Origin of the sequence: Arthrobacter sp. NPDC057388 (assembly GCF_042668165.1) — a bacterium.
GTDB lineage: Bacteria > Actinomycetota > Actinomycetes > Actinomycetales > Micrococcaceae > Arthrobacter.
This window is the reverse complement of sequence record NZ_JBHVBL010000028.1, coordinates 1-57,444: the sequence shown is the minus strand read 5'-3', so window position 1 is coordinate 57,444 and position 57,444 is coordinate 1. Positions and strand designations below refer to the sequence as shown.

General features: G+C 66.7%; 47 protein-coding genes. 36 read left to right on the top strand and 11 right to left on the bottom strand.

The window, feature by feature from the left end:
* Positions 1-123: 123 nt before the first annotated feature.
* On the bottom strand, positions 124-945 hold the full coding sequence (locus tag ACFUTU_RS14135; protein WP_377965286.1) for a ParA family protein: 822 nt from the start codon (positions 943-945) through the stop codon (positions 124-126).
* A gap of 357 nt (positions 946-1,302) precedes the next feature.
* On the opposite strand from ACFUTU_RS14135, the gene ACFUTU_RS14130 reads away from it, so the two are divergent.
* Positions 1,303-4,698, top strand: a complete 3,396-nt coding sequence (locus ACFUTU_RS14130) for a pyruvate carboxylase (protein ID WP_377965284.1) — start codon at positions 1,303-1,305, stop codon at positions 4,696-4,698.
* Between the two features lie 193 nt (positions 4,699-4,891).
* Complete coding sequence (locus ACFUTU_RS14125; protein WP_377965282.1) at positions 4,892-6,247, top strand: hypothetical protein; 1,356 nt, start codon at positions 4,892-4,894, stop codon at positions 6,245-6,247.
* 12 nt (positions 6,248-6,259) lie between these two features.
* On the opposite strand, the gene ACFUTU_RS14120 is transcribed toward ACFUTU_RS14125, so the two are convergent.
* Positions 6,260-8,080, bottom strand: coding sequence for an AMP-dependent synthetase/ligase (locus ACFUTU_RS14120; RefSeq protein ID WP_377965280.1), 1,821 nt, complete (start codon positions 8,078-8,080; stop codon positions 6,260-6,262).
* A gap of 206 nt (positions 8,081-8,286) precedes the next feature.
* On the opposite strand from ACFUTU_RS14120, the gene ACFUTU_RS14115 reads away from it, so the two are divergent.
* The gene (locus ACFUTU_RS14115; RefSeq protein ID WP_377965278.1) at positions 8,287-9,447 is read left to right on the top strand and encodes an ROK family glucokinase; all 1,161 of its coding nucleotides are present in this window, start codon (positions 8,287-8,289) and stop codon (positions 9,445-9,447) included.
* A 54-nt stretch (positions 9,448-9,501) separates the two neighbouring features.
* On the opposite strand, the gene ACFUTU_RS14110 is transcribed toward ACFUTU_RS14115, so the two are convergent.
* The 3 genes from ACFUTU_RS14110 to ACFUTU_RS14100 are packed head-to-tail and all read right to left on the bottom strand — an operon-like array spanning position 9,502 to position 11,868.
* The gene (locus tag ACFUTU_RS14110; protein ID WP_377965276.1) at positions 9,502-10,278 is read right to left on the bottom strand and encodes a hypothetical protein; all 777 of its coding nucleotides are present in this window, start codon (positions 10,276-10,278) and stop codon (positions 9,502-9,504) included.
* Positions 10,271-11,083, bottom strand: a complete 813-nt coding sequence (locus tag ACFUTU_RS14105) for an alpha/beta hydrolase (RefSeq protein WP_377965274.1) — start codon at positions 11,081-11,083, stop codon at positions 10,271-10,273. Before ACFUTU_RS14105 ends, ACFUTU_RS14110 begins: the two co-directional genes overlap by 8 nt.
* On the bottom strand, positions 11,080-11,868 hold the full coding sequence (locus ACFUTU_RS14100; RefSeq protein WP_377965272.1) for an alpha/beta hydrolase: 789 nt from the start codon (positions 11,866-11,868) through the stop codon (positions 11,080-11,082). The genes ACFUTU_RS14105 and ACFUTU_RS14100 overlap by 4 nt, the downstream gene beginning before the upstream one ends.
* 110 nt (positions 11,869-11,978) lie before the next feature.
* Here ACFUTU_RS14100 and ACFUTU_RS14095 point away from each other — a divergent pair, with 110 nt between their 5' ends.
* Together ACFUTU_RS14095 and ACFUTU_RS14090 are read left to right on the top strand one after the other, a co-directional pair.
* Positions 11,979-12,728 carry a lysophospholipid acyltransferase family protein gene (locus ACFUTU_RS14095; protein ID WP_377965270.1) on the top strand — a complete coding sequence of 250 codons (750 nt, stop codon included), beginning with the start codon at positions 11,979-11,981 and terminating at the stop codon, positions 12,726-12,728.
* A gap of 91 nt (positions 12,729-12,819) precedes the next feature.
* Entirely contained in the window at positions 12,820-14,211 is a 1,392-nt protein-coding gene (locus tag ACFUTU_RS14090) for a class II 3-deoxy-7-phosphoheptulonate synthase (protein WP_377965268.1), read from the top strand.
* A 91-nt stretch (positions 14,212-14,302) separates the two neighbouring features.
* Here the strand turns inward: ACFUTU_RS14090 and ACFUTU_RS14085 are convergent, their stop codons facing one another.
* Entirely contained in the window at positions 14,303-16,510 is a 2,208-nt protein-coding gene (locus ACFUTU_RS14085) for a PASTA domain-containing protein (protein ID WP_377965266.1), read from the bottom strand.
* A 112-nt stretch (positions 16,511-16,622) separates the two neighbouring features.
* Positions 16,623-17,936 (bottom strand): LysM peptidoglycan-binding domain-containing protein, encoded by a 1,314-nt coding sequence (locus ACFUTU_RS14080; protein WP_377965264.1) that lies wholly within the window; start codon positions 17,934-17,936, stop codon positions 16,623-16,625.
* 241 nt (positions 17,937-18,177) lie between these two features.
* Here ACFUTU_RS14080 and ACFUTU_RS14075 point away from each other — a divergent pair, with 241 nt between their 5' ends.
* A complete protein-coding gene (locus ACFUTU_RS14075; RefSeq protein ID WP_377965262.1) occupies positions 18,178-18,531 on the top strand; it encodes an Rv2175c family DNA-binding protein in 354 nt (117 codons plus the stop codon).
* Between the two features lie 69 nt (positions 18,532-18,600).
* Here ACFUTU_RS14075 and ACFUTU_RS14070 read toward each other — a convergent pair whose 3' ends face one another.
* Positions 18,601-19,695, bottom strand: a complete 1,095-nt coding sequence (locus tag ACFUTU_RS14070) for a polyprenyl synthetase family protein (protein WP_377965260.1) — start codon at positions 19,693-19,695, stop codon at positions 18,601-18,603.
* Positions 19,692-20,252, bottom strand: coding sequence for a hypothetical protein (locus tag ACFUTU_RS14065; protein ID WP_377965258.1), 561 nt, complete (start codon positions 20,250-20,252; stop codon positions 19,692-19,694). Before ACFUTU_RS14065 ends, ACFUTU_RS14070 begins: the two co-directional genes overlap by 4 nt.
* A gap of 141 nt (positions 20,253-20,393) precedes the next feature.
* Here ACFUTU_RS14065 and dinB point away from each other — a divergent pair, with 141 nt between their 5' ends.
* From dinB to dnaE, 23 genes are all read left to right on the top strand, one after another.
* Positions 20,394-21,554, top strand: a complete 1,161-nt coding sequence (dinB, locus tag ACFUTU_RS14060) for a DNA polymerase IV (RefSeq protein WP_377965256.1) — start codon at positions 20,394-20,396, stop codon at positions 21,552-21,554.
* A gap of 318 nt (positions 21,555-21,872) precedes the next feature.
* On the top strand, positions 21,873-22,244 hold the full coding sequence (locus ACFUTU_RS14055) for a DUF3040 domain-containing protein (RefSeq protein ID WP_377965254.1): 372 nt from the start codon (positions 21,873-21,875) through the stop codon (positions 22,242-22,244).
* Positions 22,245-22,651: 407 nt separating this feature from the next.
* Positions 22,652-23,080 (top strand): division/cell wall cluster transcriptional repressor MraZ, encoded by a 429-nt coding sequence (mraZ, locus tag ACFUTU_RS14050; RefSeq protein WP_076798037.1) that lies wholly within the window; start codon positions 22,652-22,654, stop codon positions 23,078-23,080.
* A 173-nt stretch (positions 23,081-23,253) separates the two neighbouring features.
* A complete protein-coding gene (rsmH, locus tag ACFUTU_RS14045) occupies positions 23,254-24,252 on the top strand; it encodes a 16S rRNA (cytosine(1402)-N(4))-methyltransferase RsmH (protein WP_377965252.1) in 999 nt (332 codons plus the stop codon).
* Positions 24,249-24,908 carry a hypothetical protein gene (locus tag ACFUTU_RS14040; RefSeq protein WP_377965250.1) on the top strand — a complete coding sequence of 220 codons (660 nt, stop codon included), beginning with the start codon at positions 24,249-24,251 and terminating at the stop codon, positions 24,906-24,908. Before rsmH ends, ACFUTU_RS14040 begins: the two co-directional genes overlap by 4 nt.
* A 44-nt stretch (positions 24,909-24,952) precedes the next feature.
* Entirely contained in the window at positions 24,953-26,761 is a 1,809-nt protein-coding gene (locus ACFUTU_RS14035; protein ID WP_377965248.1) for a peptidoglycan D,D-transpeptidase FtsI family protein, read from the top strand.
* Positions 26,762-26,912: 151 nt separating this feature from the next.
* Positions 26,913-28,577 (top strand): UDP-N-acetylmuramoyl-L-alanyl-D-glutamate--2,6-diaminopimelate ligase, encoded by a 1,665-nt coding sequence (locus ACFUTU_RS14030; RefSeq protein ID WP_377965246.1) that lies wholly within the window; start codon positions 26,913-26,915, stop codon positions 28,575-28,577.
* Between the two features lie 6 nt (positions 28,578-28,583).
* Positions 28,584-30,056 (top strand): UDP-N-acetylmuramoyl-tripeptide--D-alanyl-D-alanine ligase, encoded by a 1,473-nt coding sequence (gene murF / locus ACFUTU_RS14025; protein WP_377965244.1) that lies wholly within the window; start codon positions 28,584-28,586, stop codon positions 30,054-30,056.
* Positions 30,053-31,162, top strand: a complete 1,110-nt coding sequence (mraY, locus tag ACFUTU_RS14020; RefSeq protein WP_377965242.1) for a phospho-N-acetylmuramoyl-pentapeptide-transferase — start codon at positions 30,053-30,055, stop codon at positions 31,160-31,162. The genes murF and mraY overlap by 4 nt, the downstream gene beginning before the upstream one ends.
* A complete protein-coding gene (gene murD / locus ACFUTU_RS14015; RefSeq protein WP_377965240.1) occupies positions 31,144-32,736 on the top strand; it encodes a UDP-N-acetylmuramoyl-L-alanine--D-glutamate ligase in 1,593 nt (530 codons plus the stop codon). The genes mraY and murD overlap by 19 nt, the downstream gene beginning before the upstream one ends.
* A gap of 2 nt (positions 32,737-32,738) precedes the next feature.
* Positions 32,739-34,067 (top strand): putative lipid II flippase FtsW, encoded by a 1,329-nt coding sequence (ftsW, locus tag ACFUTU_RS14010; protein ID WP_377965238.1) that lies wholly within the window; start codon positions 32,739-32,741, stop codon positions 34,065-34,067.
* A 10-nt stretch (positions 34,068-34,077) separates the two neighbouring features.
* Positions 34,078-35,178, top strand: a complete 1,101-nt coding sequence (gene murG, locus ACFUTU_RS14005) for an undecaprenyldiphospho-muramoylpentapeptide beta-N-acetylglucosaminyltransferase (protein ID WP_377965236.1) — start codon at positions 34,078-34,080, stop codon at positions 35,176-35,178.
* The gene (gene murC, locus ACFUTU_RS14000; RefSeq protein ID WP_377965234.1) at positions 35,175-36,554 is read left to right on the top strand and encodes a UDP-N-acetylmuramate--L-alanine ligase; all 1,380 of its coding nucleotides are present in this window, start codon (positions 35,175-35,177) and stop codon (positions 36,552-36,554) included. Before murG ends, murC begins: the two co-directional genes overlap by 4 nt.
* Positions 36,547-37,560 (top strand): cell division protein FtsQ/DivIB, encoded by a 1,014-nt coding sequence (locus tag ACFUTU_RS13995; RefSeq protein ID WP_377965232.1) that lies wholly within the window; start codon positions 36,547-36,549, stop codon positions 37,558-37,560. The genes murC and ACFUTU_RS13995 overlap by 8 nt, the downstream gene beginning before the upstream one ends.
* A 218-nt stretch (positions 37,561-37,778) precedes the next feature.
* Entirely contained in the window at positions 37,779-39,011 is a 1,233-nt protein-coding gene (gene ftsZ / locus ACFUTU_RS13990; protein WP_307101284.1) for a cell division protein FtsZ, read from the top strand.
* A gap of 67 nt (positions 39,012-39,078) precedes the next feature.
* The gene (locus tag ACFUTU_RS13985) at positions 39,079-39,807 is read left to right on the top strand and encodes a polyphenol oxidase family protein (protein ID WP_377965230.1); all 729 of its coding nucleotides are present in this window, start codon (positions 39,079-39,081) and stop codon (positions 39,805-39,807) included.
* Entirely contained in the window at positions 39,800-40,537 is a 738-nt protein-coding gene (locus ACFUTU_RS13980; protein ID WP_377965228.1) for a YggS family pyridoxal phosphate-dependent enzyme, read from the top strand. The genes ACFUTU_RS13985 and ACFUTU_RS13980 overlap by 8 nt, the downstream gene beginning before the upstream one ends.
* An 89-nt stretch (positions 40,538-40,626) precedes the next feature.
* A complete protein-coding gene (locus ACFUTU_RS13975) occupies positions 40,627-41,157 on the top strand; it encodes a cell division protein SepF (RefSeq protein ID WP_377965226.1) in 531 nt (176 codons plus the stop codon).
* A gap of 134 nt (positions 41,158-41,291) precedes the next feature.
* Positions 41,292-41,579, top strand: a complete 288-nt coding sequence (locus ACFUTU_RS13970; RefSeq protein ID WP_377965224.1) for a YggT family protein — start codon at positions 41,292-41,294, stop codon at positions 41,577-41,579.
* A 168-nt stretch (positions 41,580-41,747) separates the two neighbouring features.
* Entirely contained in the window at positions 41,748-42,443 is a 696-nt protein-coding gene (locus tag ACFUTU_RS13965) for a DivIVA domain-containing protein (protein ID WP_377965222.1), read from the top strand.
* Between the two features lie 81 nt (positions 42,444-42,524).
* Complete coding sequence (lspA, locus tag ACFUTU_RS13960) at positions 42,525-43,097, top strand: signal peptidase II (RefSeq protein WP_377965220.1); 573 nt, start codon at positions 42,525-42,527, stop codon at positions 43,095-43,097.
* On the top strand, positions 43,090-44,016 hold the full coding sequence (locus ACFUTU_RS13955; RefSeq protein WP_377965218.1) for an RluA family pseudouridine synthase: 927 nt from the start codon (positions 43,090-43,092) through the stop codon (positions 44,014-44,016). Before lspA ends, ACFUTU_RS13955 begins: the two co-directional genes overlap by 8 nt.
* A 52-nt stretch (positions 44,017-44,068) precedes the next feature.
* The gene (dnaE, locus tag ACFUTU_RS13950) at positions 44,069-47,626 is read left to right on the top strand and encodes a DNA polymerase III subunit alpha (RefSeq protein WP_377965216.1); all 3,558 of its coding nucleotides are present in this window, start codon (positions 44,069-44,071) and stop codon (positions 47,624-47,626) included.
* Positions 47,627-47,641: 15 nt separating this feature from the next.
* Here dnaE and ACFUTU_RS13945 read toward each other — a convergent pair whose 3' ends face one another.
* Positions 47,642-48,142: a flavin reductase family protein gene (locus ACFUTU_RS13945; RefSeq protein WP_377965214.1), complete on the bottom strand. Its 501-nt coding sequence runs from the start codon at positions 48,140-48,142 to the stop codon at positions 47,642-47,644.
* A gap of 149 nt (positions 48,143-48,291) precedes the next feature.
* Here ACFUTU_RS13945 and ACFUTU_RS13940 point away from each other — a divergent pair, with 149 nt between their 5' ends.
* From ACFUTU_RS13940 to ACFUTU_RS13910, 7 genes are all read left to right on the top strand, one after another.
* Positions 48,292-48,849, top strand: a complete 558-nt coding sequence (locus ACFUTU_RS13940) for a hypothetical protein (protein WP_377965212.1) — start codon at positions 48,292-48,294, stop codon at positions 48,847-48,849.
* A gap of 65 nt (positions 48,850-48,914) precedes the next feature.
* Positions 48,915-50,309, top strand: coding sequence for a histidinol dehydrogenase (hisD, locus tag ACFUTU_RS13935; protein ID WP_377965210.1), 1,395 nt, complete (start codon positions 48,915-48,917; stop codon positions 50,307-50,309).
* Between the two features lie 220 nt (positions 50,310-50,529).
* A complete protein-coding gene (gene nrdR, locus ACFUTU_RS13930; protein ID WP_377965208.1) occupies positions 50,530-51,138 on the top strand; it encodes a transcriptional regulator NrdR in 609 nt (202 codons plus the stop codon).
* Positions 51,139-51,422: 284 nt separating this feature from the next.
* Entirely contained in the window at positions 51,423-52,844 is a 1,422-nt protein-coding gene (locus ACFUTU_RS13925; protein ID WP_377965206.1) for an extracellular solute-binding protein, read from the top strand.
* Positions 52,841-53,839 (top strand): carbohydrate ABC transporter permease, encoded by a 999-nt coding sequence (locus ACFUTU_RS13920; RefSeq protein ID WP_377965204.1) that lies wholly within the window; start codon positions 52,841-52,843, stop codon positions 53,837-53,839. Before ACFUTU_RS13925 ends, ACFUTU_RS13920 begins: the two co-directional genes overlap by 4 nt.
* Before the next feature lie 8 nt (positions 53,840-53,847).
* Positions 53,848-54,747, top strand: a complete 900-nt coding sequence (locus tag ACFUTU_RS13915; protein WP_377965202.1) for a carbohydrate ABC transporter permease — start codon at positions 53,848-53,850, stop codon at positions 54,745-54,747.
* A 33-nt stretch (positions 54,748-54,780) separates the two neighbouring features.
* On the top strand, positions 54,781-56,199 hold the full coding sequence (locus ACFUTU_RS13910; RefSeq protein ID WP_377965200.1) for a glycoside hydrolase family 32 protein: 1,419 nt from the start codon (positions 54,781-54,783) through the stop codon (positions 56,197-56,199).
* Positions 56,200-56,244: 45 nt separating this feature from the next.
* Here the strand turns inward: ACFUTU_RS13910 and ACFUTU_RS13905 are convergent, their stop codons facing one another.
* Positions 56,245-57,327 carry a LacI family DNA-binding transcriptional regulator gene (locus tag ACFUTU_RS13905; protein WP_377965198.1) on the bottom strand — a complete coding sequence of 361 codons (1,083 nt, stop codon included), beginning with the start codon at positions 57,325-57,327 and terminating at the stop codon, positions 56,245-56,247.
* Between the last annotated feature and the right edge of the window lie 117 nt (positions 57,328-57,444).

Sequence of the window (57,444 nt, the reverse complement as noted above, 5' to 3'; positions counted from 1 at the left end):
TCGGGGGGGCTCTTTTTTTTTAAAACGCCCCCGCCCCAAAACCACCCCCCCCCGCCCCCCCCCCCCGGGGGCGGCGCCCTTCTGCATGTGCGGCCAGGGCCGGTATTGCCTGGGCTTCCGCTGTCAGCGGGCGATGCGGCTGCGGCTGGTCTTGGTGGTCGCCATCAGGTTTTCCAGCAGGGTGTCGTAGAGTCCGGCCGCGGTTTTGGCCGAGTCGCCGGGCCAGTGGTGGACGGAATGCGCAGCCCCCTGGATCTGCTGCCAGTTGGCCTGTTCCGGGATATGCGGAGTGAGCAGCAGGTCACCGAACATCGCCTGCATCTCGGCGAGCCGGAAGGAGTGCTCGGAGGACCCGGTGCGGACGCGGTTGGCCACGATGCCGGCGGGGGAGAGGTTGGGCGCGAATTCCTGCCGGAACAGCTGAATGGCCCGCATGGTGCGCTCGGTGCCGGCCACGGAGAAGAGTCCCGGCTCGGCCACCAGGGCCACCTTGTTGCTGGCCGACCAGGCCATGCGGGTGAGACCGTTCAGGGAGGGCGGGCAGTCCACCAGGATGAGTTCATAGCCAGCCGCACCGGCGAGTACCGCGGACAGCCGGCGCAAGTCGCGCTTGCCAAGGTCGGGGCGGTCGTAAATTCCGGTGTAGGCGGAGCCGACGGCGACATCAAGTACCGCGGGGCCGGAACCGTTGCTGGTCACCCGGCTGATCCAGCCGCTGGGCACGACGTTCTCCGCGATCTTGGCTTTGCGCGGATTTTTCAGCATCCTGCCAATGTCCAGCCTGTCGCTGGGCTGCACCCCGAGTGCTGTGGTGGCGTCGGCGTGGGGATCAAGATCCACCACCAGGGTCGGGATGCCTGCGGCCAGTGCCGCAGACGCCAGTCCGGTTGTAACGGATGTCTTGCCGACACCGCCCTTGAGGCTGCTGATGCTGACTACTTGCACTTGATAAACCAATACCTAACGCCGGTTGCCGTGTTGGGGTACGTTCCGTTCCGGTGTTGCCGGAAGGTGCTCCAGGAACAGGGGCAGGCTTCCGCCGCCCCCATCATCATATGTTGACCTCGGCCGGAATCCCTTTTTATCCGGAACCGGGCATGCCTCGCCCTCCGCCCGCTCCGGCGTCGTCCGCATCAGCAGCGAAAGTGGCTGTGCAGCAACAGTAAATACGGGAAGGCAGTGAATATGGTCCGCAGATGACGGATAATTCTGTGATGGCGGACACACTGATTTGTGTTTCGTCCGGCCCGTCTTACACACTGTGACCACTCACCGATCCACCCGCAATGATGCAGGAGAAGTATGTTTTCCAAGATTCTGGTGGCCAACCGCGGAGAAATCGCAATCCGTGCTTTCCGTGCCGGCTACGAACTGGGCGCCAAGACAGTCGCCGTGTTCCCCAACGAGGACCGTAACTCGATCCACCGCCAGAAGGCCGATGAGGCGTATCTGATCGGCGAAGAGGGCCACCCTGTCCGTGCCTACCTGGACGTTGACGAGGTATTGCGGGTTGCCAAGGAATCCGGTGCCGACGCCATCTACCCCGGTTACGGCTTCCTCTCCGAGAACCCGGACCTGGCGCGTGCCGCCAAGGCCGCAGGCATCACCTTCGTGGGTCCGCCAGCGGAGGTCCTGGAACTGGCCGGCAACAAGGTTTCTGCGCTCGAGGCCGCCAAGCGTGCCGGGGTGCCCGTCCTGAAGTCCAGCGCGCCGTCGAAGGACCTCGACGAGCTTCTCGCTGCCGCGGATGAGATCGGTTTCCCCATCTTCGCCAAGGCCGTTGCGGGCGGCGGCGGGCGCGGCATGCGCCGCGTCGACACCCGTGAGGCCCTGCCGGAGGCGCTGCAGTCCGCCATGCGCGAGGCCGACGCCGCCTTCGGCGATCCCACCATGTTCCTCGAGCAGGCCGTGCTCCGCCCGCGCCACATCGAGGTCCAGATCCTCGCCGACGCCGAGGGCAACGTCATGCACCTCTTCGAGCGTGACTGTTCCATCCAGCGCCGCCACCAGAAGGTCATTGAGATCGCTCCGGCCCCGAACCTGGACGAAGGCATCCGCCAGGCCCTGTACCGGGACGCCGTGAAGTTCGCCAAGGCGCTGAACTACGTCAACGCCGGAACGGTCGAGTTCCTCGTGGACACCGTCGGCGAACGCGCCGGCCAGCACGTCTTCATCGAAATGAACCCCCGCATCCAGGTGGAGCACACTGTCACGGAAGAGGTCACCGACGTCGACCTCGTCCAGGCACAGATGCGCATCGCCGCCGGGGAGACCCTGGCTGACCTGGGCCTCTCCCAGGCGACGGTCCACCTCAAGGGTGCCGCGCTGCAGAGCCGCATCACCACCGAGGACCCCGCCAACGGCTTCCGGCCCGACGTCGGAAAGATCACCGGTTACCGTTCCGCCGGCGGTGCCGGCGTGCGGCTCGACGGCGGCACCGTCTACTCGGGTGCCGAGATCAGCCCGCACTTTGACTCCATGCTGGTGAAGCTCACCTGCCGCGGCCGCGACTACCCCGCCGCAGTGGCGCGTGCCCGCCGTTCGCTGGCCGAGTTCCGCATCCGTGGTGTCTCCACCAACATCTCCTTCCTGCAGGCGGTGCTGGACGATCCCGATTTCATTGCCGGCAACGTGGCCACGTCCTTCATCGACGAACGCCCCGAGCTGCTGAAGGCCCGCGTCTCCGCCGACCGCGGCACCAAGCTGCTGACCTGGCTCGCCGAGGTCACCGTCAACAAGCCGAACGGCGAGCTTCCGGTCCGCACCGACCCCGCGGAGAAGCTTCCTTCGGTTGCGGGTCTTGAGGCACGCCCCGGTTCCCGCCAGCGGCTCCTGGAACTCGGACCGGAGGGCTTCGCCAAGTCGCTGCGCGAACAGAAGGCCGTCGCCGTCACCGACACCACGTTCCGCGACGCCCACCAGTCCCTGCTGGCCACCCGCGTCCGCACCAGGGACCTGCTGGCTGCCGCCCCCGCGGTTTCCACCCTCCTGCCTGAACTGCTGTCCGTTGAAGCCTGGGGCGGCGCCACGTACGACGTCGCCCTGCGGTTCCTGGGCGAGGACCCCTGGGACCGTCTGGCTGCGCTGCGCAAGGCGCTGCCGAACGTCTGCCTCCAGATGCTGCTCCGCGGCCGCAACACCGTGGGCTACACCCCGTACCCCGAGGAAGTGACCGAGGCCTTCGTCAACGAGGCAGCCGCCACGGGCATCGACATCTTCCGCATCTTCGACGCCCTGAACGACGTCAGCCAGATGGCACCGGCCATCCGCGCTGTCCGGGCCACCGGCACCGCCGTTGCTGAAGTGGCGCTGTGCTACACGGGCGACATGCTGGACCCGAACGAGAAGCTCTACACGCTGGACTACTACCTGGGCCTGGCGGACAAGATTGTCGAAGCGGGCGCCCACATCCTCGCCATCAAGGACATGGCAGGCCTGCTGCGTCCGGCAGCCGCTGCGAAGCTTGTCTCCGCGCTTCGGGAACGGTTCGACCTCCCGGTCCACCTGCACACCCACGACACCGCAGGCGGCCAGCTCGCCACCTTGCTGGCGGCAGTGGATGCAGGCGTGGACGCAGTCGATGTCGCTGCGGCATCACTGGCCGGCACCACCAGCCAGCCGTCGGCGTCGGCCCTGGTGGCCGCCCTGGCCCACACGGAGCGTGACACCGGGCTCAGCCTGGCGGCCGTCAGCTCCCTTGAGCCGTACTGGGAAGCCGTGCGCAGGGTCTACGCCCCCTTCGAGTCCGGCCTGCCGGGCCCGACCGGCCGCGTCTACCAGCACGAGATCCCGGGCGGACAGCTGTCCAACCTCCGCCAGCAGGCCATCGCGCTGGGCCTGGGCGAGCGCTTCGAGGCCATCGAGGACATGTACACGGCCGCCGACAGGATCCTGGGCCACCTGGTCAAGGTGACGCCGTCGTCGAAGGTGGTGGGCGACCTCGCCCTGCACCTCGTCGGGCTGAACGCAGATCCGGCCGACTTCGAGGCGAACCCGCAGAACTACGACATCCCCGACTCCGTGATCGGGTTCCTGTCCGGTGAGCTGGGCGATCCTCCGGGAGGCTGGCCGGAGCCGTTCCGCACCAAGGCCCTGCAGGGCCGCAGCGTCAAGGTGCGCGACGCCGAGCTGACCGCCGAGGACAGCGAGGCGCTCCGCGGCGACTCCAAGACCCGCCAGCAGACGCTGAACCGGCTGCTGTTCGCCGGGCCCACGAAGGACTACCTCAAGAGCCGCGAGACGTACGGCAACGTTTCGGTCCTGGACACCCGCGACTACCTGTACGGGCTGCAGCGCGGCGAGGAGCACGTGATCCAGCTCGAAAAGGGCGTGCGTCTCATCGCGTCCCTGGAAGCCGTGTCGGAGCCGGACGAGAAGGGCATGCGCACCGTCATGTGCACGCTCAACGGGCAGTCCCGCCCGGTCTCGGTCCGCGACAAGTCCGTGGTCAGCAACGTGAAGACCGCCGAGAAGGCTGACCCTTCCGTGCCCGGCCACGTCGCCGCTCCGTTCGCCGGGGCCGTGACGGTCACCGTCAAGGCCGGCGACACCGTCAACGCCGGCGACACCATTGCCACCATCGAGGCTATGAAGATGGAGGCATCCATCACGACGCCGGTGGGCGGCAAGGTGACGCGGCTGGCCATTTCCAGTGTGGAACAGGTACAGGGCGGTGACCTGCTGATCGTCGTCGAATAGGCGCCGCCCGGCAGTGCACGGTGGGTTTGATGACTGCTGAATAGCCTGCAGGGCGGCCAATGGCCGCCCTGCAGGTAGGGTGGACAACAGAAAAAAGTTGTGGGGACGGCGCCAAGCCGCCCCCACAGCCGTTTCCGGACCACTTTGGGAGCCGGGAACCGACCGGCAGCCAGAACAGGACAGAGCGGAAGCCATGACGCAGACCAGGAAGCCCAAGCCCGGGCCGCGCCCCGACCGTGCCCCCTCGATCTCCAAGGGCAGCGTCGCCAGTGCCGCGGGGGAGGCCCGGACTTCCGGCGTGTTGCCGGCGGCCGACGCCGTGGCAGCGGGGGACATCAGCGTGGTGACCGTTTCCGGCGCCCAGGACCGTACCTCGGCCGGGTCGCTTTCGGCCGTCAGCGGCGCAGTCCAGCAGGAACCGGCGCCGCCGGCGCCGGCAACTGCGGCCATGCCCGTCGTGACAGCAGGCCCGGCAAGTCTCAGTATCGGCGTCACCGGCCCGGACACGGACCAAACGGGAGGAGCCGCACCGGCCCCTGCCGCCCCTGCGGAACCGGCCTCCGTCCCAGTCCCCGCTGAAGAAGCCAGGGACCTGCCCGGGCGGCGCGAGCGGCCCGAGGGACCGGAGCCCGCCTCGTCGCTCACCGCAGACCGCCTGCTGACCAGGACCGCAGCCGCTCCGGTGTCGGGCTGGCGCCGCTGGCTGTATCAGGCAACTTTTGGCCACGTGAACCTCGGTGATTCGGACCAGGTCCGGATCCAGCGGGCCATGGAGCACCGCATCGCCACGCGGCTGGGGGAGCGGACCAGGTATGTGCCGGTGCTTTCGCGCAAGGGCGGGGTGGGCAAGACCACCGTCACCACGCTGCTCGGCATGGTGCTGGCCGAACTGCGTGAGGACCGGGTCATCGCCATGGATGCGAACCCCGACCGCGGCACGCTTTCGGACCGGTCACCCGGCAGGGCGGACTTCACGGCCCGCCAGCTGGTGAAGGACAGGTTCACGGTGGATTCGTTCGCGCAGCTGTCCAACTACACGGCCCGGGAGGGGTCGCGCCTGGACGTGCTGGCCTCGGACACAGACCCCACAGTGGCACATGCCTTTGACGACGCCGACTACCGCGCAGTCACTGACATCCTGGGCCGGTACTACTCGATCGTCCTGACCGACTCGGGTACCGGCATGGTGCACTCGGTGATGAAGGGCACGCTGGAAAAGGCCGACGCCGTGGTGCTTGTCTCGGGCGGCAGCGTGGATGAAGCCCGGCTGGCATCTGAAACCCTGTCCTGGCTTGAGGCGCACGGCCGCCAGGAACTGGTTGCCAAAGCCACGGTGGTCATCAACATGGCCGCGGGCAACCGGACCCTGGTCAACATCGACGAGATCGAAGCGCACTTCCTGTCCCGGGTGAAGAACGTGGTGCGGATTCCGCATGACCGCCACCTGGCCGAAGGTTCGCGGATCCGGCTGGGCCAGCTGAAGCCTGCAACCCGCGCCGCGGCCGTCGAGCTCGCCGCGCTGGTGGTGGACGAACTGCAGCAGCCCTAAATACTCCAGACTTCAGGCGCGGGTGGGCTTCGGCGACTTGTACATTTCGTCGATGACCGTATCGAAGTCCTTCATGACCTGGGCGCGCTTGACCTTCATGGAGGGGGTCAGGTGGCCGGAGGCCTCGGTGAAGTCGCTCGGCACGATCCGGAAGGACTTGATGGCCTCCGCCTGGGAGACTGACTGGTTGGCGTGGTTGATGAGCTCCTGCACGGCGGCTTTCACTTCAGCGTGCCCGGCGGCGTCCTTCAGGGGCGTGTCCGCCGGCAGGCCGTGGCGCTGCAGCCAGCCCGGGAGCGCCTCCTCATCGAGGGTCACCAGGGCCCCGATGAACGGGCGGTTGTCGCCAACCACGAGTACCTGTGACACCAGTGCATCGGCACGGATCTGGTCCTCGAGCAGCGCCGGAACCACGTTCTTGCCGCCGGCGGTCACGATGATTTCCTTTTTCCGGCCGGTGATCAGCAGGTAGCCGTCCTCGTCCAGCTGGCCAATGTCGCCGGTGCGGAACCAGTCATCAGCAAAGGACTCCTCCGTCAGGTCGGGGCGCCTGTAGTAACCCCGCATGACGCAGCTGCCCTTGACAAGGATCTCGCCGTCGTCGGCAATCCGGACGCTGTTGCCGGGAATCGGCGCGCCGACCGTGCCGATCTTGATCCGCTCCGGCGTGTTGACGCTGACGGGTGCGGTGGTTTCGGTGAGGCCATAGCCTTCCAGGATCTGCAGCCCGATGCCCTGGAAGAAGTGGCCCAGCCGCTCGCCCAGCGGGCCGCCGCCGGACACCGCGTGGGCCACCTCCCCGCCCATGGCCGCGCGGAGCTTGCCGTAGACGAGCTTGTCGAAGACCGCGTGCTTGATCTTCAGGCCCAGCCCCACGCCGCCGTCCTGCCTTGCGCGGGAGTACGCGATCGCGGTCTCGGCCGCCTTGTGGAAGATCGCGCCCTTGCCGCCGTCTTCGGCCTTGGTGAGGGCAGAGTTGTAGACCTTTTCGAACACGCGCGGAACGGCAAGGATGAACGTCGGCCTGTAGCTTTGCAGGTCGGCCAGCAGGTTCTTGATGTCCGGGGTGTGCGCCACCGTGACACCCGCGGCCACGGCCAGGACCGAAATGAAGCGTGCGAACACGTGGGCCAGGGGGAGGAACATGATGGTGCGGGACTTCTCATTGACCACCTGTCTCAGCGAGGTGGCCAGGGCGTTCTCAGACAGCTCCACGAAGTTGCCGTGGGTGAGTTCGCAGCCCTTGGGCCGTCCGGTGGTGCCGGAGGTGTAGATGATGGTGGCGAGGTCGCGGAGCCCTGCAGAGCGCCGCCGGGCATCGAGTTCGGCGTCGGTGATCGCGGTGCCGGCCGCACGCACGGCGTCGAGGCCGTCACCCTCCAGCTGCCACACGTGGGCCAGGTCGGTCAGCCCCTCGGAGGCGGCCGCCTGCCGGATGATGTTTTCGTGGTGGTCGGACTCCCCAAACGCGGCGACGGCGCCGGAATCGCCGAGGTTCCAGGCGACCTGGGAAGGGGATGACGTCTCGTAGATGGGAACAGAAACGCCACCTGCGAACCAGATGGCGAAGTCGATCAGTGCCCACTCGTAGCGGGTCCGGGACATGATGCCCACCCGATCGCCGGCGCCGATGCCGCTGGCGATGAGGCCCTTCGCCAGGGCGGACACGTCGGCCACGAACTCCTTGGCCCGGATGTCCTGCCACTGGCCGGCGGCGTCAAGGCGCGAAAACAGGGCAGGGTTGGATGCCTCCGCTGCCTGCCGCAGCAGGAGGTCCGTGATGTTGCTGTCCAGGGGGACGTTCGCCAGGGGCGGAACGCTGTATTCGCGCACGTTAGCTCCTTTGATAGCCGTTGCCGCAGCCGGTAGTCCCCACCTTAGTACCTCGTGTGGCCGGGGCCGGCAGATCCGGGATTACCGGTCGGTAACTTTACGGCGGGGGAACGGTTGCCGCCAGTGGACGGGACATGCCGTTTGCGTGTCGCACCTGCGAAGACGATTCCGGCGCGGCACCTGGGCGGCACCTAGAATGAGGGACTATGCAGCCCTCCTTGCCAGCCGAGCAGCCCGTCACGCCCCGTTCCTACATCCGGAGTGGCGGGACCGGAGCCTGGGCGTCCTGGCGCGCGGCCTCGCGGCAAGGGATCTCCCGCCGCCCGGTCGCGGCTCACGGGCTTGCGGGAGGCCGCGGGCAATTGGCCGGCCACCGGCTGTTCCGGCAGCAGCTGCGGCTGGGCCGGCGCGGTCTGGCCATCGGCATCGACATTGGCGGCACCAAGGTGGCCGCCGGCGTGGTGGATGCGGAAGGAAATATTCTGCGTGAGGCGCGCCGGTCCACGCCGGGAAGTGATCCGCGTGCCGTGGAGCGCGTCATCGTGGAACTCGTTGAGGAGCTCAGCGCCGGCACCAGGATCCGTTCGGTGGGTATCGGCGCCGCCGGCTGGATGGATCTCGACGGCGGTACGGTGCTGTTCAGCCCGCACCTCGCCTGGCGGAACGAACCGCTGCGGGAAAACCTGCAGCACCTGCTGCGCCGCCCCGTCATGCTGGTTAACGACGCCGATGCGGCAGCCTGGGCTGAGTGGCGCTTTGGTGCCGGGCAGGGGCAGGACCGCCTGGTCTGCATCACGCTCGGCACCGGGATCGGCGGAGCCATGGTGATGGACGGGCGTGTTGAGCGCGGCAGGTTCGGCGTGGCGGGGGAGTTCGGCCACCAGATCATCATGCCGGGCGGGCACCGGTGCGAGTGCGGCAACCGCGGCTGCTGGGAACAGTACGCCTCCGGCAACGCCCTCGGCCGGGAAGCCAGGGAACTTGCCCTGGCCAACTCCCCGGTGGCTCAGGAACTCCTCAAAGCGGTGGACGGAAGCGCCGAACGCATCACCGGTGCCACGGTGACGGAACTGGCCATCGCCGGTGACGCGGCGTCCCGGGAACTCCTGGAGGACGTCGGGGACTGGCTCGGGTTGGGGCTGGCGAACCTTGCAGCTGCCCTCGACCCCGGGAAGTTCGTGATAGGCGGCGGCCTGTGCGCGGCGGGCGAGCTGCTGGTTGCGCCCGCCCGCAAGGCGTTCGCCCGCAACCTCACTGGCCGCGGTTTCCGTCCGGCCGCCGAAATCGACCTGGCTGCCCTGGGGCCGAACGCCGGCCTAATCGGCGCCGCCGACCTGTCGCGGGTGGGCAGCCGGACGCACCGCTGACCTGTCCGGCCCAGTAACGCAACGCCGGCTGACGGAACAGGGCTGGCTGAAGAGTCAGACCCGGGCGCCGTCGTCGTTCTCGTCCTTCTCCTGCGGCAGCTTCATGATCAGGTACACCACAGCGCCGACGAAGATGGCCACCATGCCGAGGATTGCCAGCAGCGGTGCGGAGCGCCAGAACATCGACGACAGCACCAGGGCCACGGGCGCACCGACGGCGCCCAGCCACGCGAGCATCGTCAGCGGATCCGTGGCCGAAAGCTTGGGCGGTTCTTCCGGAACGAACTCGCCTTCGTCGTCATCGACGGCGTAGCCGCGCGGATCTCCGGTTCCGTGAGGAACGTCAGCGTGCCCGGAGCGGTCAGCCTTCTCGCGCTCGGCCTTTTCCCGGTTTTCGGCTTTTGCCTGCTCCGCCGCCTGCTGCCGCTCAGCCGCCGACAGTTCCCGGGGTGCCCGCGGCGCCAGGCCCAGCGGGTCGAAATCGGTGAAGCGTTTGGCGGCGTTTTCCGCAGCGGCGCCATTGGCCGGGGCGTCTGCTGCTGCGCCGTCCGGCACTGCCGCGCTGTGCCGGGGACCGCCGGAATGCCGCGGGCCTTCAGTGGCAGACGGCCCGGTAGTGGACGGCTCAGTGCTGGACGGCCCAGTGCTGGACGGCTCAGTGCTGGATGCCTCACTGGTGGACTCTTCGGTAGTGGACGGTTCCCGCCCGCCCCGGATGCCGCCAGCATCCGGAGCCGTGGTATCGCCCTGCAGCCTGGCCACCAGATCCAACCAGACGGCGTCGTCCTGGTTGGCGCTCGGATCGGACGAATTCGAATCGGGCCTATTCATCGGTCGCGCCCTTCTGGCTGGCTATTGCGGAGTCGGCGGATCCCGGGCGGACGCCCGCCGCAACGGAGCGGACGAAGTCCACAGAACCGCTGAAGATCAGGTCGGCGTCGTGGTCCAGCGTGGCCACGTGGTAGCTGTTGTCCAGCCGTGTGAGCTGCAGCGGGGCGTGGGTGAGCCCGCGCCGCAGGGCCATGATGCTGGAGTCGGAAACAACATGGTCAACGGAGGAGCGGAAGACCTGTACGGGCGCTGTGATGCGTGGCAGCAGCCGGACAGTGTCCTTGAACATCTTATTCAGTTCGTGGGCCGCTGCCACCGGTGTCCGGGAATAGGCTCCCTCGTCCACGCCCGCCTTCCTGATGTCATTGGCTATTGCGGGCGTGCTCTTGAGAACCAGCTTGAGGATGCCCGCCAAAGGCGCGCGGCGGTCATCGATGACCAGGCCGGGGTTGACCACGATGGCACCGGCGACGGGCCTGGTGGCGGCCAGGCGCAGCGCCAGGGCGCCGCCCATGGACAGGCCCGCGGCGAACACCAGGTCACACTCGGACTCGAGCTCGAGGTAGGCGGCGTCCATGGCGCCATGCCACTCCTGCCAGCGGCTGCGGGAGAGCTCCTGCCAACTGGTGCCGTGCCCCGGCAGCAGCGGCATCCTGACGGCGAAGCCCGCAGCGGCGAAGGACTGTGCCCACGAACGCAGGCTGTGCGGGCTGCCGGTGAACCCGTGGGAAAGGGCAACGCCGATGGACGGCCCCTCGCCGGAGTGGGCGCTGCTGAAAGGGCTGTGGTCCGGAACTGTGGTCATGGCTTCTCCGACGGTATGTGGCTTCGGGAGTGCAGCTGGAAGAACCGGGCCGAGGATTCAAAAATTTCCTGGGCGTCCGCGTCCAGCGTAGCCACGTGGCCGCTGTTCCTGAGCAGCACGACCTCGAGTGCGGCCGCGCGCAGCCGTTTGCGGATAATGCCGAGCGACGTCGGGGGCACCACAGCATCGTTGACCGACTTGAAAACGAGCACCGGCGCGGTGATCCGAGGCAGTCCGCGGACCGCGGCAGCGAACAACCGCTTCAACTGGTGCACCGCCGCCAGCGGCGTCAGGGAGTAGTCGCCGTCGTCCGTGTGGGGCGCCGTCGGATTTTCCTCGGCTATGGGCACGGTGGTCTTTTGGATGTACTTCAGCAGCCCGATCACCCGCACGCGCCGGTCGTAAAAGCTCAGGCCGGGATTGACGACGGCGACACCCGCCACGCTGTGGCGGGATGCGGTGAGCAGGGCGATGGCGCCGCCCATCGAGAGGCCGGCAACATAGCACTCGTCGGTCCTGGCTGCGAGGTCCAGATATGCCTGTTCGAAGGCGCCGTGCCACTCCCGCCATCCTGTCCTGGCCAGTTCCTGCCAGCTGGTCCCGTGACCGGGGAGCAGCGGAACTGTGACGGCATAGCCCTGCGCGGCCAGGAATTCGGCCCACGGCAAAATGCTGAGCGGGCTTCCCGTGAAGCCATGGGAAATCGCGATGCCGGTCCGTGCGTTGGCTCCGTGTCCCGCGTAGCTGAAAGCGGCGGGCCGCGTGCGGTCGCTGCCTTCTGTCATGGAACCATCGTGTCACTGTTCCGGACAATTCTCACTAGAGTAGGGTTGCATTGCAGTCCTGCCGGGCCTCCACACCGCCCCGGCGGCAGCCTTCCGGAGAGGTAAGACACGTGTTCTATTGGGTCATGAAGCGGATCTTCCTGGGACCGGTGGTCCGGACTCTTTTCCGGCCGTGGGTCAAGGGGCTGGACAACATTCCTGCAGAGGGTGCGGCCATCATCGCCTCCAACCACCTCTCGTTCTCGGACTCGATCTTCATGCCGCTGATGGTGCCGCGGCCCGTCATTTTCCTGGCCAAATCCGAGTACTTCACGGGCACGGGGCTCAAGGGCAGACTGACCGCCCTGTTCTTCCGGCTGACCAACCAGCTCCCCATGGACCGTTCCGGCGGGGCAGCGTCGGCGGCCTCGCTCGAGGCCGGCATGGACGTGCTGACGCACGGCGGACTGCTGGGAATCTACCCTGAGGGAACCCGCAGCCCCGACTCGCGGCTGTACCGGGGCAAGGTCGGAGTGGCACGGCTGGCGCTCAAGGCCGGCGTTCCCGTCATCCCCGTGGCGATGATCGGCACGGACAAGGTTCAGCCCATCGGCCAGCGGCTGCCGAACATCCGCCGCATCGGCATGATCTTCGGCAAGCCCCTGGACTTCAGCAGGTATGAGGGCATGGCCGAGGACCGGCTGATCCAGCGGTCCGTGACGGACGAGATCATGTACGAACTCATGCGGCTGTCCGGGCAGGAATACGTGGACGAGTACGCCTCCGTGGTCAAGCTCAGGCTCGCAGGCAAAGGCCATGAACAGAGCGGCCCGAAGCGGGACGACGGGCCGGGGGAGTCCGGTTCGTCCCGGTCGGCCTAGGGGCCTGGGAGACCCATATCTGTGACGCCCCGGCCGGGCGCATGACAGTCCGGGTGTCCCGAAGACGCTCCGGCCCTCTACTCTTAGTAGTGTGACTGAGCTATCTGCAAAACCTGCCTCTTCCCTGACCAGCACTTCACAAAGCGGTGCGGCCAACTACCCGGGACTCGACAACTGGCGGGATCTTCCCATCTCCCAGCAGCCGAGCTGGCAGGATCCCGAAGTCTTCAACGCCTCCGTCAAGGAGCTGTCCGCTCTTCCGCCGCTGGTCTTCGCGGGCGAAGTGGACATCCTGCGTGAGCGTCTGGCTGCCGCAGCCCAGGGCAAGGCGTTCCTGCTCCAAGGCGGCGACTGCGCCGAGACCTTTGAGGGTGCCACGGCGGACAAGATCAGCGCACGCGTGAAGACCATCCTGCAGATGGCAGTGGTCCTGACCTACGGTGCGGCAATGCCCGTCATCAAGATGGGCCGCATGGCCGGCCAGTTCGCCAAGCCGCGCTCCTCCAACGATGAGACGCGGAACGGCGTCACGCTGCCGGCCTACCGCGGCGACATCGTGAACGGGTACGACTTCACCCCCGAATCCCGGGCCCACGATGCGAGCCGCATGCTCAGGGCCTACCACACCTCCGCTTCCACGCTGAACCTTATCCGGGCGTTCACCCAGGGCGGTTTCGCGGACCTCCGCCTGGTCCACACCTGGAACAAGGGCTTCACTGAGAACCCGGCACATGCACGCTACGAATCCCTCGCACGCGACATTGACCGCGCCATCAAGTTCATGGCATCCTGCGGAGCCGACTTCGAGGCGCTGAAGCGGGTGGAGTTCTTCGCGAGCCACGAGGCGCTGCTGCTCGACTACGAGCGTGCGCTCACCCGCATCGACTCCCGCACTGGCCTGCCGTACGGCACGTCCGGCCACTTCCTCTGGATCGGTGAGCGTACCCGCGAGCTGGACCACGCCCACGTGGACTTCCTGTCCCGGGTCCGCAACCCGATCGGCGTCAAACTGGGCCCGTCGACGTCCGGCGACGATGCGCTGCGGCTCATCGACAAGCTGGATCCCGAACGCGAGCCCGGCCGGCTTACGTTCATCACCCGCATGGGTGCCGGCAACATCCGCGAAAAGCTCCCGTCGCTGGTGGAGAAGGTCACAGCCTCCGGTGCCCAGGTCCTGTGGGTCACGGACCCGATGCACGGCAACACGGTCACCTCGCCCAATGGCTACAAGACCCGGAATTTCGACGACGTCATTGACGAGGTGCGCGGGTTCTTCGAAGTGCACCACGCCCTCGGGACGGTTCCGGGCGGCCTCCATGTCGAAATGACCGGCGATGACGTGGCCGAATGCCTCGGCGGAGCCGACCCCATCGACCAGGAAGCGTTCCTCGACCGTTACGAGTCGGTCTGCGATCCCCGCCTCAACCACATGCAGTCGCTGGAGATGGCGTTCCTCGTGGCGGGCGCGCTCACCCGCCGCTAAGGGCTGCTGGCCACCACGAACTGAACACACAAAAGACCGGCGCCGGGATTCCCCGGCGCCGGTCTTTGCGCACTTTATCCGTCGGCTGGGGCTACACCACCGTGAGTGTGACCACGGAGCCTTCGGGCACCTCGGTATCTACGGGATCCTGGTCCCGGACCGTCCCGAAGAAGCCGCCCAGGATTTCGTTGATGCGGACCTCGAAGCCGCGTTTCCGCAGCGCCTCGGTGGCGTCTTCCACCTGCTTGCCGATGTAGCTGGGCACCTTGACGAGCTTGGGCCCTTCGGAAATCGTCAGGGTGACGGTTTGTCCCCTCGTCAGGGTTCCCGACGCCGGCTCCTGGCTGACCACTGCGCCCCTGGGGATGTTCCTGTCGTGGACGGTTTTGTCGGCCACCGCGGCCGTGAGGCCGGCCGCTTCAATGGCACGCAGGGCTTCCTCCTGGCCCTGGCCGCGCACATCGGGCACCGGGATGGGCTGCGGCCCCTTCGAAACGGTGAGGCTGACCGGTGTCCCGTGCCGCACGGATGTTCCCGCCGCCGGGGCCTGGCTGAGCACCGTTCCGGCGGGCACCTCCTCGTCGAACTTCTCCGTGACCTTGCCGAGTGCCATTTCGGCGCCGTTGAGCGCTTGCTTGGAAGCCTCGAGCGTCTTGCCTGCCAGCTGCGGCAGGGGAAACAGCTGCGGGCCCTTGGACACGAACAGCGACACCTGCTGGAACTTGCGGATTTCCGCACCGGCGCCGGGCTGGGAGCCCACCACCAGCCCGGCCTTGACGTCGTCATCGAAGACGTCCTGTGTGCTGGACTGGAAGCCGGCGTCCCGGAGCAGCTGCTGGGCTTCCGCGACGGTCCTGTTGGCCACGGCCGGGACGGTTCCGGGGGAACCCGGCCCCATGCCGAAGAACCAGCCCGCGCCGGTGGCCAGGAGGGCGAGGATCACCAGGACCACGATCCAGAGCGCGCCCCTGCGCCGCGGATTCCCCTCCCGAAGCGAGCGGACCGGAGTGGCTGCGGCGCGCGAGCGTGCCCTTTCCTCGTTGCGGTCCAGTTTCCGCTGTTCACGTTTGCTCAGGGGGAGCGGGCCGTCATCCCTGTCATCGTCGTCGAATCCGTAGGACGGGAGGACCGGCCTGGCGCGTGTTGGGACCGGCGTTGCAGGGCCCTGTGGTGCAGCTGCGGGGGCAGAAAACACAGTAGTGGGATTGCTGGGCCGCGAAATGACTTCGGTGGGGCGCCCCGATGGAATCCCGTCGCCGTGGATCGGCGCCAGCAGCTCGGTGTGGTTTCCCTGGCCTTCCTGCGCCGGTGGATGCGGGAGGCGCGAAGGCATCCGGGCCGGGGCAGGGGGTGCAGCAGCTCCGCTGTGGCCGGTGGCAGGACCGGCGGCAGCGGAAGCTGCGCCTGCCGCTGCTGCCGCCGCGACGGCTGCAGGGGGCTGCAGATCCAGTTCCGGGTCGGTGAGGTTGGTGCGGATATGACGCAGTTCCGCCAGCAGGGCATTGCCGTCCACGGGCCTTTGCTCGGGGTCGCCCGCAGTGCACCACTGCACAAGTTCGTCCACTTCCCCTGCGAGGCCGGGAACCAGCCCGGAAGGGGGACCTACAGTTGAATTGACGTGCTGGTAGGCCACCTGGATGGGGACCTCGCCGTCGAATGGCTGGCGTCCCGTCAGCATCTCGAACAGCATGATGCCCGTGGAGTAGATATCGCTTCGTGCGTCAGCCGGCTTGCCAAGAACCAGCTCCGGCGACAGGTATGCGACCGTGCCGATCAGAGCGCCCGTGCTGGTTGATGTGGTCACTGCGCGGGCGAGGCCGAAGTCACCGATCTTGATCCGTCCGTCGTCGGCGATCAGAACGTTCTCCGGCTTGACGTCGCGGTGGATCATGCCGGCAGCGTGGGCCGCCCCCAGTCCTTCCACCACCGGGTCGATGAGCGCCAGGGCGAGCCGGGGGGACAAGGCCCCCTTGCTGTTGATGACGTCGCGGAGGGTATGCCCCTTGATGTACTCCATCACGAGGTAGGCGGTGTCGCCGTCGTGCCCCTGGTCGAGGACGCCCACCACATGGGGGTGGGAGAGCTTCGCGGCGGCCCGGGCCTCGCGCGCCAGGCGGTCGAGGAAATTGCCGTCGTTGACCAGATGGGGATGCAGGACCTTCAGGGCGACATCGCGGTCCAGCCTCTGGTCGGTGGCCACGTAGACGGTGGACATGCCGCCCCGCGCCAACCTGGACTTCACCCGGTAGCGGTTGTCCACGAGCGACCCAACGAGACTGCCTAAAGCGTTTTCCTGCACTCTTCGATACTAAGTGCTGCACGGAAACGGGTCCGAATCAACGTAGGATCCGGACCCGTATCGTTATGCTCCCGGGCCCTGGTCTGGCCAGGCCCCGGAAGCCGCAGGGGCGTCAGCTGAAGTTCTTGCGGTGTGCCTTGATGGCCGCGACGTAGTGCTTGGTGTCGGTGTACATGCCGTGCTTGTTGACCGAGTACTGGCCCTGGTAATAGCCGGCGATGGCGTAATCCAGGCTCCTGCTGGTCCGGATCAGCTGCCGGATGATGGCCACCCCGGCGGTGGCGTTGTCGTACGGGTCAAGCAGGTTCAGCTTCCGGCCCACGAGGTCGGAGGCCCATTCACCGGAGGAGGGGATGACCTGCATGGTGCCGATGGCGTTGGCCGGCGACACTGCACGCTGGTTGAAGCCCGACTCCTGGTACGCGAAAGCCTGCGCCAGTGCGGGATCCACGCCCATCCGCCGTGCAGTGTCGGCCACGATGGACTGCATCTGCGCCAGCGACGGGACCGGTGAGGCGTTGAGCAGCGCCTTGTTCTTGTTGGCGGAGCTGACGACGGCGGCCGGGTAGGTGTAGCCGAGGAAGGAACTGGGCACCAGCGGCGTGACGCTGGACGCAGGCTGCACGGCGCTGGCCTTCCCGGGAATGACGAGCTTCTGGCCGGGGTAGATGGTGGTGGTGACCTTCAGCCGGTTCGCCGACAGGATGTCAGCAAGCCGCACGCCGTGCCTGGCCGCGATGCCGGACAAGGTGTCACCGGACTTGATGACGTAGGAGGCTGAACGGGTGGCGGACGGTGCTGCTGCCTTCGCCGGAGCCGCAGCAACGGCAGTGCCGGCCCCGAGCCGGATCTTCTGGCCCGGGTAGATGATCGATGTCACCTTCAACCCGTTCCAACTGAGTACCTGGGAAAGCCTCACACCGTGCCGCGCGGCGATGCCGCCCAGCGTGTCGCCGGACTTGACGGTGTAGGTCCGCGCAGCAGTGCTGGCCGGCGCGGCAGCGGTCCTGGCAGGGGCCGCCGCGGCCTTCAGCTTGATCCGCTGCCCCGGGTAGATGACGGAGTTGGATTTGAGGTTGTTGAGCTTGAGCACGGCCGACGTGCTGAGTCCGTACCGGTGCGCGATGCCGCTGACTGTGTCCCCGCGGACCACCGTGTGTGCTGTCGGCATGGCGCGGGTGGGTTGAAGACCGGACGGCAGCGCTGCCGGCACGGAGGCTGCGGGGATGATGCCCGCCTTGGCTGCTGCTGCCTGCGCCTCGATGGCGGCGGCGAGCGTCGCCGGGATCGTCTTGGTCCGGGCCTCGGCCGCTGCGGGCTGGGCGACCGCCAGGGAGGAAAGCATGACGGCAGGCAGCGTGGCCGTCGTGGCCGCGATCAAGGGCAGGCCCGGCCGGGCTGACTTGGTGGAGCGGGTCGTCGTCATGGGAAAGTCCTCTTCTCAGCGGCGAATGCTGTCGGTCATGCTCGTGGTACCAGTGTTACTGATGTTAATTGTGTTGCGAATGTTATCTATGTGAATCTCTCACGATTTTCCGGTTAGCACAAGAATTGGTTTCACCGCGAAAAGAGGACAGGTGGGAGTGTCGCCCGGCGAGATGGCCGCGGGCGCGGCGGTGGGCTGTTTCGACTAGGCTTGCGGGCTCCCGCCATGGCAACCTTGTCCCGTGAGTACTGTTGAAACCCTTGTAGGCGACTGGCTGCCCTTGCCCGATGTCGCCCAGTTGCTGGATGTGTCAATTACCAAAGTCCACGGGCTCCTTGACGAGCGCGCGCTGGTAGCGCTGCGGATCGGGGAACGCAAAATCCGCTCGGTGCCTGCGGCTTTCTTCCAGGACGGCCATGCAGTGGAAAGCCTCAAGGGCACAATCGCGGTGCTGGCAGACGCCGGTTTCTCTGACGAGGAGCTCATCGGCTGGCTTTTCACCCCTGATGAGTCGTTGCGCGGACGGCCCATCGACGCCCTCCGTGAAGGGCGCAAGACCGAAATCCGCCGCCGGGCGCAGCTGCTCGCCTGGTAGACACTGCAGGCGCAGACACGGCAGGCTGGGTTCGTGAATCCAGCCCGCCAAAAGGGCCGGGCCGGCCGATCAGGCGGCCCGGCTCACTGTCGCCTCGGCCAGCCGGCGCAATGCGGTTTTGGGAAGGTCGTCCAGCGGCAGCAGTTCGAGGGCTGCGTAGGCCGCCGCGCCGAACTCCTCGATCAGCACTTCCGTGGCCTGCAGCGCACCGCAGTCGGCGATGATGCGGCGGAGCTCGGCCACGTCTTCCTCGCCCAGCTCAGGACTGCCCAGCTTTGAGTCGATGAACGCGGACTCCTCGGGAGTGGCCAGGTCCAGGGCAAAGGCCACGAGAACAGTCCGCTTGCCCTCCCGGAGGTCGTCTCCCGCCGGCTTGCCGGTCGTGACGGGGTCGCCGAAAACGCCCAGGACGTCGTCGCGAAGCTGGAAGGCCTCGCCCAGGGGCAGTGCGAAGGCGGAGTAGCCCCGGAGCAGTTCGTCAGAAGCCCCGCCGAGCGCGCCGCCCAGGGCGAGCGGGTGTTCCGTCGAATACTTCGCTGATTTGAAACGGATGATCGACTGGGCGCGGCTGACTGCGCCGGCGCGGTCCCGCACCGGCCCCGCGACCTCCTCGAGGATATCCAGGTACTGGCCGGCCATGACTTCTGCGCGCATCAGGTTGAAGATCAGCCGTGCCCTGCTGCCGGAGGCCGCCGTTTCGCCGATGTCGGTGAAGGCTTCCTCGCTGAAGGACAGGCAGAGGTCGCCGGCCAGGATGGCCGCGGCGTGGCCGAAGCGTTCGCTGTCAAGTGCCCAGCCCTGGGCCTCGTGGAGTTGGCTGAACCGGCGGTGCACACTGGGTCCGCCCCGGCGGGTGTCCGACCGGTCGATGATGTCGTCATGGATCAGGGCCGCAGCCTGGAACAGTTCAAGGGCAGCGCCTGCCGTGACGATGTCCTTGGCAGAGGCGGGGCCGCCCGCGCCTCGCCATCCCCAGTAGCACATGAGGGCGCGCAGCCGCTTCCCGCCAGTGACCAGGTTGGAGATGGATCCCATGATCGGATCGATGTCCGGCGAGATGGCGGTCATGATCGAGTGCCGGGTTGTCAGGAAGTCGGTGAGCTTTCCCGCTACGGCGGCCACGAACTCCGCCTGCTCCACGCGAAGCTGCTCGGCCACCATCACTTGACGGACTCGGGCGCCACGTTGGCACCGATGGTGAAGGTGGAAACCCCGCCGGACTGGGGAACAGCGATGTTGACCGTCTCGTTTCCTGCGCGTACGAAGTCCTTGGATGCCACGCTGCCCACCGCATTGCCGGGAACAGGCTTGAAGCCCTGCGCTTCCAGCGCCTTGGTGTAATAGGCGACGACGGCGGCCGGCTTTGCCGACGTTGAGCCCACCAGGGCGGCGGTGGCCGGGGATGTTGATTTGTCGAAGCTGCTGGCCACCACTTTCGCCCCCGGCATCACGGGAAGCAGTTTGGCCGGGAAACCGGCAACCAGGGCACCCACAGTGGCCGAGGTGCCCGGTGAAACGCTCGGGCTGGCCGTTGCCGCGGCGGAGGCCGTGGCGGTTGCTGTGGCGGTTGCCGCGGGAGCCGGAGAAGTGGCCGATGCCGTGGCCGCGGGCGTTGCCGAACCGGGCGCCTGTGCCGTACACGCCGACGCCGACGCCACCACAGCCACTCCTACAGCGAGCAGCCCAAAGCGGGCAGGCGTGAGCGTTCCAATGACCTTCACAGGTGCGGTCCTCCTGGGTGTTGATGCCGGATTCAGCCTCCAGTTTAGTCAGGTGCAGGGCATAGGATTGCAGTTGTGGGGCCGGACGAGGAGAGAGAGCAAGCGGAAGCGCGGCTACGGGACCTTCGGCGGGCCAGCATCATGCACGTCGACATGGACGCGTTTTTTGTCTCCGTGGAACTGCGCGCCCGTCCTGATCTGCGGGGCCGGCCGGTCATCGTCGGCTTTCCCGCGGAGCGCTCTGTTGTGCTGTCAGCGTCCTATGAAGCGCGCAGGTTCGGCGTTAAATCGGCGATGCCCATGGCAGTCGCACGCCGGCTGTGTCCGCAGGCCACCATCATCGAGCCGCGGCACAAGCTGTACTACGAGGTGTCCGGCCAACTCATGGCCATTTTCGGATCCATCACGGAGCTCGTGGAGCCGCTCAGTGTGGACGAGGCCTTCCTGGACGTCGGCGGCGCCATCCGCCGGCTCGGTCCGCCGCTGGAAATCGGCCAGTTGATTCGGCAGAGGGTCGCCGGTGAGCTGGGCATCACAGCGTCTGTGGGCATCGCCGCCAGCAAGTTTGTGGCCAAGATCGCCTCGACCCGGTCCAAGCCGGACGGCCTATTGCTGATTCGGCCGGAAGAGACCGTGCCGTACCTTCACAGCCTCCCGGTCAATGCCCTGTGGGGCGTCGGCGGCAAGACGGCAGAGGTGCTGGCCCGGATGGGAATCCGCACCGTTGCTGACGTCGCTGCCACGCCGGTCTCCTCACTCAAGAAGGTGCTGGGCGCGACCGGCGAACACGTCCACCGGCTCTCCTGGGGTATCGACAGCCGGGCAGTCACCCCGGTGAGGGTGGAGAAAAGCATCGGAGCGGAGGAAACGTTCGCCGCCGACACCGCCGACGACGCACTGCTGCACCGCGAGCTGCTGCGGCTGTCCCACCGCACGGCCGAGCGGCTGCGCGCTTCCGGAATGGTAGCCAGGACCGTGGCCCTCAAGCTGCGGTACGCGGACTTCTCCACCGTCACGCGAAGCCGCACTGTCCACACGCCGCTGGACAGCGCACAGCTCATTTACGCGGTGGCCGTCCAGCTGCTGGAGTCGCTGGGGAGCCGGCCCCTGACGGTCCGGCTTGTGGGCGTCCGGGCGGAACAGCTGGAAACAGCCGCCCAGACCTCCCTGCAGTTGAGCCTGGACAGGCGCGATGACAACTGGCGGGCCGCTGAACAGGCCCTGGATAAAGTGGCGGAGAAGTTCGGCAGCAAGTCCGTGCTGCCGGCCCGGCTGCTCGAGCCGGGACGGGACAACTCGTGACGTGATTCCGCCGACACCGGCCCCGGCCGGGAAACCGCATTCTTGGCGGCCGGGCAGTGCGGGTTCAAGGCTTCAGGCACTCTTGCCCCCGTGAAGAGCGTCTTTCAGAACAGCGTCCAACAAACTATCCTTATAGATACAAAGATTTCGAACGTCTGGACATGTGTGGATCACCCGACCCGCCGCGTCAGTATGCTTGGATTCCTGGATTTGCCGTTGTTGGCAGGGGCGGGAACCTGAAGGGCATGCCGGTCGTTGACGGGGCAGGAACAACCGGTTCCGACCTGTCTGGACGTTGGCCTACTTAAGGAGGTCGTGATGCCGCTCTCGGAGCACGAACAGAAGCTGCTCGAGCAACTCGAGAGGCAACTGCATGAGGACGATCCCAAGTTCGCCAATTCCATGGGCTCGGATCCCGGCCGCAGCTGGTCCACCCGGCACATTGTAATTGGCGTACTGGCCACCCTGGCCGGGGTGCTGCTCCTCCTTGTGGGGGTTTCCCTTCAGAACATCTTCGTCGGGGTCCTCGGGTTTGTTGTCATGGGTGCCGGAGTTTACTTTGCCACGATGCGCAGCGTTGCGGCGGGGAAAGCAAAGGCCGGCGGACATGGCCGGAAGTCGAAGGGCAAAAGCTCCTTCATGAACAGCCTCGAAGAACGATGGGATGAAAGGCGCCGCGGGGAGCCCTGAGCACCCTCCACTTTCCGCCGCCTCCACTTCCCACCACCTGCGCCGCGCACCGCCCTCCACTTCGCACCACCGGGGTTAGCGCCGGATGGTGCCAGGTAAACCACGAATGACCCGCCACGGCGGGTCATTCCGCTTTAACCCGCGGTTCTAGGGCAGATCGGGCTGCCTTCGCCACTCGAGCGCAGCGGGACCGCCAGAGCCGGGGCCGGCTCCGCCGGAGAATTTCCCTCCACTTTCACCCCCGGACAAAGAACCGCGCCATTCCGCGGAAAATTGTTTCTCCAAGCAGTCGAGAAACACCCGTGCCGCGTTGACTGTGGGGAGAAGTGGAGTAAAGTGGAGCGCGTAAGAGGGTAGTGGCAGCGCGGGGGTTGTTCGGCTTCTGACGGCAGACGGGCGGTGGGGACGTGTTCCTTGGGACACACTCGCCGCGTCTTGACGAAAAGGGCAGGATCATTCTTCCCGCCAAGTTCCGTGAGGAGCTTGCCGGCGGACTTGTTCTCACGCGAGGCCAGGAGCGCTGCATCTACGTCTTCAGCGAGCAGGAATTCGCGAGGGTGCACGAGCAGATCCGGGAGGCTCCGATCTCCAACAAACAGGCTCGTGACTACATCCGGGTTTTTCTCTCTGGAGCCTCGGACGAGGTGCCTGACAAGCAGGGGCGCGTGACCATACCTCCCGCGCTCCGGGAGTACGCAGGGCTTGGCAGGGAGTTGGCCGTCATCGGGGCCGGCACCCGCGCCGAAATCTGGGACGCCCAGGCGTGGAATGCGTACCTGGCAGAGAAGGAAACCTCCTTCTCTGAAACCGACAACCCCATCGCCGGCATCCTTTAGCCGGCCCGGACCCGGATCCGTTTCTTGGACGAGATCTCCAGCCGCCCATCCTTCCGGCTACCTGGCTCACTTCCCCGGAGCCAGGCAGCCACCGGGATAGGCGCGGATGGGGATCTGGCTCAAGAACCGGCCTGGCCCATTGGCACCCCCAGCGCTCAAGGAAGGACGAAGGCGTGACAGAACCCGACCAGCCGAAGCCTACGTCCGAACGCCATGTACCGGTCCTGAAGGACCGGTGCATCAATCTTTTGGCGCCCGGATTCGAGGCAGCACGCCTGCGCGGTGAGACGCCGGTGGTCATCGATGCGACACTCGGCATGGGCGGGCACTCCGAAGCCATGCTCCAGCGCTTTCCCGACCTGCACCTCGTGGGAATCGACCGTGATGAAGAAGCCCTGGCACTGGCGGGGGAGCGGCTCGAGCCCTTCGCGGCCCGAACTGACCTGGTTCATGCCGTGTACGACGAAATCGCCGAGGTGCTTGAGGACCTCGGCATCGCCGAGGTCCACGGCATCCTGATGGACCTCGGGGTCTCGTCCCTCCAGCTCGACGAGCGTGAACGCGGTTTCGCCTATTCCTTTGACGCGCCGCTGGACATGCGGATGGACACCAGCCGCGGCCAGACGGCGGCGGACGTCGTCAACACTTACAGCGAAGAGGAACTGGTCAGGATCATCCGCAAGTGGGGTGAGGAAAAGTTCGCCGGACGCATTGCCAACAGGATCGTCAACGCCCGGGCAACCAAGCCGTTCACCACCACGGGGGAACTCGTCGAACAGATCCGGGCGGTGGTCCCGGCCGCGGCGGCCAAGTCCGGCGGACACCCGGCCAAACGCACCTTCCAGGCGCTGCGCATCGAAGTCAACGAGGAACTCGACGTCCTCGAGCGGGCCGTTCCGGCAGCGGTGGACGCCATAGCACTTGGCGGCCGGATCGTCGTGATGTCCTACCACTCCCTGGAGGACAAGATCGTCAAAAGCGTCTTCCAGGCCCGCTCCAAATCGTCGGCTCCACTTGGGTTCCCGGTGGAGCTTGAGGAACACAAAGCTGAACTCAAGACCCTGACCAAAGGCACCGAGGTGCCTACCGCCGTCGAGATCGCAGAGAATTCGCGTGCAGCATCAGCCCGGCTGCGCGCAGTGGAACGCATCAGAGCCAGGAGAGCAACATGAGCACCGCAGCTGCCAAGAACCTCGCCCTTCCAGCCGGCCCGGGCGTCCAAGGAACGGGTGACCACGCCGGACTCCCGGGTTCGCCCCGGAAGGCGCGCACTCCGCTCTCCCTGGTCCGCTCCGCACCGAAGAAGCGCCGCGCGCCCTTTGTTGTTCTCTGCTTCGGGATGCTTGCAGCGGCGCTGATCGCGGTGCTGGTGCTCAACATCTCCGTGTCCACAGCGCAATACCAGCTGGTCAAGCTCCGTGCCGAACAGACCCGGCTCACCAAAGAGAACCAGGACCTGACACAGCAGGTGCAAAACTTCGAGGCTCCCCAGAATCTGGCTGCCAAGGCCGCAGAATTGGGAATGGTCGCTTCCACCGGCAAGGGCCAGATCGACCTTTCCACGCTGACGGTCAGCGGGGATGCCAAGCCGGCAGTTAAGGGAGATTCGGCAGGAGCGGTTATCGCAGCCCCCGCCGTCCCGGGCCAGCTGAACGTGGTCCCGCCCGCCAGCTCGGGCGAGCCCTTGGCGAGCCGGGCCCCCGCTGCCGGTGACACGGCGGCTGCGCAGCCGGAAGCGAAGCCGGCCGCACCGGCGGCTGCCGCCAAGCCGGCAGCCCTGAACGGCGGTACCATTCCGGCGCCGGAGCAAAGGACGCCGGGACAGTAGGGCAGGAACAGGCGGCTGGCAGTCCGCATGGCAAGCAGTAGGGGATGAGCGTGGCGCAAGGCAAAGGCAAGGCAAGCAAGAAGAAAGTTGCTAACGCCACGAAGAGGCTCCGCCTCGGACTCAGCATCATGCTTGCCCTGCTGGTGGTCGTGGGCGGAAAGCTCTTCCTGGTGCAGGGACTGGACGTCGGCGGCATGGCTGAAGCAGCGTTGGACAACCGGCTGCGCCCCACCGTGCTGCCTGCCGAACGCGGCAGCATCCTGGACGCCAACGGAACGGTGCTGGCCAACAGCGTCATCCGCTACAACATCACTGTTGACCAGTCGGTCAACACCAAGACCGAATCCTTCAAACGGCTTGAGAAGGTGGACGGCAAGGACGAGCTGGTCACCGTGTCCCGCGACCAGGGAATCGCCGAGCTGGCAGCCGTCCTGGGCATGGACGTTGAGGACGTGCGTAAATCCGTCACCGGCACCAGGACGTACTACATTGTGGCCAAGGACCTCCGGCCCGACGTCGAAAACCGGGTTTCCGAACTGCAGATCCCGGGCATCTTCTCCGAGGGCACCAGCAAGCGCGTGTACCCGAACGGCTCAGTGGCCGGCGGCATCGTGGGCTTCCTGGAGAACGGAACCACCGGGCAGGCCGGTCTCGAACAGACCCAGGACGCGATTCTCCGCGGCACCCCGGGCAAACGCGTGTTCGAAATCGGCGCCGACGGACTCCGCATCCCCGTGGGCATTGATGAGCTGACGCCCGCGCAGGACGGCAAGGACGTTAAGCTCACCCTGAATTCGGACCTGCAGTACTTCGCCCAGCAGGCCATCCAGACCCAGACGGACAAGCTCAGCGCCGAGTGGGGGGTCATCATCGTCTCGGACGTGAAGACCGGCAACATCATCGCCATGGCCGACACCAACACGCCCGATCCCAATGACCCCGGCAAGGTGGCCGCCGAGGACCGTGGCGTCCGCTCCGTCACCGCCGCCTACGAGCCCGGTTCCGTGGAAAAGATGATCACCGCCGCCGCGGTTATCGAAGAAGGCAAAGCCAAACCCCTGGACACCTTCGTGATCCCGCCGTCCCTGGTGGTGGACGGCCAGCAGTTCGACGATTCCTTCTCCCATGGAACTGAGAAGCGGACCCTGGCGGGCATCCTGGGCTGGTCCATGAACACGGGCACAGTGATGGCGGGCCAACGCCTGACCAAGGACCAGCGCCATGACTGGCTGCAGAAATTCGGCATCGGCGAGGCACCGGAGATCGGCCTCCCGGCCGAGGCGAAGGGCATTCTGACCCCGGCCGACCAGTGGGACGGCCGGCAGCAGTACACGGTGCTGTTCGGGCAGGGGGTCTCGCAGTCGACGCTCCAGACCGTCCGCGCCTACCAGTCCATCGCCAACGACGGCGTGATGCTGCAGCCGAGGCTGATTGACAGCTACATCAGCCCCGACGGAACCGAGGAAAAAGTGCCGGCCAAGCCGTCCCGCAGGGTGGTCTCGGAGCAGACGGCACAGCAGGTCAGGGACATCCTTGAAAGTGCCGTGACCGAGGGCCAGATCAAGGAAGCCGCGATCGACGGCTACCGGGTGGGCGCCAAGACGGGTACTTCCCAATCGCCCTGCGACGACGGGACGGCTGGCTTCTGCGGATATACCGCCTCGATGGTGGGAATGGCACCGATGGACGATCCGCGGTTTATTGTTGAGGTGGTCCTGCAGCGTCCCAAGGGATCGATTTACGGGATCACCAACGGGCCCGTGTTCCGCTCGGTCATGGGCCAGGCACTGCGGACGTACAATGTTCCGCCGTCCAAGGGCACGCCCGTGAGGCTGCCCCAATACGCCAAATAACCCCAGTACGCCAAATAACCCCAGTACGCCAAATAACGGAGTACGCCACACCGGCAGTACGCCCAGTAACACCCGCAATGAGAGGCCGCGGTACACCTGAACAAACAGTTCCGGGGTGTCCGTTGGCCCACTAGCACCAACGGAGATTCAGTTGTCACAGCACCATGACCCCGGCACTGCCGACGCCCCGGAGGGGCAGGCATCCAGGAGCGGCTTCCGGCCCACGGCCGTCGCCGCCGTCGAGCTGGGAGTCATCGGCCAGTCAGTGGGTGTCGCGGTACCCGGCGCCGCCGAGTCCGTCCAGGTCACCGGCATCTCCCTTGACTCGCGGTCCGTCGAACGCGGCGACCTGTATGTTGCCCTGCCGGGGGCGTCCCGGCATGGCGCGGACTTCGCGTCGACGGCGATCGGGGCGGGTGCTGTCGCGGTGCTGACTGACGACGCCGGCGCGAAGCTTCTTGCTTTGGGGCACGACATCGCTGTCCCTGTGCTGGTGGTGGCGGAACCGCGCAGCGTGGTGGGCCGCCTGTCCCGCCTGATCTACCGCAGCCAGGACGCCGATCTGCAGGGCCCCACGATGTTCGGCGTGACCGGCACCAACGGCAAGACCACCACCACCTACTTCGTTAACGCACTGCTGCAGGCGATGGGAAAGAAGACCGGGCTCATCGGCACCATTGAGATCCTGGCCGGCGGGGACCCGATCCCCAGCCTCCTGACCACGCCGGAATCCACCGATGTCCATGCCCTGCTGGCCCTTATGCGGGAACGCGGGCTGGACGCCGCTTCCATGGAAGTCTCCTCGCATGCGGTGTCGTTCCGCCGGGTGGACGGCGTGGTTTTCGACGTCGTCGGTTTCACCAATCTCACCCAGGACCACCTGGACCTGCACGGGACCATGGAGGAATACTTCCGGACCAAAGCGGAACTGTTCACCGCCGAACGCGCCAGGGCCGCCGTCGTGACGGTCGACGACGAGTGGGGACGGCGGCTTGCCGCCGGCACAGAGCTTCCGGTCATCACTCTTGCGACCCTCCGGCCCGGTGGTCCGCCCGAACCGGACGAGGGCCCGGCGGCTGACTGGACGGTCGCGGACCCGAGGCCCCGCGGCCTCGGCACGGAATTCACCCTCCGCAGCCGGGACGGCATGGAACTGCGCGTCCATACAGGCCTGCCCGGCGTGTTCAACGTCTCCAACGCGGCGCTGGCCCTGACCATGGTGCTTGCCTCCGGTGCGGACCCCGCCGAAGTGCAGGCAGCCCTGGACGCCGCGGATCCCTTCACCGTGGCAGTTCCCGGCCGCATGCAGCTCGTGTCATCCCGGCCGGCCGCCGTCGTTGACTTCGCCCACAACACGGACGCACTGGCGCGCGCCCTCGAGGCTGTCCGGTCGCCCGAGCCCGCGTCCAGGGTGATCGTGGTTTTCGGCGCCACAGGCCAGCGCGACCAGGGCAAACGCCCTGCCATGGGTGCAACCGCCGCCCGGCTTGCCGACGTCGTGATCGTCAGCGATGACGACCCCCACGACGAGGACGCCGCCGCGATTCGCGCCGAGGTGCTGGTTGGCGCCACGGATGCCAAGGAGGCCGAGCAGCTGGACTGCAGGATCATGGAGGTTTTCCCCCGGGATGCTGCCATCCGGGAGGCCGTCAACCTGGCTGCTCCGGAGGACACCATCCTGATTGCGGGACGCGGACACGAAGTGTGGCAGGAGGTCAAGGGAGTGAACCTTGCCCTCGACGACAGGGTGGAACTACAGAACGCCTTGACGGCACGAGGATTCACCGTTCTCCAAGACGACGGGATAGAGTCCTAGACCGACATGATTGAACTAACTGCGGCGGAAATCGCCGAAATCACCAGCGGCCGCCTGCTTGCCGATCCCGGCGTTATTCCCGGATCCGTAGTGACCGACTCACGGGAGGCCGCTGCCGGCTCCCTGTACGTCGCCAAACCGGGCGAAACCGCGGACGGGCACAGCTTCGTGGGTGCGGCCTTTGACCGCGGCGCGGTGCTGGCCCTCACCGAACGCGAAATCAAGGACGACGCCGGCCGGACCTATCCGTCCATCGTTGTCGAGGACGCGGTGCTGGCCATGGGAGCCGTCGCGGCGGAAGCTGTCCGGCGGATCAGGAACCAGCGCGAGGCGGCCGGCGAACAGCTGACCGTCATCGGCATCACGGGCTCAGCCGGCAAGACCACCACGAAGGACCTGCTCGCAGGCATCCTGTCCGCCGAGGCGCCCACCGTTTCACCCCAGGGTTCCTACAACGGCGAGGTGGGCGTCCCCCTCACCGTGTTCCAGGCCGGTTTTGACACCCGGTTCCTGGTCATCGAGATGGGCGCCACCGGCATCGGGCATATCCGCTACCTGGCCGACATGGTCCGCCCGGAGATCGGCGTGGTGCTCGGTGTGGGAACAGCACACGCCGGGGAATTCGGCGGTGTGGAAAACATCGCCATCGCCAAGGGTGAACTTGTCGAGGCCCTGCCCGTTGAGGGCACCGCCGTACTGAACCTTGACGATCCCCGCGTTGCCGCCATGGCTGCCCGCACCACGGCGGCCGTGCTGGGCTTCTCGTCCCGGGACGCCGAGCCGGACGCTCCTGCCGTCCGGGCCGCCAACCTGGCCACCAACGCCTCCGGTAACCCGGAGTTCGACCTGGAAGTGCCGGGGGAGCCCACGGTCCGGGTCAGCAGCAAGCTGATCGGCGAACACCATGTGGCGAACCTCCTCGCCGCCGCGGCGGCCGCACATGCGGCGGGCGTTCCGGCGGACAGAATCGGTGCCTCCCTGAGTTCCCAGTCCGCGGCCAGCCGCTGGCGGATGGAGCGCACCGAACGGCCCGACGGCGTCACGGTCATCAACGACGCCTACAACGCCAATCCGGAATCCATGCGGGCTGCCCTCCGCACGCTGGCCGACCTCGGCCGCGGCCGCCGGACCTGGGCCGTGCTCGGGGCCATGCTCGAACTGGGCGAGGACTCCATCCGTGAGCACACCGCCGTCGGCACCCAGGTGGTGCGGCTGAACATCTCCCGCCTCCTGGTGGTGGGCCGCGAGGCCCGTTCGCTGTACGTTTCGGCAGTGCAGGAAGGGTCCTGGGGCGAGGAATGCATGTTCGCCGAAACCGCCGACGAAGCATACGAGCTGCTCCAGGAGCAGCTCGAACCCGGCGACCTGGTGCTCTTCAAGTCCTCCAACAGCGTGGGTCTGCGCCATTTGGGCGATCGGATAGCATTACCCCCACATGCCACCCCCACAACTGCCAATGAAGGGAGCGAGCTGCTGTGATTGCACTTCTGATCGGCGCTGGCCTGGCCCTGCTGCTGGCACTGGTGGGCACCCCGCTGTTCATCCGTCTGCTGGTCCACAAGAGCTATGGGCAGTTCATCCGCGACGACGGACCGACCTCGCACCATACCAAGCGCGGCACGCCCACCATGGGCGGCACCGTGGTGGTGGGCTCGGTGCTCCTGAGCTACGGCCTGACCCACCTCATCATGTGGCTCATGAACCCCCGGTCGCCCGGGCCGTCCGCCTCGGCGCTCCTGCTGCTGTTCCTGATGGTGGGCATGGGGCTGGTGGGCTTCCTCGACGACTTCATCAAGATCTCGCAGCAGCGCAGCCTGGGCCTGAACGCCAAGGCCAAGCTGATCCTGCAGGCGGCGGTGGGCATCATTTTTGCCGTCATGGCCCTCTACTTCCCGGACCCGGACGGGGTCACCCCGGCGTCCACCAAGATCTCTCTGGTCCGCGACATCCCGTGGCTCGACCTCGCCTTCGGCGGGACCGTGCTCGGCGCAATCCTCTTTGTGGTCTGGTCCAACCTGATCGTCACCGCGGCCACCAACGGCGTCAACCTCACCGACGGGCTGGACGGGCTCGCCGCCGGTGCCGCCATCATGGTGTTCGGCGCCTACACGCTCATCGGCATCTGGCAGAGCAACCAGGCCTGCGGCTCGCCACGCGAGGCCGGCAGCGGCTGCTACTCCGTCCGTGACCCGCTGGACCTTGCCCTGCTGGCGGCCATCATGAGCGCCGCGCTGGTGGGCTTCCTGTGGTGGAACACCTCGCCGGCAAAGATCTTCATGGGCGACACCGGCTCCCTCGCGATCGGCGGTGCCATCGCAGGGTTCGCCATCCTCTCCCGCACCGAACTGCTGCTCGCCTTCATCGGCGGCCTGTTCGTCCTCATCACGCTTTCCGTCATCATTCAGGTGGGCTACTTCAAAGTCACCAAGGGCAAGCGCTTCTTCAAGATGGCGCCGCTGCAGCACCACTTCGAACTCAAGGGCTGGGCGGAAGTCACCGTGGTTGTCCGGTTCTGGATCCTCGCCGGCCTGTTCGTCGCCGCGGGTCTTGGCATCTTCTACGCAGAATGGGTGGTCCTGCTGTGAACGTATCCCACACCGACGCAACCGCGCGCCTCAAAGACCTCGTCAGCTGGGACTCCGACTGGGCCGGACTGCGCGTTGTGGTCACAGGAATCGGCGTCTCGGGTTTCGCGGCCGCGGACACCCTGATTGAACTCGGCGCCCGCGTGGTGGTGGTCGACGGCGCCACCACGGAAACAGCGCAAGGCAAGGCGGACACTCTGCGCATCGTCGGCGCAGTTGACGTTCTCCTGGGGGAGGACGCCGTCCGCTCACTGCCCAAGATCGACGGCCAGAAGCCCGACCTCGTGGTCACCTCCCCGGGCTGGCGGCCCGACCAGGCACTGCTGGCGGCCGCCGCCCGCGCCCACATTCCGGTGTGGGGCGACGTCGAGCTGGCGTGGCGCCTGCGCGTCCGCGAGGGCCGGAAAACCGCCGACTGGCTAACCATCACCGGCACCAACGGCAAGACGACGACGGTCGGACTGACCGAGTCCATGCTGCGGGCTGCGGGCCTGAAGGCCATTGCGGTGGGCAACGTCGGCACGCCCATCCTCGACGCCCTGCGTGATCCGGTCGAGTACGACGTCTTCGCGGTGGAACTGTCCAGCTTCCAGCTGCACTGGTCCAGCTCCGTCTCGGCCGTGGCCAGCGTGTGCCTCAACGTCGCCGAGGACCACGTGGACTGGCACGGCTCTTACGAGTCCTATCTGGCCGACAAGGCCAAGATCTACGAAAACACGCAGAAGGCCTGCATCTACAACGACGAGCAGATCGAAACCGAACGCATGGTGGAGGACGCGGACGTCGTGGAGGGTTGCAGGGCTGTGGCCTTCACCACCGTCACGCCTGCGATCAGCATGCTTGGCGTCGTGGAGGGCCTGCTCGTGGACCGGGCCTTCATCGCCGAACGGAAGGACAGCGCCGTCGAACTGGCGTCGATGTCCGACCTCGGCCCCGTGGCCCCCCGCCATATGGTGGCCAACGCCCTGGCGGCGGCGGGCCTGGTTCGCGCCTACGGCGTCAGCCCCGAGCATGTGCGCGAGGGACTGCAGGCCTACATCCCGGGCAGCCATCGCATCCAGCCGGTCGCCAAACAGAACGGCGTCCTGTGGATCAACGATTCCAAGGCCACCAACCCGCATGCCGCCTCCGCGTCCTTGGCCGCCTTCGATCCGGTGGTATGGATCGCCGGTGGACTGTCCAAGGGTGTCAGCTACGACGACCTCGTCCGTGACCATGCCCGCCGCCTGAAGGCCGTGGTGCTGATCGGCAAGGACACGGGCTCACTGGAAGAGTCCCTGCAGCGACACGCACCGGATGTCCCCGTCATCCGGCCGGCGGCAGGCCACACTGAAATTGTGCAGTCAGCCGGAACCGGACATGACACCGCACCGGATTCAGCCGAAACCGGGGAGGCCGTGATGGCACGGGCCGTCGCATCGGCGGCACAGCTTGCCGCCCCGGGTGACACTGTGCTGATGGCGCCGGCTGCTGCATCCATGGATCAGTTCTCTTCCTACGCTCACCGTGGCGACGCCTTCATTGCAGCGGTCCGCGGGCTCGTGGAAGGGGAGGCCCGGACCGGCAAGGAGTAGGAATGGTCAGCACACCCACACGTCCCGCGGCCGCCCGGCAGCGGGTGGGGGCGACCGCCCGTGGGGCTGCACCGTCCACTCCTGCATCCGGGATTCCCGCGGCCGGCCGGCTGCGCCGGTGGTACCGGCGCTTCTGGTCCGCCCTCGAAGGAAACGGCAAGTCGCGCAACGGCTCCACGTACTACCTCATCCTGGGCACCACGCTGGCCCTGACCGCCATCGGCATCATGATGGTGCTCTCGGCCTCCAGCGTGGAGGCAATCGCCGCAGGGGAATCGCCCTACACGGCGGCCCTCAAGCAGGGCCTGTTCGCCGGGATCGGTACCTTCTGCATGTTCATGCTGTCCCGGATCAACGTGGTGTGGCTGAAGCGCCTCGCCTGGCTGGGCATCATCATCGCCTACGCGCTCCTGGGGCTCGTGCTGGTGATCGGCACCAGCGTGAACGGCAACAAGAACTGGATCGACATCGGCGGCTTCTTCACCCTGCAGCCTTCCGAAGCAGCCAAGCTGGCCCTGGCGCTGTGGATGGCCACCGTGCTGGCCAAGAAGGCATCGCTGCTGCACCAGTGGGGACACGCCGTCGTCCCCGTGGTACCCATAGCCGGCGGAATAATCGGGCTCGTCCTGGTCGGGAACGACCTCGGCACCGGCATGATCATCATGCTCATCACGGCCGCCGGCCTGTTCTTCGCCGGCGTGCGGCTCTACCTGTTCGGCTTCGCCGCCGTTGGGCTGGGGGCGGTCATAGCGTTCATGGCCATGACCAGCTCCAACCGGGTCTGCCGCATCACCTCGTGGTGGACAGGCCAGAGCTGCGGCGACGGCATCGACGCCAACTACCAGTCCACCAACGGCCTCTACGGCCTGGCGTCGGGCGGCTGGTTCGGCGTCGGGCTCGGCCAGAGCCGGCAGAAGTACAGCTGGATCCCCGAAGCGCACAACGACTTCATCTTTGCCATCATCGGCGAGGAGCTCGGGCTGGTGGGGACCGTCGTCGTACTGGTCCTTTTCGCCATCCTGGGCGCCGCCATCTACCGCGTGGTAGTGGCGCAGGAGGACCTGTTCCACCGGGTCCTGGCCGGCACCATCATGGTGTGGCTGCTGGGCCAGGGCACCGTCAACATGGCGGTGGTCACCGGCCTGATGCCGGTGATCGGTGTACCGCTGCCGTTCATCTCCTACGGCGGCTCGGCGCTGCTGATGTCGCTCTGCGCGATCGGCGTAGTGTTGTCACTGGCCCGCGAACAGATGGCCCCCAGCATCCGGCCCCGGAAACTGCTCGGCCCGTGGCGGAAGCCCGGGCGCAAGAAAAACCGTACGAAAGCGTAACCAGCACCTGATGAAAAACGAGTCCTTGTCCGTGGTCCTCGCCGGCGGCGGAACAGCAGGCCATATCAACCCCCTGCTGGCCATCGCCGCGGCCATCCGGGACGCCCGCCCCGACGCGCGGCTGCTCGCCGTCGGGACAGCCTCCGGCATGGAAACCAGGCTGGTTCCCGCCGCGGGCCTGGAACTGGCCACCATCGACCGCGTCCCGTTTCCACGGAAGCCTTCGGCAGACCTGCTCCGCCTTCCGGGCCGGCTCGCCGGCGCCGTCCGGCAGGCCGGCCGCATCCTCGACGACGCCAAAGCCGACGTCCTCGTGGGCGTTGGCGGCTACGTCTGCACCCCCATGTACCTCGCTGCCTGGCGGCGGAAAATCCCGATTGTCATCCATGAAGCCAACACCCGGCCGGGGCTGGCCAACCGGGTAGGCGCGCGGCTGAGCCGGCACGTTGCGGTGGCCTTCGCCGGCACGCCGCTGCGCCATGCCCGCCACGTGGGCATGCCCATGCGCCGGGAAGTCTCCGCCATGGTCAGGGCAACGGCACGCGACGGTGCCCTGCGCAGCCTGGACCTGCAGCCCAACAAGCCGGTGCTCATCGTGACCGGCGGCTCGTCCGGGGCCCAGAGCATCAACCGCACCGTTGCCGCCTCACTTGAGGCGCTGTCCCAGGCCGGCGTCCAGACCATCCACATCACCGGGCGCGGCAAGTCGGTGGCGGATGCAGACGGCAACACCCTGAGCGCTGACGGCTACCGGCAGCTCGAATACGTGGACGGCATGGAGACTGTCTACGCCGCGGCCGACCTGCTGCTCGCCCGCTCCGGCGCGGCCACCGTAAGCGAGGTTGCCGCCGTCGGCGTGCCGGCGGTGTTCGTGCCGCTGCCGATCGGCAACGGCGAGCAGGCGCTCAACGCCCGCGGACTGGTGGACGCCGGCGGCGCCCTGCTGGTGGCGGACCGGGATTTCACCCCGGAGTGGGTCCGCAGCAGCCTCATCCCGCTGCTGACTGACAGTTCCCGGCTCGCCACGATGGCGGCGAACGCGGAGAACCTCGGCATCCGCAATGCCGACCAGCTCATGGCCGACCTCGTACTGGAAGCGGTATCCAAATGACCACCAACGCAGCACCCAGCCAGGAATCACTGGGCCGCGTGCACTTCATCGGCATCGGGGGCGTCGGCATGTCGGCCGTCGCCAGGATCATGGTGGCGCGCGGGGTTCCCGTCAGCGGCTCGGACGCCAAGGACCTGCCGGTCATGCAGGAGCTCGCTGCGGCCGGTGCCCGGATCTGCGTGGGCTACGGCGCCGGCAACCTCGGTGATGCCCAGACGGTTGTGGCCGGCTCGGCGATCCGCGCCGACAACCCGGAACTCGAGGCCGCGCGCGCTGCCGGCCTGCCGGTGCTGCACCGCTCGGAAGCTTTGGCGGCCACCATGGGCGAAGACCTCGTGGTGACTGTGGCCGGTACCCACGGGAAGTCCACCACCACCTCCATGATCACCGTGCTGCTGCAGGGCGCGGGCCTGGACCCGTCGTTTGCGATCGGCGCCAACGTTCCGGCGCTCGGCGTCAACGCGGCGAACGGCAGCTCCCAAGTGTTCGTGGCCGAGGCGGACGAATCCGACGGTTCGTTCCTGAACTACCGCCCGCAGATCGCCGTCGTCACGAATGTCGAACCGGACCACCTGGACCATTACGGCACCGCCGAAGCCGTGTACGAATCGTTCGACCGGTTCACCGCGCTGCTGCCCGCCGACGGTGTGCTGGTGGCATGCGCGGACGACGCCGGCGCCCACGCCCTAGCCCTGCGCACCCGGGAGCGGGGCAACACCCGCGTTGTTCTGTACGGCACCTCCGAGGCAGCCGACCTCCGGCTCGACGACGGCGGCCCGGGCAGGGTGGCGGTTACGACGGCGGGCGGCCGGTTCCCGCTGGCGCTCCAGGTCCCGGGACGGCACAATGCGCTGAACGCTGCCGCTGCCATGGCGGTGGCACTGGAACTCGGTGTGGAGGCCCAGGCGGCCGCCTCTGCCCTCGCCAATTTCTCCGGCGCGTCGCGCCGGTTCGAATACAAGGGGGCGGGCCGGGGCGTGCGGGTGTATGACGACTACGCCCACCACCCCACGGAGGTGCGTGCGGCCCTGGCTGCGGCACGGTCCGTGGCGGGCGAGCACAAGGTGCACGTCCTTTTCCAGCCGCACCTGTTCTCCCGCACCCGCGAATTTGCCACCGAGTTCGCCGAGGCCCTGGGCGCCGCTGACACCGCCCTGGTGCTGGATATCTACCCGGCCCGCGAGGACCCCATCCCCGGCGTGACCAGCGCGCTTATCACCGGGCACCTGGGCGCCGGCGGCAGGCTGGTCGGAGCCGGCAATGAGGCAGTTGCCGCGGTGACTGCCGCTGCGCAGCCGGGCGACATCATCCTCACTGCAGGGGCCGGGGACGTCACCGCTTACGGGCCGCTCATCGTGGAGTCCCTCGGTGGCTAGCACCCGCCGCCCCACCTACCGTCCGGCCAAGCCGGCTGCCCGGGAAACCGAGCCAGCCCGGGGGACCGCGGCATCCCGGGAAGCCGGGGTGAAGCCCGACGGCGGGAACCCGGCCGTGATCACCGCATCCAAAGTGGTCCCGGAGGGAACGGCGCAGCAGGGCAGCGCACAGAAGGACGGCGCACAGAAGCTCAGCGCCCTGAAGGACCGTGCGCTGAAGGGCAGGACGCAGAAGGCTCCGACCAAGGGCAAAGCGCAGGACAATCCGGTCGGTGCGTCGCAGGACAACGTGCTGGCCTTTCCCGAGCCCCGGGGCCGGCGCATCAGGCGCAACATCATCGTGGCGGCCTGCGTCACGGCGGCCATTGTGGCGGGGATCATCGTCGCCGCCATCTACTCACCGGTACTTGCGGTCCGGAGCGTGAGCGTCACCGGCACAAAGCTGCTCAAGCCTGCGCAGGTTCAGGCCGCCCTCAAGCCGGTGCTGGGCACGCCGCTGCCCCAGGTCACCGATGCCGAAATCGGCTCGCTGCTGAAGCCGCTCGTCCAGATCAAGTCCGTCAGGACGCAGGCCCACCCGCCATCGGTCCTGGTGGTGCAGGTGCAGGAACGCGTTCCCGTCGCCCTCGTCAAGCGCGGCAAGGAGTATCTGCTCGTGGACGTTGATGGCGTGAAGCTCGGCGCCACCGCCGATCCCGCGTCGGTCAAGCTGCCGGTCATCGACGGCGGAGCCGGCACCATCGGCAAGGACCTGTTCCAGGCAACGGCCGAGGTCCTCGGTGCCCTTCCGGCCAACGTGCTCGCCAAGCTGTCGAATGCCTCCGCCAAATCTGTCGATGCAGTGGAGCTGAAGCTGCTCGACGGCCAGACGGTCATCTGGGGCAATGCGGGGGAGAAGGAGCTAAAGGCCCGGGTGCTGGAGGCGCTGCTCAAGGTGCCCGCCGACCCCGCAAACCCGGTCAGCACCTACGACGTGAGTGTGCCGCGGCATCCGGTGACCCGGTGATGCGACATGGTGATGCCCGTGTATTTCACGGGGATTAGGACGACACGCGGTGGCGGTTATTGAATGTAGCCAGCATAGGAAATAGCGTCACAGACGTGAGTTACTTGACATAACTATAACCTTCAAGTGGAGGGTTAAGGTTTAGGGCTTCAAGGCCCAGGGCTTCGGGCCCGACTCCATCAGTTTTCGCAATAGGACACTAACAAGGGACACGTAACGTGGCAGCTCCGCAGAATTACTTGGCCGTCATCAAGGTCGTCGGCATCGGCGGCGGTGGCGTGAACGCAGTCAACCGCATGATCGAGGTGGGTCTCCGCGGTGTCGAATTCATAGCAATCAACACCGATGCCCAGGCCCTCCTGATGAGCGACGCCGACGTTAAGCTCGACGTCGGACGGGAACTGACGCGCGGGCTGGGTGCCGGGGCCAATCCCGAGGTCGGCAAGCAGGCTGCCGAGGACCACGCCGACGAGATCGAGGAAGTCCTCCGCGGAGCGGACATGGTCTTCGTGACCGCAGGTGAGGGTGGCGGCACCGGAACCGGCGGTGCGCCGGTGGTTGCCCGCATTGCGCGCTCCCTTGGCGCCCTGACCATCGGTGTGGTCACCCGGCCGTTCACCTTTGAGGGCCGGCGCCGCGCCGGCTCCGCCGAGGCGGGCATCGATGCCCTGCGCGACGAGGTGGACACGCTGATCGTGATCCCCAACGACCGCCTGCTGTCCATCAGCGACCGCAACGTCTCCGTCCTGGACGCTTTCCGCTCCGCTGACCAGGTCCTGCTGTCCGGTGTCCAGGGCATCACGGACCTCATCACCACGCCCGGCCTGATCAACCTTGACTTCGCTGACGTGAAGTCCGTCATGCAGGGCGCCGGCTCAGCCCTGATGGGCATCGGTTCGGCCCGCGGTGAGGACCGCGCGGTCAAGGCCGCCGAACTCGCCATCGCCTCCCCGCTGCTGGAAGCTTCCATCGACGGTGCCCACGGTGTCCTGCTGTCCATCCAGGGCGGCTCCGACCTCGGCCTGTTCGAGATCAACGAGGCTGCGCGGCTGGTGCAGGAAGTGGCCCACCCGGAAGCCAACATCATCTTCGGCGCAGTCATCGACGACGCCCTGGGCGACGAAGCCCGCGTCACCGTGATCGCGGCCGGCTTCGACGACGTCAAGGCCACCTCGCCGTCCATGGACCAGTCGCAGCCGCAGGCTGCACCGCAGCGTCCGGCCGTTCCGGCGGCTGCGCCGCAGAGCCAGCCGTCCGCGGGCAGCCAGCAGGTCCACGTCCAGCCCGTGCATGCCGGTGTCGGTGCCGCCGGCCTGAGCAGCTGGGGCCAGCAGCGCCCGTCGGCTGTCCCCGCAGACTCGGGTTTCGACGTCGACCTTCCGTCGGTGGTGGAGCCGGACCTGACCGGCAGCCGCTCCGATGACCTCGACGTCCCCGATTTCCTGAAGTAGGACGCTGCCGGGCGGACACCCGCCCGGCAGTTACCCCTTTCCTGACCCTGACTGCCGGAGTTCCGATTTGTTTTTGTGGCGTGCTGAAGTGAAGCCCGGGGTGTCCGTGGCATTCACCGATACGGATGCCGGCAACCTCGCCCTGCATGTGGGTGACGACGCCGCTGCGGTCCTGCGCCGCAGGACCCGCCTTGAGGAAACCGCCGGCATCGCCCCGCGCAGGTTCCAGTACATGAACCAGGTCCACGGCAACCAAGTGTCCGTTGTCATTGAATCCGGTTCGACGACTGTACCCGGCGCGGCTTTCGAGTCCGGCACAGATGCCCCCACGGCGGACGCGCTGGTGTCGCTTGGCGACCCGCTCGCGGTGATGGTGGCAGACTGCATTCCGCTGGTCCTGGTGGGTACCGGCACATCCGGTCCCGTGCTGGCTGCCGTCCATGCCGGGCGCCCCGGTTTGTTCTCCGGAGTCATCCCGGCGGCGGTCGGGGAAATGCGCGCCGCCGGAGCAACAGACGTCCGGGCCTGGCTGGGCCCGTCCGTCTGCGGAAGCTGCTACGAGGTGCCCGCAGAACTCCGTGACCAGGTCTCCGCCGTCCTTCCGTCGGCACGGTCCACCACCTCGTGGGGAACGCCGGCGCTCGACCTGCCCGCCGGCGCCGTCAGTCAGCTCGATGCCCTCGGGGTGCCCGTTGAATACCGCGGACCCTGCACGCTGGAAAATGACACCCTGTTTTCGTACCGCCGTGACTCCCGGTCCGGACGGTTCGCCGGACTGGTGTGGGCCCATGACTGATAAGCCGGAACAGGGCGACGCCCGGATGGTACAGCTGCGGGAGCGCCTGGAGGCCGTCCAGCAGCGGATCGCACGTGCGGCCGCCGCGTCCGGGCGCGAGGACAACCCGCCGCGTCTGATCGTGGTCAGCAAGTTCCACCCGGCGGAGGATGTCCGCCGGCTGGCATCGCTCGGCGTGCGGGATTTCGGTGAAAACCGGGATCAGGAGGCGTCCGCCAAGGCCGAGGAACTCGAGGCCCTGGGTCTCACCTGGCATTTCGTGGGCCAGCTCCAGAGCAAGAAGTCCAAGACGGTGGTCCGCTACGCCTCTGCTGTCCATTCGGTGGACCGGGCCCAGCTCGTGACGGCCCTGGAAAAGGCCATGGCGGCCCAGCAGGAGCAGACTGGCCGCGGCAGCCTGGACTGTTTCATCCAGGTCAGCCTGGACGACGACGCCGGAGCCCACCGCGGCGGGGCGGCCCCCGCCGAGGTGCCGCAACTGGCGGAGCAGCTCGAAGCCGCAGCAGGCCTCCGGCTGGCCGGTCTCATGGCCGTGGCCCCTCTGGGGGCGGATCCCGACCAGGCCTTTGAGAAACTGCTGGGCATTTCCACCAGCCTGCAGCGGGACTTCCCCGGCGCCACGGGGATTTCGGCCGGCATGAGCCAGGACCTGGAAGCTGCTGTCCGATTCGGTGCGACACACCTCCGAATTGGCTCAGATATTCTCGGTTCGCGCCCGGCGGTGCGGTAGCGTCTCTCGTATTGGAAGTGAATGGCGGGGATTCCAATGCTGTCTTGACTTTTGGGCGGCCCGCTTCCGGACACGATTAGGAGTCGACCATGGCTGGCGCTCTGCGCAAGACAATGATCTATCTTGGGCTCGCCGACGGCGATGAACACTACGAGTCTGAGCTTTCCACCCAGCACAAGGATGAGGACAACTCAATGGAGCATGACCGTGAAGAGCGCCGCGCACCGGCGCCGCTCCGAGAGGTCACCCGTGAAGCGCCGCCAGCTGCCGAAGAGGAATACCGCGCACCCGTGACACCCATTAAGCGTGCGGCGTCGAGCCGCGAAGAGACCACCGGACTGCGGCAGATCACCACGATCCACCCGCGCTCCTACAACGACGCCAAGCTCATCGGCGAAAGCTTCCGCGACGGCATCCCTGTGATCATGAACGTGACGGACATGGGGGAAGCGGACGCAAAGCGGCTGGTCGACTTTTCCGCCGGACTTGTCTTCGGTCTGCGCGGAAGCATCGAGCGCGTGACGAACAAGGTTTTCCTGCTGTCGCCGTCGTATGTTGAAGTCATCGGAGATGACAAGAAGGCCAGCGACGCCACCGCAAGTTTCTTCAACCAAAGCTGAAAAACGGCTCTCCGGATGCCAGGCAGGGACGCACCTGCCTGGCATCCGTGCTGAAATAGGGGAGCAGTAAAATCTGCCAAGAATCCCAGGGCACCGAGGTGTCCGTGATGAACATGGAGACAATGGGTTAGCTCATGGGAATACTTTTCGGGCTCGTCTACATCGTCCTGCTGTTCATTTTCGTCGCTTTGATTGTCCGCCTCGTCTATGACTGGGTCCAGATGTTCGCGCGGGAATGGCGCCCCCGGGGGGTAGCATTGGTGGCGGCTCACGCGGTCTACTCGGTGACCGATCCGCCGCTGAAGGTCCTGCGGCGCCTGATCCCGCCGCTGCGGCTGGGCGGCGTGTCGCTGGACCTCGGGTTCCTGGTGCTGTTCATCGGCCTCAGCATTGCCATGGGGATCACCAAGTCACTTGCATAACTTCATATCAGCTTGCAGCGCCGGGGCCGTTCCGCAAGGATGCCCGGGAGCATAAGAACCTTTTGTTCGACGCCACGGTGTTGAATTAGAGGAACCAGACCATATTTAGGTACCGTAGTTTTGACGGCCGGAAGGCCTCCTGACGAACTAGACCAACGAGGTGACCAGATGGCTTTGACGCCAGAAGACGTTGTCAACAAGCGCTTTCAGCCGACCAAGTTCCGCGAAGGCTATGACCAGGACGAAGTTGACGACTTCCTGGACGAGATCGTCGTCGAACTGCGGCGCCTGAACCAGGAGAACGAAGAACTCCGCAAGAAGCTCGCCGAAGGCGGCTCCGGATCGCCGGCTGCCACCTCTGCCGTCGCCCCCGTCGTTGAGAAGGTCCCCGCCCCGTCCAAGTCCGAAAAGGACGAGGCACGCGCGAAGGCCGAAGCCGAGGCCAAGGCTGCTGAAGCTGCCAAGAAGAAGGAAGCCGAGCAGGCCGCACCGGTTGCAGCGCAGGCACCCGCCGTCACCAGCACCAACGTCTCCGAGTCCGCTGCCGGCCTGCTGGCCATGGCGCAGCAGATGCACGACCGCCACGTGGCCGAGGGCCAGCAGCAGCGCGACAAGATCATCGCCGAGGCCCAGATCGAAGCCAGCAGCCTGGTCAACGACGCGCAGGAGAAGTCCCGCAAGATCCTCGGCGCGCTGGAGCAGCAGCGCTCGGTCCTCGAGCGCAAGGTGGAGCAGCTGCGCGGCTTCGAGCGCGACTACCGCTCACGCCTGAAGGCCTACATCGAAGGCCAGCTGCGCGACCTCGACGCCCGCGGTTCCGTTGCCGCCCCTGAGGTTGGCGAAAGCAGCAGCGCTGCCGTTTAGCACGTATTCTGAAGGCCGGTGGCTGAGGATTCCTCGGCCACCGGCTTTTGTGATTAACGACGGTCCCCGAATGAAAGCACCATGACTGACGACCTTGCCGCTGACGCAGCGCACCCAGCCTCATCATCACCGCGGCCCCGGCGCGGCGTCCTGCTGTCCCTGTTCGCGGGGCTGGCCGTGTTTGCCTACGTCTTCGACCAGCTCACCAAGCTGTGGGTGACCAGCACCATGGTGGAGGGCGAGCGGATCCCGGTGCTGCCCCCGCTGCTGCACTGGTACTACATCCGGAACTCCGGCGCCGCCTTCTCCATCGGCGAGAACGTGACCTGGGTGTTCTCGATCATCATGGTGGTGGTCGCCGTCGCCATCCTGTTCCAGCTTCGAAAGCTCGGGTCAGTGTGGTGGGCGCTGGCGCTGGGGCTGCTGTTCGGCGGCGCCCTGGGCAACCTGACAGACCGGCTTTTCCGGGAGCCGTCATTTGGCATGGGGCACGTGGTGGACTTTATCCAGCTGCCCAACTTTGCGATCTTCAACATCGCCGATTCGGCCGTTGTCTCGTCGGTGGTCATCATCTGCCTGCTGACCCTGCGGGGGATAGCCCTTGACGGTTCCCGCCACAGTGTCGCCAAACGTGAAGGCGGCGACGATGTCTGAGCGGCTCGTCGTGCCCGAGGAGCTGGACGGCAGCCGCGTCGACGCGGGGCTGGCCAAGCTGATGGGACTGTCGCGCTCGTCCGCCGCCACCCTGATCGCCGAAGGCAACGTGACCAGCGGCGGCAAACCCGTGGGAAAGTCAGCCAAACTCGCCTCCGGAACGGTACTGGATGTGACGGTTCCCGAGCGCCGGGATCCCCTTGAAGTCGTGGAGGAAGTTGTGGAAGGCCTGAAGATCCTGCTGGATGACGACGACTTCGTGGTGGTCGACAAGCCGGTGGGCGTCGCGGCGCATCCGTCGCCAGGCTGGGTGGGCCCCACCGTGGTGGGCGGTCTCGCCGGCGCCGGTTACCGCATCTCCACGTCCGGCGCCACGGAACGCGCCGGCATCGTTCACCGCCTCGACGTCGGGACCTCCGGGGTCATGGTGGTGGCCAAGACAGAACCCGCCTACACCGCCCTCAAGCGGGCGTTCAAGGAACGCACCGTGGACAAGGTCTACCATGCTGTGGTCCAGGGCCTGCCGGATCCGCTGCAGGGCACCATCGACGCGCCGATCGGCCGGCACCCCGGGCACGACTGGCGCTTCGCCGTCATCGAGGACGGCCGGCCCTCCGTAACCCACTACGAGGTCCTCGAGGCGTTCGGCAAGGCAACCCTGGTGGAGGTGCACCTGGAAACCGGCAGGACCCACCAGATCCGCGTCCACTTCGCCGCCCTCCGCCACCCCTGCGCCGGCGACCTCACGTATGGGGCCGATCCCCGCCTTGCCGCCACCCTGGGGCTCACCCGGCAGTGGCTGCATGCCCGCCAGCTGGGCTTTGACCACCCGCGCACCGGGGAGCGCATCACCGTGACCAGCGAATACCCCGAGGATCTCGCCTACGCGCTGGACGTCCTGGAGTCGGGCAAGGCCTGAACCGGCGGCACGCCGGCATTAAGTGTCAGGGGGTCGGCACTAGAATGGTCCGGTGACTTCCAGCAATGACTCGTTCGTACATCTCCACACCCACACCGAGTACTCCATGCTGGACGGCGCCGCCCGGCTGGGCGAGCTGTTCGACGAAACCGAGCGGCTGGGAATGCCCGCGCTGGCCACCACCGACCATGGCTACCTATTCGGCGCCTTCGACTTCTGGAAGAAAGCCACGGACAAGGGCATCAGGCCCATCATCGGGGTCGAAGCCTATGTGACGCCCGGAACGGCCCGGGGGGACAAGAGCCGCGTCCGCTGGGGCGACGAGAGCCAGCGGAAGGACGACGTCTCCGGCGGCGGTTCCTACACGCACATGACCCTGCTGAGCTACAACAATGTGGGCATGCGGAACCTTTTCCGTGCCTCGTCGATCGCTTCCCTGGATTCGGTCTTCGGCAAGTGGCCCCGCCTGGACCGCGAGCTGCTCAACACCTACTCGGAAGGGCTCATCGCCACCACCGGCTGCCCCTCCGGCGAAATCCAGACCCGGCTCCGCCTGGGGCAGTACCGAGAAGCACTGGAAGCCGCTGCCGAATTCCGGGACATCTTCGGCGCGGAAAACTACTTCTGCGAACTGATGGACCACGGGCTGGACATTGAGCGCCGCGTCACGGGCGACCTCCTGCGGCTGGCCAAGGAACTCAACCTCCCGCTCGTGGCCACCAATGACCTCCACTACACGCACGAACACGACGCCAAGGCACACGAGGCACTGCTGGCCATCCAGTCCGGTTCCACCCTCCTGGAGCCCACCTACGACAACGGCGGCTCCCGGTTCGCGTTCTCCGGCAGCGGCTACTACCTGAAGTCGCCGCAGGAAATGCGTGAACTGTTCCGCGACCACCCGGAAGCATGCGACAACACGCTCCTGATCGCTGAGCGGTGCGAGGTCTCCTTCAACACCGGCGCCAACTACATGCCGCGCTTCCCCTGCCCGGAGGGCGAAGACGAAACGTCCTGGCTGGTCAAGGAAGTGGACAAGGGCCTCCGTTACCGATATCCCAAGGGCATCCCGGACAACGTCCGGAAGCAGGCAGACTACGAGCTTGGCGTCATCACCTCCATGGGGTTCCCCGGATACTTCCTCGTGGTGGCCGACTTCATCAACTGGGCCAAGAACAACGGCATCCGTGTGGGTCCGGGCCGTGGCTCGGGTGCGGGTTCCATGGTGGCCTACGCCATGCGCATCACCGACCTCGACCCCCTGCAGCACGGCCTGATCTTCGAGCGGTTCCTGAACCCTGACCGCGTCTCCATGCCCGACTTCGACGTCGACTTCGATGACCGGCGCCGCCCTGAGGTCATCGATTATGTGACCCGCAAGTACGGCGACGAGCGCGTGGCCATGATCGTCACGTACGGCACCATCAAGACCAAGCAGGCGCTGAAGGACTCCTCACGCGTGCTCGGCTACCCCTTCAGCATGGGCGAGCAGCTGACCAAGGCACTGCCCCCGGCTGTGATGGCCAAGGACATTCCGCTCGCCGACATCCAGAACAAGGATGCCAAGCGCTACAGCGAGGCAGGGGACTTCCGCCAGCTGATCAGCACCGATCCCGAGGCCGCCAAGGTATTCGAGACGGCGCTCGGCATCGAGGGCCTGAAACGTCAGTGGGGCGTGCACGCTGCCGGTGTCATCATGTCCTCGGACCCCATCATCGACGTCATCCCGATCATGCGCCGCTTCCAGGACGGCCAGGTCATCACGCAGTTCGATTACCCGACGTCCGAGGGCCTCGGCCTGATCAAGATGGACTTCCTGGGGCTGCGGAACCTCACGATCATTTCCGACGCACTGGAAAACATCAAGATGAACCGCGGCATCGAGCTGGACCTCGAAACCCTTGAGCTGGATGACGCAGCTTCCTATGAGCTGCTTGCCCGCGGTGACACGCTGGGCGTGTTCCAGCTCGACGGCGGGCCCATGCGCTCCCTCCTGAAGCTGATGAAGCCTGACAACTTCGAGGACATTTCCGCGGTGCTGGCGCTGTACCGGCCCGGCCCCATGGGTGCCAACGCCCACACCGACTACGCGCTGCGCAAGAACAAGATCCAGGAAGTCGTCCCGATCCATCCGGAGCTGGCCGAACCGCTGGAGGACATCCTCGGCGGCACGTTCGGACTGATCGTGTACCAGGAGCAGGTTATGGCCGTGGCGCAGAAGCTCGCCGGCTATTCCCTGGGCCAGGCAGACATTCTGCGCCGCGCGATGGGCAAGAAGAAGAAGTCAGAACTGGACAAGCAGTTTGCCGGCTTCTCCCAGGGCATGCAGGACAACGGCTACTCCATGGAAGCCGTGAAGACCCTGTGGGACATCCTGCTGCCCTTCTCCGACTACGCGTTCAACAAGGCCCACTCGGCCGCCTACGGTGTGATCTCCTACTGGACCGCCTATTTGAAGGCGCACTACGCCCCGGAGTACATGGCCGCGCTGCTGACCTCGGTGGGCGACGACAAGGACAAGTCCGCCATCTACCTCAACGAATGCCGCCGCATGGGCATCACCGTGCTGCCGCCGGACGTCAACGAGTCGGCCCTGAACTTCACCCCGGTCGGGGAGGATATCCGCTTCGGCATGGGCGCCATCCGCAACGTCGGCGTCAACGTCGTCGAAGCCATGGTGGCCGCCCGCGAAAAGGAGGGCGCCTACACCTCCTTCAAGGATTACCTCATGAAGGTTCCGGCGGTGGTGTGCAACAAGCGCACCATCGAATCCCTGATCAAGGCCGGGGCCTTTGACTCGCTGGGCCACCACCGCCGGGCGCTGGCCATGGTCCATGAAGAAGCGATTGATTCGGTCATCACGCTCAAGCGCAATGAGGCCATCGGCCAGTTCGACCTCTTCGCCGGCTTCGATGAGGCCGAGTCCGAATCGTCCCTCAGCATCGAAATTCCCGAACTGCCGGAATGGGAGAAGAAGGACAAACTCGCGTTTGAGCGCGACATGCTGGGCCTGTACGTTTCGGACCATCCGCTGCAGGGCCTGGAAGGGGTCCTCAGCCAGCACGCCGACCAGTCCATCACCTCGATCATCGCAGAGGACGGGCCGCACGACGGCGCCATCGTCACCATCGCGGGCATGATCACCTCACTGAGCCGCCGGATCGCGAAGGCCAGCGGCAACGCCTATGCGCGGGCTGAGATCGAGGACCTCGGCGGTTCCATGGAGGTCATGTTCTTCGGCCAGGTCTACGGCCCGATCGCTTCGGTGCTCGCCGAAGACCTGATTGTGGTGGTCAAGGGCCGTCTGCAGCGGCGCGACGACGGAGCCGTGACCCTGAACTGCATGGAGCTCTCGGTCCCCGACCTCAGCCAGGGCACCAACGGGCCGCTGGTGATCACCATGCCCACCCACAAGGCCACCGAGGCGGTGGTCACGGAGCTGGGGGACGTGCTGCGCAACCACCGGGGCAACTCAGAGGTCCGCGTGAACCTGCAGGGCGACAGCCGCATCGAGGTCATGGCCCTGCCCGTGCACCTCAGGGTGAACCCGAACCCCTCGCTGTTCGGTGACCTCAAGGTGCTGCTGGGCCCGGCCTGCCTGGATGCCTAACAGTCCCAGGGACGCCTAGATCTCGTAGTCGAGCGGAACCGGCTGGCCGTAGGTTCCCGAGTGGTACAGCAGCGGCGAGCCGTCCTCGCCCACCTGTCCTTCCACCACCTCGACCACTACAACGGCGTTGTTCTCGAAGGACAGCCGCATCTGGATCTTGCCGATCAGCCAGCCGGCGACGTCCTTGAGCACTGGCACGTCGTAAGGGCCGTGGGCCCAATGGTCGCCGGCGAACCGTTCCTTCGTGCGGGCGAAACGGTCGGCCAGCTCCTGGTTCTCCAGGCCCAGCATGTGCACACCGATGTACGTGGTGTTGGCCACGGCCGGCCAGGAACTGGAACTGCGCGCCATGTTGAAGGTGAAGCGCGGCGGCTTGGCGGACAGCGAGGCAACGGAGGTTGCCGTGAAGCCGTACGGGACGCCGTCGTAGTTCACCGTGATGATGGCGACGCCTGCCGCGTGCCGGCGGAACATCTCTTTGAAGGTGCCTTCGAACGCGACATCATCTGACGTCATGAAATCGATCTCCCTGCCTCATCCGTGTCGATTGTGCCTCTACTACAAGACTATTGGGCTTCGGGCCCGATGGGGCACTCCGGCGCCTGGCAGCATATGTGGCGGCCACCCGGCCAGCAATTGGGGGCCACATTTGTTAGCGTTTCTTCATGACCCAGCCTGCACGCCCTCCGGTCCGCACCTCCGAGGAGGCCCGGGCCGCCCGCCGGCGTCCCCGCCGGGACTGGGTGTGGGTGGCAGGAATCATCGCCGCCGGTGTTCCGGCCGGGCTCCTGTGGTGGGTTCTGGCACCGGGCGGGCAGAACCTCATTTCAGGAAACGCCGCGCTGGCTTCCGGGACCAACACCCAGGGCTGGCTGCCCCGGGACCTGGTGCTCGCCGGATTGTTTGTCCTCGCGGGCTGCCTGGTGGCTGTGCTGCTTTCCGGACGGGGTGACGGCGGGACGCGGCGGCTGCTGCTGCTCTCCGTCGCTGCCAGTGCCGCGGCAGCTGTCCTGGCCTGGCAGACGGGTGTGTTGGCAGGGGGGTGGCTGGGCGGTCCGCAGGACACCTCGGCCAATGCCAGTGTTGCGTTCTCGCTGCGGTCCCTGACGGTCCTCGTCCTGTGGCCTGCGGCCGTGGCCGCCGGCTTCTTCGTCCTGCGCATCATCGCCCTGCTGCGCTCCTCCGCGGACCACGACGCGGACGACGCCCGCACGTGGCAGTAAACGTCCAGCGTCAGCAGGGCGGTAACAACGGCATGGGCAGCGGCCGCGGCGCGTAAAATGAACCGGTGACCACTTCTCCGGACAGCCCCGCAACCGCAAATTCCCAGGGACGCCAGAACACGCCTGCCGTCGATTTCCGCACTGTTGACCTGCGCGGGCGGACCCTCAGCCTGGCCGAGCTCCGCGAGGCAGTGCCCCGGGCACGGCAGCAGACAGTCGCGGACGCCGAGGAGAAGGTCACCGACATCATCACCGCCGTCCGCCAGCGCGGCTTTGCCGCCCTTGCGGACTTCGCCCGGACCTTCGACGGCGTCGAGCAGGCCCACCCGCGGGTTCCGGCAGAGGCCCTCCAGTCAGCTCTGGACGGCCTGGACCCGGATGTGCGTTCGGCCCTTGAAGAATCCATCAGCCGCGCCCGGCGCTTCGCGGACGGACAGCGTCCGGCCGACGTCGACATCTCCCTTGGCGACGGGGCAGTGGTGAGCCAGAAGTGGGTGCCTGTGGCGCGCGTGGGCCTCTACGTTCCCGGCGGCCTGGCGGTCTACCCGTCCTCAGTGATCATGAACGTGGTTCCCGCGCTGGCCGCAGGCGTGGACTCGATCGCACTCGCTTCGCCGCCGCAGAAGGACTTCGGCGGTCTTCCGCACCCCACCATCCTTGCCGCTGCGGCGCTGCTGGGGATCGGCGAGGTGTACGCGATCGGCGGCGCGCAGGCCATCGCTGCCTTCGCCTACGGGGTGCCCGGCGGGGCCGGCGCCCCCGCCCTGGAACCGGTCGACGTCGTGACCGGGCCGGGGAACATCTTCGTGGCCACGGCCAAGCGCCTCGTCAAGGGCGTGGTGGGGATCGACTCCGAGGCCGGCACCACCGAAATCGCCATCCTCGCGGATTCCACCGCCCGGCCCGCGTTCGTCGCCGCGGACCTGATCAGCCAGGCCGAGCACGATCCCAAGGCCGCCTCGGTCCTGATTACGGATTCCCCCCAGCTCGCCGCGGATGTCCGTGAGGAGCTGGAACTGCAGGCGGCATCCACCAAACACAGCCAGCGGGTCCGCGAGGCGCTGTCCGGCCCGCAGTCCGGCGTCGTGCTCGTCGACGACCTCGGGCAGGGCATCGCGGCCTGCGACGCCTACGCGGCCGAGCACCTGGAAATCATGACCGCGGATGCGCCCGCCGTGGCGGCCCGGATCAGGAATGCGGGTGCCATCTTCGTCGGCGACTACAGCCCTGTCAGCCTGGGCGACTACTGCGCCGGCTCCAACCATGTGCTTCCCACCAGCGGCACGGCAGCTTTCTCGTCTGGACTGAACGTCACCACGTTCCTCCGTGCCATCCAGGTCATCAACTACTCCGAGGCGGCGCTTGGGCAGGTCAGCGGCCACATCGTCAGCCTGTCCGGCGCGGAGGACCTGCCGGCGCACGGCGACGCGGTCACCGTACGCTTTCAGGCGGCCCGCTGACCACCGCCTGTCTGCGGCCTCCGGCCGTCCCCGCTGACCACTACATGTAGTGCCGGCCCACTACATGTAGTAATTACAGGCTTGTTATTCTTGCAGGTGCAGCCGTAAACTGGTGGCGGGAGCGTGTACTGTCATGCGCCTGATGCCATGCGCCTGATGTCATGCGTCGAATGCCACGCGTCTACCATTACGCGTCTATCATCACCAGGGGAGGAGCAGCGTGTACTGTCCGTTCTGCCGCAACCCTGATTCGCGCGTGGTGGACAGCCGGATGGCCGACGACGGCTCTGCCATCCGCCGTCGCCGGCAGTGCCCCGAGTGTGGCCGCCGCTTCACCACCGTGGAAACCACCAGCCTGTCTGTGATCAAACGGTCCGGCGTGGGCGAGCCCTTCAGCCGCAGCAAGGTGATCAACGGCGTCCGCAAGGCCTGCCAGGGCCGGCCGGTCAGCGAGGACGACCTCGCCATGCTGGCGCAGGAGGTCGAAGAGAACATCCGGGCCTCCGGTGCGGCCGAAATCGACGCCCACGAGGTTGGCCTGATCATCCTGGGCCCCCTTCAGAAGCTGGACAAGGTGGCGTACCTCCGGTTCGCCAGCGTCTACCAGGCTTTTGAATCCCTGGAGGACTTCGAATCAGCCATTGCGTTGCTCCGGCACGAGTCCGACGCCGAGACCAAAGAAACGCCCGCGGCGGACAGCAAGTCCCCCGAATCCCAAGGCGCCGGGGGCGGGGACTCCGGCGTCAAGAGCCAGGACGCAAAAAACGCCCCGGCGAAGAGCGCCGTGAAGAACGCGGCAGCAAAGAACACCGCGAAGAGCGCGCTCTAAAGTCTCCGGTGGCGGCAGCGGAGGGGAAGCCGCAGCCGCCACCGGCTCCAGTGCCGCAATGCCTTGTGCGGCAGAAGCATTAAGCGGCAGAAGCATAAAGCTCCAGAAGCACCCGACCGGATTATGGTCGGGTGCTTTCGCCGTCCCGGCTGCCTTTTCATCAAGAGCAAACCGGGGCACCACTCCACAGCTGAGGAACAGCAGCCAGTTGATCTAATGTGACGCTTGACACGTGTTAGGTGCCTCCTCTACAGTTCCTAACACGTGTTAGGAAGGAATTGAACATGACCGGAGCCACAAACGGGCACCTGCGGGAGATCACCCGCCGTACCGCCCTTGGTGCCCTCGGCGCGGGAATCATCGGAGCAACCGTGGCGTCGTGGCCGCGGCTCTCCGGCACGGACATTCCGGGCCGCGGAGACAACAGCCTCAGCATCGCCATCATGGGCACCGCCGCAGACGCTGCCGCCCGGCAGCGCGCGATTGACGCATTCACCCGGCTCCACTCGGAGCTCAGGGTTAAGGTCCAGGCCATCCAGGCCGTGGACTGGAAAGACTTCTTCACCAAGATCCTCACCATGGTGGCAGCGGGAACACCGCCGGACGTGGTCTATGTGGCCACTGAAGGCGCCCAGCTCTTCGCGGAAAAGCTCGCCCACCCGCTGGACGAATACATCCGCCGCGACGCCGCGGACATGAGGGAGTTCTTCGACGACGTCCACCCCAGCCTGGTGGAAGCCTTCATGTACAGGGGCAGCCTCTACCAGCTCCCCATGGACTGGAACGCGGCCAACATGTACTACAACACCGCCGCCTTTGCACAGGCAGGACTGGAACGGCCGGCGGACGACTGGACGCACCTCGACTTCCGCAACAGCCTCGCGGCCATGCGCAAGGCGCGGACCTCGGACTTCACGCCCTACTACTGGACGAACAGGCTCTTCGGCGGCGTGGTGCCGTGGCTTTACGCCAACGACACCAGCTTCCTCCGGGAAACCAGGTCTGCCGGCGGCGAATGGCTCTGGGACGGCTTCTACGCCAACGACCCCTCCCGTGGCCTCCGCTCCGGCGGCTACCAGTGGCTGGAACCCAACGCAGACGACGACCGCGTGTTCGAGTCCTTCGACTACCTCCGCGGGCTGGTCAAGGACGGCCTGGGCGTCCGGCCGGAGGAAGGCGGCGGCAGCTCCCTGGTGGGGCTGTTCGCCTCCAACCGCATCGGGACCACACCCGCCGGCGGCTACTGGGTGCAGGGCCTGCATGAAGCGGGGATGGGCGCGAACGACTTCGACGTCCAGTTCTTCCCGCGCTGGCGGACCCAGCGCCACCAGTTTGGCACCGCAGGCTACGCGATCATGAAGACCGCCAAGGACAAGGACGCCGCCTGGGAATGGATCAAGTTCAGCTCCAGCCGTGAGGCCATGGAGCTGATTTTCCCCAGCCCGGTTACGACGCCGGCACGCCGTTCCATGGTCAACGAACAGTTGTATGCCGGCAAGGGGCCCGCCCACTGGAAGGTCTTCTACGACACGCTCGACCGGTTCCCCGCCACAGGCCCCATCCCGGCACCACCCCAGCAGGCCGCCGTCGAGACGGCCCTGATGAAGAATGTATCGCTCGCGGTCAGCGGGGACGAGCGGCAGCTCAAGCAGGCCCTTGCCTCCATGCAGCGCGACCTTGAACTGGCCCTGAGGAGGCAGCCATGAGCACCACCACCCCGCCGCGGGAGCGGCCGAAGCGGGCTGCCGGCCGGCCGGGCACGGCAGCGGCCCGCGCTGAAGGCGCACCCGGCGCCCCCCACGCGGGAACCCGACGTGGAAGCAGCGGCAGGCACAGCCAGCGCTGGCTGGCCTGGATCTTCCTGGCCCCCACTATCCTCGGCATGGGCCTGTTCACACTGATCCCCATTGTTGCCTCCGTGATCCTGGCCTTCTTCCGGTGGGACATCATTTCGGCACCGCACTTTGTGGGCCTCGATAACTTTTCCGAAGTCGTGCAGGACCCCACTGTCCGGGTGTCCTTCGTGAACACCATCGTGTTCGTGGTGGTGGCCGTGACCCTCCAGCTGGGCCTCGCCCTGGCCTTGGCGGTCATGGTGCAGGAGAAGATGCCGGCGTGGCTGCGCGTGTTTTTCCGGTCCGCCTTCTTCTTTCCGCTGATCCTCTCCGCCGCCTCGGTATCCATCTTCATGCGGTACCTCTTCAACGAACAGTTCGGCGTGGTCAACTGGTTCCTGTCCCTCGTGGGCATTCCGGCGGTGCCCTGGCTGACCACGCCAGGCGGGTCCGCGGCCGTCGTGATCCTCGTGTACGTGTGGCAGAACTTCGGATTCTCCTTCCTGCTGTTCATCGGCGGACTGGCCTCCATTCCCGTGGAGACGTACGAGGCGGCCTCGATCGACGGCGCCACCGGCTGGCGCAAGCACTTCCACGTGACGCTGCCGCTGCTGAGCCCCACCACGCTGGTGGCTTCGGTAATGGCCATCATCAGCGCCCTGCAGGTATTCGACCAGCCCTACGTCCTGACCCGCGGCGGCCCTGGCGACTCCACCCGGACCGCGGTCATGGTGATCTTCGAATCGGCATTCCAGCGGCTCGAGTTCGGCCAGGCATCCGCGATCGGCGTGCTGCTCACCCTGATCATCATGGCCATCACGGCCGCACAGTTCCGGCTCAGCAAGCGATTCGTCTTCTACCAGTAAGGCCAGCCATGACAACCACAACTGACCACAGCCTGGCCGGACATTCCCCCCGGCTGTCCGAGGGCCTCCCCGCAACGCCCAACCGGAAGAGGTTCAACTGGAGCTTCGCCGCCCGCGTCCTCCTGCTGCTGCTGGCGGCCGCGCTGACGCTGGGCCCGGTGCTGTGGACCCTGTCCACTTCACTGCGGTCTCCGTCGGAATCCTTCAAGCTGCCGCCGTCGTTCATTCCCTGGAACCCGGACTTCACCTCCTACGGGGAAGTGTTCCAGCAGCTGAACATCTTCCTGCTGGTGCTCAACAGTGCCCTGGTGACCGGGCTGATCGCAGTGGGCCAGATGATTTCGGCGGCGCTGGCGGGGTACGCGTTCGCCCACCTGAAATTCCGCGGCCGGGGGGCGCTTTTCTCGATCGTGCTGGCCACCATGATGGTGCCGGTGCAGGTGACGATTGTGCCCGTTTTCATGCTGATCCGCGGCATGGGCCTCTCGGACACGCTGCTCGCGCTGATCCTGCCGGCGATCCCGACGGCGTTCGGCACCTTCCTGATGCGCCAGTACTTCATGGGGCTCCCGGCCGAACTGGCCGAAGCGGCCTCCATTGACGGAGCCAGCCCGTGGCGCACGTTCCGTTCGGTATACGCGCCGCTGGCGATGCCCGGAATGGCGATTGTGGGAATTCTCGCCTTCAACTTCCACTGGAACGAGTTCTTCCGCCCGCTCATCCTCACCATTTCCGAGCAGAACTTCACGCTTCCGCTGGGACTCGTTTCGCTCCAGGGCAACCTCGGCACCGGCAGTATCTCCGTGGTGCTCGCCGGCGTGGTCCTGTCCATGATTCCGGCGCTGGTGGTCTTCATCTTCGGCCAGCGCGCACTGCAGGACGGCCTCACGGCCGGCACCGGCAAATAACCCTATCTCCCTCCAGCCCCGAAAGGCCCCGCCATGCCCTCCCCGGACCTCGCCGCCGTTTACTTTGACGACGTAGCCGCCGCCCACCCCGACCCTGCCTTCCCCCGGTTCCACCCGCGCCCGGCACAGGGCTGGATCAACGATCCCAACGGCATCAGCTTCATCAACGGCCGGTACCACGTCTTCTTCCAGTACAACCCGGACTCGGCCCGGCACCACAGGATCGCCTGGGGCCACGTGAGTTCGGCCGACCTGGTCAGCTGGGAGGAACACCCCGTGGCGCTCCGCCCGCAGGACGGCGGCCCGGACGAGTACGGCTGCTGGACCGGTGTGGTGACGGACGACGGCGGTGTTCCCACCGCGGCATACTCCGGCGTGCGCGGCGACGGAGGCCACTCGCAGGTGGTCATCGCCCGCGGGTCGGAGGACCTGGTCCGCTGGGAGCAGACGGGCCATGTGGCAGCCACGATGCCGGCCGGCGGAGCGGTCACCGCGGTGCGGGACCCTTTTATCTTCCGCTTCAACGGCAGGCGGTACGCCATGCAGGGCGCGGGGCTGGCCACCGGGCACGCCGCGCTGCTCCTGTACACGGTCGACGACATGTCCGACTGGAAGTACCAGGGCATCTGGCTGACATCGGAGAACCCCGTAGCCGCAGAGTTCACCCCGGCCGAGATCTGGGAATGCCCGCAGCTGGTCCGGGTGCCGGATGCCAGCTCCACAGAACCGGGCACCTGGCTGATGATGTTCTCGCTCTGGCTCTCCGGTGATGCGCACGAGCACGCCAACGGCGTAGGCCACCTGGTTGGGTCGCTCACCGCAGATCCGGAGACGGGGCTGCCGGTGTTCACCCCCCGGGCCGGGGGCAAGTCGGACCTCGGTCGGGACTTCTACGCTCCGCAGGTGGTGGCTCTGCAGGACCGGGCCCTGCTGTGGGGCTGGGCCAATGAAGGCCCGGGCCGCGACGGACGGCGCGGCCGCAGCCAGGACGAAATCGACGCCGCCGGGTGGGCCGGGGTCCTGACTTTTCCGCGCGAACTCTCGGTGGTGGACGGTGCCCTGGCAGTCACGCCCGCCCCTGAGGTCGGCGCCTACCGTGGAACGCTGCTGATCAGCAAGGCTTCCCGGATGGCGACGCTGCCGGCGTTTGCCGAGGCAGTGGTGACGGTAGGCCCCGGGGGTTTTGCCGATGGTTCACCTGCCGCCGACGGCGGGGACACCGCCGTCGAACTCGTGCTGGCTGGCAACGGCAGCAGCCAGACGGTATTCAGCGGGACCGTGCTGCCGGGGGAGGAGCTGCGGGTGTTCGTGGATGCTTCGCTGGTGGAGGTTTACCGTGCCGGTTCGGTGGCGACGACGCTCCGCGCCTACCCTGCCGCCGGGGAGGAATGGCAGCTGCGCCTTCCGGCAGGAGCAAGGGCCGACGTCTGGGAACTCGCGCGGCCGGCTTAGCCAGTGCGGGACCGGCCGTGCAGGCTTGCTCTTGTCCCTGCCGGGTTAGCGCCCGGCCGGGACCGGTCCGGTGGAATCCCTGACCACAAGCTGACAGGGAACCATGGTCCCGGTGCCTGATCCCGCAGCGGTTGCCGGGCCCGCCCCGTCGGACTCTTCGCCCGGGACGGACTGGACTTCGGTAAGCAGCGCCGTCATGGCGGCCGCCCCCATTTCCCGGAGCGGCAGGGCCATGGTGCTGAGTGCCGGGACCATGGTCTTGGCCACCCGGAATTCATCGTCGTAGCCCATCACCGACACATCCTGCGGCACACTCAGGCCCAGGCGGTAGCAGGCCAGCACGACGCCGATGGCCAGGCGGTCGTTCGCACACAGGATGGCAGTGGGCCGGGCCGCGGACTCCACGCCGTCGAGCAGTTTCATGGCTCCGTGGAATCCCGCATCGATGTCCCAGCCCACTTGGAGGACGCGGTCCTCATTGACGGACATGCCCGCGCCCTTGAACGCCTCACGGTAGCCCTCGATCCGCCGCGGCGCTGCGGGGGTCAGCGAGTCGCCGGCGAGGAAGGCGATGTCCCGGTGGCCGAGGCCCATGACGTGCCCGGCGGCTTCCCGGCCGCCGCGGACCTCATCGGGTATCACGGCCGGCAGTCCGGCGTCCGGTCTGTCGTCAAAGCAGTTGGCCAGGATTGACGGGACCCGGGCCATGTTCGGCGGCACATGCAGGGGACGCAGGCCCACGGTCACGTACATCAGGCCGTCCACCTGGCGGTCCAGCAGCGTCTCAACGGCGCTCTCATCGCGGGACTCGTCCAGCTCCGTATCCATGACCACGGTGACAAAGCCGTGTTCCCGGGCGACGGCATCAGCACCGGCAATGATGTTGCCGTCGAACGGGCTGGTCACCACCTGGTCGGAAACGATGCCGATGATCCGCGACTGCTGGTTGCGCAGGCTCAGGGCGATCTTGTTGGGGGAGTAGTTCAGCGCCGCCGCCGCATCGCGGATCCGCTGCTGGCTCTCGAGCGCCACGTTGCCGTTGCCGCGGCCGTTCAGCACCAGCGACACGGCGCTGCGCGAGACGCCTGCCAGCTTGGCGACGTCGAGGGCGGTGGCCTTGCGCTTCATGGACCCATCCTTTGGCTGTGCAAATTACTGCTTGGCTGCAGTTTACCTAACTCGTGTGAGCTAAATGGTGCCCGGCTCCAATGAAAACGCCGAAGGCGGCAGACACTGTGTCTGCCC

Bases quoted from the DNA above. Each gene is read 5' to 3' on its own strand.
- murC (WP_377965234.1), top strand. From the start codon at position 35,175: ATGACCACCAACGCAGCACCCAGCCAGGAATCACTGGGCCGCGTGCAC.
- murG (WP_377965236.1), top strand. From the start codon at position 34,078: ATGAAAAACGAGTCCTTGTCCGTGGTCCTCGCCGGCGGCGGAACAGCA.
- murF (WP_377965244.1), top strand. From the start codon at position 28,584: ATGATTGAACTAACTGCGGCGGAAATCGCCGAAATCACCAGCGGCCGC.
- ACFUTU_RS14100 (WP_377965272.1), bottom strand. From the start codon at position 11,868: ATGACAGAAGGCAGCGACCGCACGCGGCCCGCCGCTTTCAGCTACGCG.
- ACFUTU_RS13910 (WP_377965200.1), top strand. From the start codon at position 54,781: ATGCCCTCCCCGGACCTCGCCGCCGTTTACTTTGACGACGTAGCCGCC.
- ACFUTU_RS13905 (WP_377965198.1), bottom strand. From the start codon at position 57,327: ATGAAGCGCAAGGCCACCGCCCTCGACGTCGCCAAGCTGGCAGGCGTC.
- ACFUTU_RS14115 (WP_377965278.1), top strand. From the start codon at position 8,287: ATGCAGCCCTCCTTGCCAGCCGAGCAGCCCGTCACGCCCCGTTCCTAC.
- ACFUTU_RS14080 (WP_377965264.1), bottom strand. From the start codon at position 17,936: ATGACGACGACCCGCTCCACCAAGTCAGCCCGGCCGGGCCTGCCCTTG.
- ACFUTU_RS14130 (WP_377965284.1), top strand. From the start codon at position 1,303: ATGTTTTCCAAGATTCTGGTGGCCAACCGCGGAGAAATCGCAATCCGT.
- ACFUTU_RS14125 (WP_377965282.1), top strand. From the start codon at position 4,892: ATGACGCAGACCAGGAAGCCCAAGCCCGGGCCGCGCCCCGACCGTGCC.
- ACFUTU_RS13925 (WP_377965206.1), top strand. From the start codon at position 51,423: ATGACCGGAGCCACAAACGGGCACCTGCGGGAGATCACCCGCCGTACC.
- ACFUTU_RS14055 (WP_377965254.1), top strand. From the start codon at position 21,873: ATGCCGCTCTCGGAGCACGAACAGAAGCTGCTCGAGCAACTCGAGAGG.
- ACFUTU_RS13970 (WP_377965224.1), top strand. From the start codon at position 41,292: ATGGGAATACTTTTCGGGCTCGTCTACATCGTCCTGCTGTTCATTTTC.
- ACFUTU_RS13940 (WP_377965212.1), top strand. From the start codon at position 48,292: ATGACCCAGCCTGCACGCCCTCCGGTCCGCACCTCCGAGGAGGCCCGG.
- ACFUTU_RS14110 (WP_377965276.1), bottom strand. From the start codon at position 10,278: ATGAATAGGCCCGATTCGAATTCGTCCGATCCGAGCGCCAACCAGGAC.
- ACFUTU_RS13920 (WP_377965204.1), top strand. From the start codon at position 52,841: ATGAGCACCACCACCCCGCCGCGGGAGCGGCCGAAGCGGGCTGCCGGC.
- ftsW (WP_377965238.1), top strand. From the start codon at position 32,739: ATGGTCAGCACACCCACACGTCCCGCGGCCGCCCGGCAGCGGGTGGGG.
- lspA (WP_377965220.1), top strand. From the start codon at position 42,525: ATGACTGACGACCTTGCCGCTGACGCAGCGCACCCAGCCTCATCATCA.
- ACFUTU_RS13980 (WP_377965228.1), top strand. From the start codon at position 39,800: ATGACTGATAAGCCGGAACAGGGCGACGCCCGGATGGTACAGCTGCGG.
- murD (WP_377965240.1), top strand. From the start codon at position 31,144: ATGGGTGGTCCTGCTGTGAACGTATCCCACACCGACGCAACCGCGCGC.
- ACFUTU_RS13965 (WP_377965222.1), top strand. From the start codon at position 41,748: ATGGCTTTGACGCCAGAAGACGTTGTCAACAAGCGCTTTCAGCCGACC.
- dinB (WP_377965256.1), top strand. From the start codon at position 20,394: ATGCACGTCGACATGGACGCGTTTTTTGTCTCCGTGGAACTGCGCGCC.
- ACFUTU_RS13955 (WP_377965218.1), top strand. From the start codon at position 43,090: ATGTCTGAGCGGCTCGTCGTGCCCGAGGAGCTGGACGGCAGCCGCGTC.
- ACFUTU_RS13945 (WP_377965214.1), bottom strand. From the start codon at position 48,142: ATGACGTCAGATGATGTCGCGTTCGAAGGCACCTTCAAAGAGATGTTC.
- ACFUTU_RS14105 (WP_377965274.1), bottom strand. From the start codon at position 11,083: ATGACCACAGTTCCGGACCACAGCCCTTTCAGCAGCGCCCACTCCGGC.
- ACFUTU_RS13975 (WP_377965226.1), top strand. From the start codon at position 40,627: ATGGCTGGCGCTCTGCGCAAGACAATGATCTATCTTGGGCTCGCCGAC.
- ACFUTU_RS13915 (WP_377965202.1), top strand. From the start codon at position 53,848: ATGACAACCACAACTGACCACAGCCTGGCCGGACATTCCCCCCGGCTG.
- ACFUTU_RS14035 (WP_377965248.1), top strand. From the start codon at position 24,953: ATGAGCGTGGCGCAAGGCAAAGGCAAGGCAAGCAAGAAGAAAGTTGCT.
- ACFUTU_RS14040 (WP_377965250.1), top strand. From the start codon at position 24,249: ATGAGCACCGCAGCTGCCAAGAACCTCGCCCTTCCAGCCGGCCCGGGC.